This window comes from Rhizobium etli CFN 42 (assembly GCF_000092045.1).
GTDB classification, from domain to species: Bacteria; Pseudomonadota; Alphaproteobacteria; order Rhizobiales; family Rhizobiaceae; genus Rhizobium; species Rhizobium etli.
This window is the reverse complement of the sequence record NC_004041.2, coordinates 230,446-288,116: the sequence shown is the minus strand read 5'-3', so window position 1 is coordinate 288,116 and position 57,671 is coordinate 230,446. Positions and strand designations below refer to the sequence as shown.

Genomic DNA, 57,671 nt, shown 5'->3' with positions numbered 1-57,671 from the left:
ACAGTCGTTCGATGCCCGTAACCTTGGTGTAATGCCGTAGGACGTGGAACACGATCCGTTCCAGTGCTTCCTGCAGTGAAGCACTCACATCTTTATGCTGCTGCGTGAACGGCATGCCTTTCTGGCGTATTTGAATGTTACTGAGCAACGTAGGACCAACTCGGTCGAGATGGACCCGATAACCACCGTCGTCTAGGAGTTCGTAAAATTGTTCGAAGATCTCGCGGTACGAAGCGGGATTGCCGTAAGGTGCCAGACCCATGATCTTATATTCATCGAACGCGCCATAACCTAGGTAGCGGATCGTTTCCAAGTATAGCAGCCCTAGAGAATCATTCTCCGGAAATGTCACGAGTGGCTCAATCTCCGTGCTGGAACCAATCGCCAAAAGCCCCGAAAGAAAGTCTCCACCGCCGTCAATTGAGAGGACCAAACTTCGCTCGAAGCCCGACATGAAAAACGAGCTCACCGCGTGCGACATATGGTGGCTCACGAACGACACACGTGAGGGATCAATTTCGGCACCAAATTCTTGCCCGAGTAATCCGCACAACAACAGTCTCGCGTCCGGTATTGGGGTACTTGGGTGAGAGAGGCGCACGCGCTCGAGCACAGCGTTGCAATAGGCCTCGGTCGCATAATACGCGATGCGGTCGATGTCGCTCAGGTGAACACCTGCAGATGCGAGGCAATATTGAATCGAACGCGTTGGTAACTTGTTGGAGTGCTTGATCCGGTTAAGGCGCTCCTCCTCGACCGCCGCTATCACTCGCCCGTCGCGAACGAGAACCGCAGCCCCATCGTGCATAAAGGTGTTCGGTAGATCGAACGAATTTTCGTAGACTCTGCTTAGACCGCCACTGAGCCCTAGACACAGCATGTTGCTCTCCAGTTCGTTTCGAAAGGTAGGTCGCTCTGGTCTGGCCACCGGCTTTCGCAGTTTCATAGGGTGGCGCTTGACAGTGCAGCTAGAGCTCACGGGTCGAAGCCGAAATCAGATCGTGACCGGATCGGTGAGATTGCCGACAATCGGCGCTAACAGAGCCCCAGACCGAAGCATTTGCGGCAGTAACGCCGCGTAACGTATCCACATTACCCAGTCCTTCATCTTTCCGCCCGACAGCCACAACGACGTTTGGTGGTCGCTGCAAAGGTCGCAGACCGTATCCTTGCAGCGGCGAGTGCGCCTGCGTTGGCTCCGAGGCATAGCACACAGAATTCCGCCGCCGGCCTCCGTCATTCGCATATGCGCCAGTACCGAACTCAGCTCCCACGCGGTGGGGCCGCCATTGATAATCACGTCGAACGGCGCCCACGGCGTGAGAACCGATCTGCAACAAACGCTAGAAGGGGAAGCAGTAGAAAGATGACCAGCGCGCGGTGAAGACGAATAGGAGGCGGCATCGACCGGGGCAAAAGTGCGTCCCGTGAGAGCCCACTGAAACGTCGAGAAGCAACGACCAAGATTCTACCCGATCACGTCGAGCGCAAGATAACGATCGAGACCAGGCAGCAGACCGACTGCCTCATCTCGTTTTCCCAGCACAGTCTCCACGGCACCCGAGGACCCATTTTAAGAACTCCGAATTACGGCTTTTACAAAACGCTTCTTCAGCGTCTTCTAATGGCAACCGTTTCGATCAGTAAAATCGATTGTTTGGATGGAATGCATTCACGAAAACGATGGCGTGACTCAGCAGTGAAGCGAGCGGCGACCCCATCCTTCTCTCTATGGCGGCCGTGTGCAAGGCAGATCCGCCTGTGACATTCGACCGACAAACTCCTCGTGTCTTGTCATAAAAGCAACACTCCTTCGCTACTCTTGTTTCAGCCGACAAAGCCAAGCCGCATGTTCGTCTCGGCACATCAATGAGCCTAATGGCGGCGCTAGCTGCAAGGAAACTGCGTTCGGTCTTGGTCAGCACCGCCGCTGCGAGTGCCGCGAAACGTGGGCCAAGCGCTTCAACATTTTCCCCGGCGTAAGTGCGCAGCATCTGGTCTTTGAAGCGCCAGCCGACGAAGGAGAAGCCTGGGTTGGTGCGCGGCTCCTTCACCACTTTAGGGACCGGGACGATAAATCGGCAGAGGCCGCGGTAACTCCAAAAAATAATGCGGCGCTAAAAAATTGGCCTCAGGCTAGACCGTGGGTATAGACTGGTAGTCCGGTAGGCGCTATTCGTGCTGTTCCAGCATAACATCAGCCACCCCGTGGATTCTCCAAGGCCTCTTATATTGAAAAAAGTGCAACGCAGTTTTGCCGTCGAGTACAAGAACGGCAGGCGAAAACTTGATGCCAGATCGAACTCGATCTGGGGCAATGTGGATCTAAAGTCAGTCGCGCGCGATCTAGAGGAAGAGGCATTGCCTTTTCTGTCAGGTAGCTCTCAGAGTGGCAAACCCGACAGCGAAATGTCTTTGCCGGAACAAGATCAGGCCGAGCAGTTGTTGACAGCGCCTCTCGGGCCGTCGACAACTGCATCAGATACACAGGAGATGAGCATGGCCGACGAGACTAATACGACAACCAAGGTCGATGGACAGACCGTTGTCGAAACGCCTAATGCGCCGAAGAAACAGCGCAAACCGCGCGCCAAAAAAGTCGCGGCACTCGAGACCGCGTTAGCTGACGCTACGGCAGAGCCGGCAGCTGCGCTGGCCGGGGACGGTGGTGTGAAGAGGAGAGGGCGCAAGACAAAGGCTATCGAAGCCACGGCGAGCGCCAAACGCGCACCTGTGCGCCGTGCTCCAAAGGCTGTGCAGGCAGCGCCGGCTGCCCCGATGACGGCGAGCGATGAAATGGCAGACCTTTTGCAGTTGGAAGAGGAAAATCAGCGGCTGCGCAAGCTTCTTGCTGGAAAACTTCGCGCTGAAAATGAAGATCTGCGCAAACGGCTCAAGCTCGATTGATATAAGCAGCCGGTCAATAAGCGACCGGATCTACATTCTTATCGAGACAAACAATTCGGCAACGGTAATGCTGTTGCCGGACCCCAAACTCACTGCCTGCTTGCGGGATAAAACGCGAGGTCGGATAGATGGCGTCTCCCTGGAAACTTCTTGCCCGACTGATCTCACCGGGTCGCGAACAAAAGCGAGAAAACGGCTCGGACCAGAAGGTTACGCCGGACACATTGGCCATTGCCGGTCCGACCGAAACGCCTGCCGAGAAGAGCCTGATAAGCGCCGTTCGACCGGCAAGCGAGGGGCCTCCCCGTCACGGCCATTCTCCTGCAATTTCCACCGAGTTTGTTGTTTCTAAGGAAGTCGGAATCGGTGGCCACGATCAGGTCGAAGGCCAAGATGCCAAAAACGTTGAGGCGGCCGATCCACCTCCATTCGGCGGGCTTAGTACCGACATCGCCGCTGGGCACGATGCTACGAGGCTCGAGCGAACTCTCGAGGTCGCCCCGCGTAAGAAGGCATCAGCCGCGATTGCAAACGCTGCCCCGGCAGTTCACACTGCGGACCAGATGAGCCTCGACGAAGACATCAGGGTGCTCAGGAGGCAGCTAGCCAGAAAGCTAAGGCTGCAAAACGCGCAGTTGAGAACAATGCTGGAGCGGTTTGAACGGTGACCTGTCGCAGTGCAACAACCTGTCGCCCTGGGCATGTAGTGGAGCCAACGGCAGCATCACCTGTGTACGGCAAGGACAAATAATTGGGGTCCGAACACGGTCCCATTTCGTCGAGATCAACGACAAGAGTGTTTAGGCCATGTTCTAGGCATTTAACCGCGCTCGATCGCCACCGTGAACATCGAGCCTGCCGCAGGTTTCCTGGATGCGCGTCTCCGCCGCCTGCGCAATCGAAGCCGCATTGGTGGCGTCAAGCTGAACTGTCCGGGCGTCTGGTCCGTTTTGAACGAAGGTGTCGCCTGCTTCAAGTTGGCGCGCGCAACCGAGCCGGTGAAGCCGTGCTGCGCCAGACCTTTCACGATATTTGACGGCGGATTTCTTTGCCAGTGGCGAGAGCTGAACTGTGACGCGATCGAGACCGACACATGCCATGGACTGCGAATTCAGCGATCGATTTAAAATCGAGCAATTGGGGGCTTGCCTCCTGCCTAACATCTCGACGAACTCGAGCTCGATTAAGTGATCACTCCAAGGTCCTCCGTTTGCCAGTCTAGATCGGCTGGCGGCCAAGATAAGCATCGAACGCGGCAGCGACATGGCGAAGGGCAGAGCGACGTTCGTGCCGCACACTGACTAAACCGTTGTCAAACTCAACGATCCCATCCTCAGCCAGAATCTCTAGCTGCTTAGCTGAACTCACTAGATGGGTCTGATCAAATCCCTGAGCCGTACAGATTGCTGATATGTCCGCCTCCAAGTAGCACATGAGCTGTTCGATGATTGCAGCTCTTACGCGATCCTCGGTAGCTAAACGGTAGCCCCTTGAGATCGCCAAGCGGCCGGATGCTATGTGCCGGTTATAACAGCTTTGCGTGAGATCGTTTTGAACGTAACCGTCGCCGCAACGACCAATGGCGGACGCGCCCAAACCGATGACAGTTGAGCAGGTTTCGGCAGAGTAACCAAGCGAATTTCGGCGCAGACGACCAGCTCTCTGTGCTATTGCAAGCTCGTCATCCGGCAAAGCAAAATGGTCGAGACCAATTTGCAGATAGCCTGCTGCAACTAACGTATCGGCCATGGCTGAGGCCTGCTCAGCTCGCGCGGCTATATCGGGCAGTGCTGCTGTGTCAATCAAGCGCTGATTTTTTCGAAAAGATGGAACGTGGGAATAACCGAAAACCGCGAGGCGGTCGGGACGCATCGCAATAGCTAACATAGCGCTCTCGAGACAGGACTGGACGGTTTGGTTCGGCAAACCGAACATCAAGTCGAAATTGATACGCCTGACCCCATACAGGCGGAGGTTTTCGACGGCGGTCATCACTTGCGCCTCGCTCTGAATCCGGTTGATCGCTTTTTGTACGACGGGATCGAAGCTCTGCACACCGACGCTTGCGCGATTCACACCGGTTCTTTCTAGGGCTTCGGCCATATCGGTGGTGAACGTGCGCGGGTCGACCTCAACGGCAATGGTTGCACCTCGCTCAAGCGCAAAACGGCCGCGCAGGAGTTCCATTAGCGACAGGAAGTCTGCCGATGGCATAATGGTCGGGGATCCGCCGCCAAAGTGCACGTCACCCACGGAGAGTGCCTGCGGCACTTGCTCGGCGACCAGGCGGATTTCCTCGCGCAGCATTGCTAGATAATCGGTTATCAAAGTGTCCCGACGAGTGATGCTAGTCGGAAAACCACAATACCAGCACATCGAGCGGCAGAATGGAATGTGGAGATAGAGCGAGACAGCGTCATCAGTTCCCTGGCTTCTCAGCCATTGCTCATAAGTGTGGGCGCCGATTTCTGGAGAAAACTCCTGTATTGTTGGGTAGATAGTATACCAAGGCAACTGCGCCCCGCTATTTGTGTTCGGAACGAAAATCGACGACGGTGCGCGCAAAGACTTTCGCCTGCAGTCCGTGTCACGTTCACATACAATATTTGACACGTTTTTTTCCTTCGAAAGCGTGGTCCTATTGGGCACATGCCACGCCCGGAATGGACTTGATGTTCGATTTGACGTCGCATTCGGAAAGGGCCTTCGGCTCATCGCCAGGCTCGTCGCCGCTCGTTGCGACGCTGAGGTGCTTCTTGCGGCGCTTCGCCGCCTTGTCTGGATATTGCGCTAATACTTCCGCAATGAGCTGTTCATGCAAAACGCTGTCATTCTCGTAATCAAGGCTCATGGGCCCCTGCCCCCTTTCAAGGTTCGGGTTAGGTCGTCGTCGCCGAAGCGGCTTTCTTGGAAGGACGCGCTGGCGCAAGGGCCAGCGCGTCCTGTCGACAGCGGCAGTTATTGAGCCGCAACCACCGCTGACTCCTTGGCCTGTAGTTCGGCCAGCATCTGCTCGTCGCTCTTCATGATGCCGAAGTCGAGCAGCATGTCTTCGAGCTCTTCCATGGTAATCGGGGTCGGAATGGTCCCTTGGCCCGAATTGGCATGGATCTTCTCGGCTAGCGCCCGATATTCCCCGGCCTGCTTGGAGTCCGGCGCGTACTGGATCACCGTCATCTTCCTGAGCTCGGCGTGCTGGACGATGTTGTCACGCGGCACAAAGTGGATGAGCTTGGAATTGAGCCTGGCAGCCAGCGCCTCGGAGAGGTCGAGCTCGCGGTCCGTCTGGCGCTCGTTACAGATCAGGCCGCCGAGCCGCACGCCGCCGGAATGGGCATATTTCAGGATGCCCTTGGCGATGTTGTTGGCGGCATAGAGCGCCATCATCTCGCCGGACATCACGATGTAGATCTCCTGGGCCTTGTTCTCACGGATCGGCATCGCAAAGCCACCGCACACCACATCGCCGAGCACGTCATAGGAGACGTAGTCGACATCGTCATATGCACCGTTCTCTTCAAGGAAATTGATCGAGGTGATGACGCCGCGCCCGGCGCAGCCGACGCCCGGTTCCGGACCGCCGGACTCCACGCACTTGATGCCTTTGTAGCCGGCCTTGAGCACGTCCTCGAGCTCAAGGTCTTCCACCGAACCTTCCTGCGCTGCCAGATGCAGAACCGTGTCCTGTGCTTTGGCGTTCAGGATCAGCCGGGTGGAGTCGGCTTTCGGGTCGCATCCGACGATCAGGATCTTCTGCCCGAGGTCGACAAGCGCTGCGAGCGTATTTTGGGAGGTGGTGGACTTGCCGATCCCCCCTTTGCCGTAAAATGCGATTTGACGCAAATCTGACATATCGCCTTCCTTCTTTCGTTCCATCCATCGCTGAGTAAAAGGCAGGCAGCTCGCGCCGCCTCGCATGGCAATCTTCAAAACCCGTGCCATGTGGGCAGCAGCATATAAAACAGCTGTTTTGCTGATCTTCAGCTATTTAGTTCCGAACTTTCGAAGGCGGGATCGACAAACTCTTGTCTCGAAACCGCCAAACTGGACGAAGCGGCTGCGAGGTCTTGTCGGTTGGAAATCGCTTGCGTCAAAGATCAACAAATCTCGTCCGTATCCTTACATCTCAGGCGAGGGACAGAAGTAGTGTGGCAAGTCGTAGAGCCAAGCAGATCGGTACCGTCTTGACGGCCGATCGGCTTCGCACCACGCGTCGAATCAAGGCCGGATGATCAGCAGAACGCATATGAAGGCACAGTAGAGATTGTCGCTTACAACAAACTCGCTGTTATGCTGTCTCCATGAACAAATAGGGGGAATGCCGACAGCTTGGCAGCTGCAGTCTTGCAGGCCCGGATTGTTTCGCCATTGGCTGAGATTGACAACGGAGCCGGTTTCGATCGTCAGCGGGCCAGATTCTGAGGAAATGCTCGAAGGCTACAGCAAAGATCGTGAGCAAGCTATCAAGTTAAAGCGCTAGTCGCGGACGCTTTTTTCCGGCCATACGCTCAGCTCCGACAAATTGTGGATCGCGTAGTCGAATACGGCGAAGAGCTTAAGGCAATTTTAGTAGGTGCTATCAGAATTGACCGATGATCATTATCCGACGACGACATCACCGCTCATCTTTAGGAAAGTGGCATTTGCGCGTGCCCGCACAGTCGTAATATCGGGAGCAATAATCCCCCGTATCGGTTCAACGTCGCCGGACAAGCCCGCCAAGTTGCATCTGTGGCCTTCACGTTTTCAAGATCTCGCGCCCGACGAACTCTGCCGCTCCAGAAAGACTTCCGCTTTCCTCAGGGAGAAAGCATTCATTAAAATCGCCGCATTCCTTGCAGCTGGGAGCGCTACAAAGGGAAAAGCCTTCAGCTTCGCAAATCTTGCGGTAAAAATACTTCTTCCACCTCATGTTGTTGGTGTTGCCTGCCACCAGCGCCGGAAAATGCGCGAACAGCAATCTCCTAAGTTCGGCTTTGTCAAGCAAGCCGAGATCCCGCCAGAGGTGGTCTTCGCGCATGGAACGTCGCGCAATGATCTTAGCAAAACGCACGCCCTCAGGGTCGCCTGGCCGCACATGCCCTAGGAGCATATCGCGCAACAGTTGCTCCTCCGCATCAGGCACGCAATCACTCGCCTCTTGCAGGGCAAAAGCGCGGATAAGCCTTGCCGGGAAACTGCGGGCTGGTATATCCCGCAGCTCCCTAAGCGAAAGGCCGGTTGCCTCGGTCGCGGTGGCAATCCCCATCTCAATTTCTTCAAGTGCGCGCGAAAAAACGCGGAAGAGCACATAGTCATCAAAATATAACTTGAGACCCATCTGGCATGGTCGGCTGAAATAGCGTGTTTGGCAATCGTCGCAGTGGTCGACGGCTATGCCGGTTTGACGTGCGGCGTCCGCAGCTGGCACCGCCACCGTCGAGACCCCGATGTGATGCACATTTGGCATGCGCTTCGTCGCTTTCTCCAATAATCGAATTCAGTTGGCTGCTTTGATCCCCGCAAGGCGAGCATTCAAAGGTTGTGCCAGCTTGAGCAAGTGACAGTTGAAGCCGGCTTTTCAATCACTCGATCGCCCGTGCAGCGGGGAGGCGATCCCGCCTCCCAGTTATCGCCAAACGGACAAACGCAGGCTTTCAATCTGCGGCGCCGATCGAGCAGTCTGAGTGTAGCAATCTGAGGGAAGATCAAAGATCAATTGCTGCGCAACGACGTGTTAGCCGCCGATAGAGTTATCATATGTCTCTTCGATAGTCCTCAGAGTAGTTGGAGACCGGCACTGAACGTCTTCCGACCTTCAGTGTTGACCTTTGTCCAGTTGAACGGGAGGCCTTCGGCAACGTAGTAAACGCCGCTTTGAGGCGTCAGCTTTCCGTTTCTCGAGCCCATGTCGCCACGCTCGCGGACTCTCAGCGAATCGGCGCGATAGAGTTCATTCTCCTGGATCCTATCATTCGTCATTGCGCTCATAGGAGCACCGGGGAGCGGCGATCAATACGCACTTGCAGGCCTTCCAGTGCGCCCGCAACGATGAGGCCCTTGTTCGCCACTCGGTCCATCGGAACAAACACAGGATCAAGCACCGGCCGGCAACATTCAAAACGTCGCGCGGCTTCCGTCATCGTTATTGACGGCGAACGATAAGGTTTACTACCATCGCCTCCCAAAAGCGCTATCTGCCCGGCAAGAGGGATCGGGTACCCGTCAAAGATCGTAAAGGCGGTTAACCCAACTCGCAAAGCTTCTTCGCCAACAAATAGCGAGTGCATGTCGTCGAAGCGGATCATCTGAATAAGATCACTGCCAATTAAACCGGCGATCGATGCAATGCTGTTGCGATCAGGGAGCTCAGCGGCGCGAAAGATCGCACTTTCTGGCTCCAACAGATACACAAAATTTTCCATATCCTTGCCTTCTAAATTCTTGAAAAGAGCTCGTGCCCAGCTGCTTTTGACGGGAGCGAAAGCGACTCGTGCATCAACTTGGGATAGCGACAACGCGCGGCAATATGCAGATTTCAGCGTGCTGTGTAAATGGTCCTGCGCCAATTCGGTTCGGTTCAATTCAAGCCAGGCTCCGGACGCGTCGCTCCGATGTCGCCCAGCCAGTTGATTCTATTGAGATATTTTAATGGGCGTGTTTTTATTCCGGCCAGCCCCCATACCAACTCCGGGCCAAACATGAACGCGACGATGTTAGACCATACCGGCAGCCGCGAGTCGACTAAGCGGGTTCAGCAATCGAACGCGGCGGCCATCGGCGTCGCCGCACGTATGGCTCGAATTTGTCCCAAATTTGCGGAACGGGATCCCGACCTTGGGCAAACTATGCAAACGGGTGCGTGTTCCAAGTTTGACGAGATCTGTACGTTGTACGAATACCCGGCAGAATTAGAAATCATTTCCCATGCTGCAGACGCGAGAGCCTGAACTCGAAGCTAACGAGTGGAGCTTCTATCAAGGCACCCCTTACGACGTATAAAGCAGAAAGAAAATTTGCAATCGGCGAGTCCATCCGAGCATCACGACATTTGGCTAGCGCAACCGGGGCAACAGCCGCGCTCACTGTTGGCTGACTTAAAGTGTGCTGAAAGCCGCGGTCGCGAGTTCGCGCTCGGTCCCCAGGCGTTTTCGGTGCCGCGTTTTTAGCGTTATTCAAAACGCGGATGATGGCATCCAATCAATCTATTTTGCCTGATTAGCGACCTTGGTGCATGACCAAGGTGTCTCACCAAACAAGCCGATCGCGACCTCAGCGGAGAACGTACAAAAATGCAATAGATAGGAAGCGGCAGATTTTATTGCGTATCCCGGAGAGATACTGGCGCCGCCTTGTTGCTCGCTATGGCGGCGGCCTTCGGAGTCTGGCGAACAGGATTTGCCGAGTCGGAAGCCGCGAAAGAAGAAGTCGTCACTTTGGCGTATTCGCGCTGACCCAACTTTTGGCAACCTATGGCACTCACGGCGAAGTCATGCACGTTCATAGCGTGGACGAATCGGGCGAAACGTCAGCGTCGACGCAGTTCAAGTATTGGACGAACGAACGGGAGCAAGGCCTTGTCCTTTAGAACTTTTTTTTGCATCCTGCTACTGGTCACGTGCACCAGCGCTGTTTCGGCCTACGCCGCGTCGCTTTCCATCTTCAAAGCGTTCGCCGTAACACTAGCGGCTTCGGTTTTCCTTCAGGTCGTTTATTTCTTGAGCCTGCTATTTATGTCCTTCCGGCCCACGCGCGAGAGCGACAGGTCGATACATTCAGGAACTCGGCAGGCAAACCAGCCACAAAAACATGATCGCGATGAAACTGAGCTGACCTGCCACTGAATTTTCATCCGGCGGCGATTAGAGCCTCGGCGGTTTTGAATACGCCAAGTGGCGCGGTGTGAGCAACCGGCGGAAACGCGAAGCCTTCATCTTGCGCAGCGTTGGAGCCGGTTGCGGCGATGGTCCCGGCATAATCTGCCGGGGTCTGATATCCGAGCGATTAGTGCGGCCGGAAATTATTGTGATCGTCCGCCCATTCGGCAATGGCGCTTCGGGCATGATTGAGGCCAAAGAACAGGCTTTCGTTGAGCAGTTCGTCGCGCATCCGACCATTGAAGCTCTCGGCATAGCCGTTCTGCATCGGCTTTCCCGGCGCGATGTAGTGCCAGTCGACTTTGTGATCCTTCGACCACGCGAGGATCGCATTCGAGGTGAGTTCAGTGCCGTAACACCTTCGGAAGTCTGCGTTGAATGAGGCTTTGACCAGCTGCGTAGCCCCCATCAGGCGAAGCAGGTGGTCATAGCCAGGCCTCAGGTCTCACAGTGGTTTTGCGAAGCCACACTGTAAAGGAGACAGGCTATGACCGATTGTGACATTACCGCATTTACCCCCGTTCTGGCAGCTATCGATGTTTCCAAAGAACGCCACGAGGTGCTGATCGAAGCACCGGACAAAAAGCGTCGACGTCGAGTGATCGTGCTCAACAATCTCGATGAGTTCGATCGCCTCATCGGCCTGCTGCGTAGCTATCAGCGTCCTGTCCGTGTCGCCTTTGAGGCAACGGGAAACTATCATCGCGCATTGGCATATCGGCTCGGCTTAGCGGGCTTCGAGATCAAATTGATCTCGTCCATCGCACTGGCTCGGACCAGGGAGGCACTGCATAATTCCTGGGATAAAAATGATCCAAAGGATGCCCAGGTTATCCTCCATATGATGACCATTGGTGCCGAGCAGTTCTACCATGACCCGTTGATGCGCGGCACCAACGACATTCAGGAGTTGTCGAAGACCCACGATATGATCTCAAGGTCGAAGACCGAACTGTGGCATCGGATTCTGACGCATTACCTGCCGTTGTATTTCCCTGAAGCGGATCGCTTCCACCGCAGTTCGCGCAGCGACTGGTTCTTTGCTTTCCTTGAACTGTTTCCGTCTCCGCACTTCATCGCAGCCATGAACAAGGACGCTTTCATCAAAGCTGCCTGGGAGGTGGTTGGTCGCAAAGTTGGCAAAGAGCGTTTGTTGGCAGATATTTACGCAACGTCCGCCCGTTCGATAGGCCTTCCAGTTGCACCGGACTCTGACGCTATCTGCATGTTTCGTATGATCCTGGCCGAGGGCAGAAGCCTAATCGCCCAACGTAATGAGATCGAGGCGCGTGCGGTTGCGATGCTGAAGGACAACGCAGATTACCAGCTCTTATGCACAATCCCCGGCATTGGCCCAATCAATGCTCTGACAATCATGGCAGAAGCTGGGGACCTGCGCCGGTTTCAACACCATCGCCAGTTCCTGAAGTTCTGCGGCATGGATCTTGCGACAATCCAGTCAGGAATGTTTCGAGGCCAGACCAAACTCTCCAAATATGGAAATGCACGGCTGAGGCGGACCTTATGGATGGCAGCTCAAGTCGCGATATTGCAGCGCGCCAACAGCTTCCGCGACAAGTTCGAGCGATACATCACCAAGGACCGTCACAACACCCATTTACGTCGCAAGGCGTCAACAGCAATCGCCGCCAAGATGGCCCGCACCGTACATGCGGTTATCAAAAGCGGTGAACCTTATCGCCCCTTCTTTGAAGGGACGATCCACAGCGGAAGGACCCTTCTCTGACAGTGCCGTGGAGGCGTTGAGCTGCTCAGCGACCTCGTAGATAATGTTCAGGCCTTCCGCTCGACGGCAAAAAGGATCTCGTCTTAAGGACGGTGAGAGCCGCGATCATGCGTACTCTGTGTTTGTTATGGGAGAGACCGTTCGTTGACGATTGGCCGGGCCTACATCATAATTCAAACGCATCGGGAGACCGACGCGATAACGACCTGCTGCCAAAACGGCGTTTCATTCCGATTATAGGACGTTGTCGGAGACGATCATCCCCGGCTTGCCGCGTCGTTCGATCAGCGTCGTCAGTTCTCTGGCGACACGGCGGCCGGAGATCGACGTGTCCGGGATCGCCGCCAGGCATTCGCGCGTTACGTCATCGACGATGTTGAGCACGCGAAACCTCCTTCCGCAAGCGAACTGGTCGTGCACGAAGTCTAGCGACCATCGGGCATTGGCCTTAGCTTCGACCAGAAATCGGAGCACGCGTGCGGACAGCACGGCGTCTGGCTTTGCGCTTGCGGACAGAGAGACCCTCCTCCCGATAAAGGCGATAGATGCGATTGACCCCGGACGGTTCTCCCTCCCGCCGAAGCAGGACGAACAGTCGCCGGTAGCCGAAACGCCGCCGCTCATTGGCGAGGTCGCGCAGCTTCGCTCGCAACTCGGTTTCCGGCGGTCGGTTCGACTGATAGCGGATCGTCTTGCGGTCGGCGGATATGATCTGGCAGGCCCGCCGTTCCGAAAGACCCATGACGGTCTTCAGATGCGTGACGGCGTCACGCTTCGCGACAGGCCCTACCATTTTTTTGAAAGAAGCTCGCGGAGTGCTGCTGCGTCCAACATCTGCTCGGCCAGCAGCTTCTTCAGTCTCGCGTTCTCGTCTTCAAGCGCCTTCAGCCGCTTGGCCTCGGAGACTTCCATGCCGCCGTATTTGGCTTTCCAATTATAAAATGTTGCTTCTGAAATTCCGTGCTTGCGGCAGAGGTCGGCCACCTTCGCGCCAGCCTCCTGCTCCTTCAGCACCGCAATAATCTGCTCTTCGGTAAATCTCTGCTTCTTCATTCATCCGTCCTTTAATGGGCCGGACTCTAATCCATTCTGGAGGAAATTCGCAGGGGCAGGTCAGAGCAGTCCAACGTCCCCCAGCTTGACCTAAGGCGTAAACGGCGCACCCCTTAGTTAGCGGTGTAGGTATTGACCCAATTCATCAGGCTAAAGCTCAATTCGATGTCATGGAACTACTCAACAACCTCCAGCAACCGAGGACCGCTTTCTTCACCACGGTGCGGCGGTCCATGAGATGCTGCATTGGTCTCCCGATTGCTTCATCTTCGGCAGGAGGCTTCTGGATTGGGCATCGTCTGGTTTAGAAAGCACCTCCGACTCAGGCGACTGTTGCCGACCGCCGCTCCTGATTAGATGACATGTTTCCGGAAGAGAACATGCTTCGAAATTTGAGCGTTTCCCGTTGCCTTTTCTACCTACGCCGATCGAGAAGCTCGACCGTCTCGGTAAGCGCGGGGGTGGAAACATTAAGAACAACGTCAACGAGATGACTACAAGCTCAGAACTTGCATTTGGCGGAAATAAGCTCCGCAAACTTTACTACCGGAGGGTCGAGGCGGGTCCAGTCTGATTTGCCCAGAGCCGGCGCTTTTAACGCGGCGGCCTCGGCGCAGTCGACGACGTTCCCGCCCATCGGACGAAAACTGGCGGGGCAACTTCGACGTCGAAGATGGCGCGGATTGTTGCACGAAAGCCCGCCGCGAGGGCATCCCATGCAGGTCGCCGACTATCGGACGCAGACCGGCTTAGAGCAGTCTTTTGTCAGACATGTACTCCGCGGTTGTCGGCATTGAGACTGAATGGCGGGAGCTTGACACTACGCGCTGCTACGAAATGCCTGCTGAACCCACGAATTCACTTCGGCACGCGATTTGCTCTGGTCACGGTATGTCGCCAATCGCAGCGCGATGGTCTTCGGGCGGCGCATCGCTGTTCGCGTCTCGTGAGTTCCGATGGTTTGCTGGGCAATGATAGTGGCTCGGTTGTGTGTGCCGGGAAAATGTGAGGAGTGTTAGATGCGATCTAGAGTTCTTCGTTTGCGACCCACAACAATCGCCCACGTCGCGAGCGGTACAGCCAAAGCGGCAGACCTTGAGCCAGGCGGGAAGCCGGGGGTGTGGGACTGGACTGGAAGTTCTGTTTGCGGACGGGTCGGTGGGCGGGTGCGGTCGAACCTGCTGCGCCAATTCCTACGGTCGGCCGACCTATGGCGATACCGACATGTTCGATTTCAACCGGCTGCAAAACCCGCACCTGCCGCTCGGCCAGGGGCCGCATCTGTGCCTGGGCGCTGCGCTGGCGCGCCTGGAATTGGGAAGTGTCTTCCCCCCGCCGTTCGTGCGGCCGGAGGATCTGGCGCTGGCAATCGCCGCAGAGGGCGTGGTCTACACGTTGCCTTAACTCATTTGCTGCCCGCAGTCTGCCCATCATCTTCCGCCCCTTCCGGGCTTAAAGAGTGAAGCGTCACCATGTCCGAACAATCCTTGCCGACGCTGCCGATGTGGCGGGTCGATCACATCGAGCCCTCGCCCGAGATGTTAGCGCTACGCGCCAAAGGTCCGATCCACCGCGTGCGCCTTCCGTCCGGGCACGAATGCTGGTGGGTGACAGGCTATGACGAGGCCAAGGCGGTTCTGTCTGACGCGGCATTCCTGCCCGCGGGAATGCCTCCGGCGGATTTCACCCCCGATTCGGTCATTCTCGGTTCGCCGGGATGGCTGGTCTCGCACGAAGGGGACGAGCATGCTCGGTTACGCACGATCGTGGCGCCGGCCTTCAGCAACAGCAGGGTGAAGCTGCTTACGCAGCAGGTCGAGGCGATCACCGTGCAGTTGTTCGATACGCTGGCGGTTCAGCCCCAGCCCGCAGACTTGCGACGCCATCTCTCCTTTCCGCTTCCGGCCAAGGTAATCAGCGCGCTGATGGGCGTGCCCTTCGAGGAACACGCCTTTTTCGCAGGGCTCTCCGACGAGGTGATGACGCACCAGCATGAAAGCGGCCCGCGCAGCGCGTCCGGCCTGGCCTGGGAAGAGCTCCGCGCCTACATCCACGGCAAAATACGGGGCAAGCGACAGGATCCGGGCGATAACCTGCTGACGGATCTGCTAGCCGCGGTCGACCAGGGCAAAGCGACCGAGGAAGAGGCGATCGGCCTCGCGGCGGGCGTGCTGGTGGCGGGGCACGAGAGCACCGTCGCGCAGATCGAATTCGGCCTGCTGGCCATGTTTCGCCATCCGCAACAGCGCGAACGCCTGGTCCGCGATCCTTCCCTGGTTGACAAGGCGGTGGAAGAAATACTGCGCATGTATTCGCCTGGCGCGGGGTGGGACGGCATCATGCGCTATCCCCGGACCGACGTTACCATCGCGGGCGTGCATATACCCGCGGAGAGCAAAGTACTGGTCGGCCTGCCGGCGACCTCGTTTGATCCGTGCCATTTCAAAGACCCGGAAGTCTTCGACATCGGACGCGACGCAAATCCCCACCTGGCGTTCTCCTACGGGCAGCACAATTGCATCGGGGCGGCGCTGGCGAGGCTGGAACTGAAGGCCATATTCGGTTCGATCTTCCAGCGCTTTCCCGCGTTGCGCCTGGCCGTGGCGCCCGAAGAACTGAAGTTGCGCAAGGAGATCATCACCGGCGGGTTCGAGGAGATGCCGGTGCTCTGGTGCGGACGCCCCCCGGCATCGCAATCTTCTCATTTGGCGGCGCCTGGCGCGCACCGGTCAGATCAGCCACTCGACAGGTAATCAAGATGGACGTGCAAGACACCACGGCAGCATGCCACGACGCCTTCGCCGAGCTGGCGTCGCCAGCATGCATCCAAGACCCGTACCCGTTCATGCGGTGGTTGCGAGAGCACGATCCGGTGCACCGCGCGGCGTCGGGCCTCTTTCTGTTGAGCCGCCACGCCGACATCTACTGGGCGTTCAAGGCTACGGGCGATGCGTTTCGGGGGCCGGCGCCATCCGAACTGGCGCGCTATTTCCCGCGTGCGGCGAGCAGCCTGTCGCTCAATCTGCTGGCGTCTACGCTAGCCATGAAGGAACCACCGACGCATACGCGTCTGCGCCGGCTGATTTCGCGCGATTTCACCGTGGGCCAGATCGACAACCTGCGGCCGAGCATCGCGCGCATCGTCGCAGCTCGCCTGGATGGCATGGCGCCCGCACTGGAGCGAGGAGAGGCGGTGGACCTGCATCGGGAATTCGCACTGGCCTTGCCCATGCTTGTCTTCGCTGAATTGTTCGGCATGCCCCAAGACGACGTTTTCGAGCTCTCAGCGATCGTCAGCGCCATTCTAGAAGGCCTGAGCCCGCACGCCAGCGATCCACAGCTCGCCGCGGCGGACGTGGCCAGCGCCAGGGTGAAGGCCTATTTCGGCGACCTCATACTGCGCAAGCGCGCCGATCCCCGCCGCGACATCGTGTCGACACTGGTCGGCGCACACACCGACGACGCCGATACGCTCTCGGACGCGGAGTTGATCAGCATGCTGTGGGGCATGTTGCTGGGCGGCTTCGCCACCACTGCTGCGACTATCGACCATGCGGTGCTGGCGATGCTGGCCTACCCCGAGGAGCGGCACTGGCTGCAGGGAGACGCCGCAGGGGTGGAGGCATTTGTAGAAGAAGTACTGCGCTGCGAGGCGCCCGCCATGTTCAGCTCCATTCCGCGTATCGCCCAGCGCGACATCGAACTGCATGGCGTGGTGATCCCGAAGGACGCGGACGTGCGCGTGCTGATCGCGGCCGGCAATCGCGACCCGGACGCTTTCGCTGATCCCGACCGCTTCGATCCGGTGCGGTTCTACGGCACCAGGCCTGGCATGTCGAGCGACGGAAAGATTATGCTGAGCTTCGGCCACGGCATCCACTTCTGCCTAGGTGCTCAACTCGCCAGGGTGCAACTGGCCGAGAGCCTGCCGCAGATCCAGGCTCGCTTCCCCACGTTGGCCTTGGCCGAGCAGCCGACCCGGGAGCCCTCAGCGTTCCTTAGGACGTTCCGCGCGCTGCCGGTGCGGCTGCACGCGCAGGCGGCGGCTGAGGTTCGCGTCGTGGTCGACCAGGACCTGTGCGGAACCACTGGTCAGTGCGTGTTGACGCTGCCGGGCACCTTTCGTCAGCGCGAGCCGGACGGCGTGGCGGAAGTGTGCATGGCGACGGTCCCGCAGGCGCTGCACGCCGCCGTGCGCCTAGCAGCCAGCCAGTGCCCGGTCGCGGCCATTCGGGTGATCGAAAGCGAAGCCGGCGATGACCATTGCACCAACCCCGGCCCTACGCCCTCTCCGGCAGACGCTGAGCGACATGCAGCGAAAGACCTACGCAATCCAGGAGAACATGATGGAACGATTTAAAGGCAAGGTGGCCGTGGTGACCGGCGCCGGCGCCGGGATCGGCAAGGCATGCGCCCTCGCCATCGCGCGCGAGGGCGGCAGAGTGGTGGTGGCCGACATTGATGGCCCCGCTGCCATCGCCTGCACCGCACAGATCGCAGCCGAAGCGGGCCAAGCGCTGGCCGTGGCCATGGACATCGCAGATGCGCAGGCGGTGGCAGAGCTGTTCAAAACGGCGAAGCGGCGCTTCGGTGGGGTCGACGTGCTTGTGAACAATGCGAGCGCCATGCATTTGACTCCGCACGACCGCGCGATCCTCGACCTGGACGTGGCGGTCTGGGACCAGACCATGGCGACCAATTTGCGCGGCACGCTCCTTTGCTGCCGGCAGGCCATCCCACAAATGATCGGCCGTGGTGGTGGCGCGATCGTGAACATGTCATCGTGCCAAGGGCTCAGCGGCGACACCGCACTGACGTCATACGCCGCGTCGAAGGCCGCAATGAACATGCTGTCGGCCTCGCTTGCCACCCAATACGGACACGCGAAGATCCGCTGCAACGCGGTTGCGCCAGGTCTTGTCATGACCGAACGTCTCTTCGCCAAGCTGGACGAGTGCATGCAACGGCATCTACACCGGCACCAGCTCCTGCCGCACGTCGGCCGCCCCGAGGACGTAGCCGCGCTGGTCGCGTTCCTGCTCTCGGAGGAGGCTGCGTTCATCACCGGCCAGGTGGTGTGCATCGACGGCGGCATGTTGGCGCATGTTCCAACCTACGCCGACGGTGGCAGCAGCGCGGCTCGGCCGGCCGGTGACGCCGCCGAAGCAGCCGCAGCGTCGCATTGGTGATGGACATGCTGCTCAACCCGCTGAACCGCTGGCGCCGGCTACGGGACGACATCCCGGTCATGCCTGGCGCTTTCCCCCTGGTCGGGCATCTTCCCGCCATCGTCTGCGATCTGCCGCGCCTGCTGCGGCGCGCGGAAAGGACCCTAGGCAGCCACTTCTGGCTGGACTTCGGCCCGGCCGGACACCTGATGACATGCCTGGATCCAGATGCGCTCGCATTGCTCCGGCACAAGGAAGTGTCCTCGGCACTGATCGAAGAGATGGCGCCCGACATCCTTGGCGGAACGTTGGTCACTTTGGACGGTAGCGCGCACCGGCAGGCGCGCGATGGGATAAAAGCGGCGTTTCTGCCGAGGGGTCTGACCGAGGCCGGCATTGGCGAGCTGTTCGAACCAATTATTAGGGCTCAGGTCAAGGCGTGGCGCGACCGCGGTGAAGTCGCTATCCTGCCAGACACCCGCAACCTGATGCTCAAACTCACCTTCAGTCTCATGGGCATCCCCGCCCAAGACCTGTCGGAGTGGCATCGCAAGTATCGGCAACTGCTACAATTGATGGTCGCGCCCCCGATCGACCTGCCGGGGATGCCCTTGCGACGCGGCCGCGCCGCCCGCGATTGGATCGACGCGCAGTCGCGCCAGTTCATCCGGGACGCGCGCGCGCGCGCCGCGCGCACCGGGTTGATCAACGACATGGTGAGCGCCTTCGATTGCAGCGATGGCGCGCTCTCCGATGACGTCCTGGTCGCCAATATCCGCTTGCTGCTGCTTGCCGGCCACGAGACCTCCGCCTCGACGATAGCCTGGATGGTGATCGAGCTGGCGCAGCATCCAGAGCTGTGGGACGCCCTGGTCGAAGAGGCGCAACGCGTGGGCGCGGTGCCGACCGGGCACGAGGACCTGGCGCAATGTCCGGTCGCAGAGGCGCTGTTTCGGGAGACGCTACGAATGCATCCGGCTTCCTCGCTCGTACCGCGTCGCGCGATGCAGGAATTACAACTCGGCCAGCGGCGCATTCCTTCGGGCACTCATTTGTGCATCCCACTACTGCATTTCTCGACCTCGCCGCTGCTGCACGAAGCGCCCGATCAGTTCCGTCTGGGGCGGTGGCTGCAACGCACGGAGCCGATCCGGCCGGTGGACATGCTGCAGTTCGGTGCCGGCCCACACGTCTGCATGGGCTATCACCTTGTATGGCTGGAGCTGGTGCAGTTCAGCATCGCCTTGGCATTGACCATGCAGGAGGCCGGGGTGCGGCCGCGATTGATGAGCGGCGTCGAAAAAGGCCGGCGCTATTACCCGACCGCACATCCGTCCATGACAGTCCGCATCGGATTCTCATGAGCTGGGATCCTCTGCCCCGTGTCAAGAGGCAGCGGCGACGACGATGGGCGGCATTGCTGCACTCGGCGCGCGCGCGCGCGGTGCGACGCCGGCAGCACCGCGGCGGCTCGCCGCTCGCCGCGGCATTCTCTGTCAGGTAGAAGGAGATGAACAACATGCAGAAGGGTTCCACGCTAAACGACGACCGAACTGGCGTTTCCCCGTTCGGCGGATCGGGCGCGCAGGCGTGCGGCGGATTGCCGGTGCGCGCGTCCATAGGCATTGGCGCGCTATGCGCCGTCGCGGAGGATGCCGCGCTTTACTCTGTACCGCGCACTGGATCGCTATCGCGCCTGTTTCGGCCTTGTATTGTAGGTGGTCGAGGATGACACGCCAGCGGATGAAGCGACGCTGGGCAAGCCCCCGGCAAGCATGCGGCGGAGAAGAAAGCAACCGGCGTGCCGATCACGAAGCTGCATGCAGCGCCCCAGTCAGTGCCGGGCCTATGGCCAGAGGCCGAGGAAGCCATCACCTCGCTGCGCCCGCGTGCGGAGCGGTTGGCGCAGGCCGTGCAGCGGGCCAAAAGGGTATCTGTTCAAGCACGCGCCGTGCGCATTGGCGCCGGTCCGCACGGAGGCGCCGCCGTACCGCTGCGATCGGCCGGCGGCACCGCTAGATGCTACATTGTGTTCGATTCCACGGCGCAGATCGGAGCGGTTGCCCACCGCGGACCGCCGCCAGCATAGGTGCGCTTCGCCGCGCTTCTCGTCAACTGCCTGCAGAGGGAACATCCCGCATGAGTGCGCTGTCCGAACAGATCCTTTCTGAATTGCGCCACTTGCTGAACGAGACGCGCGATGGCGGCAGCGTGAGTCCGTCCGTTTACGACACGGCGCGCGTTTTGCAGTTCAGCGGCAACGTCACCGGTCGGCAGAACGGATACGCGTGGCTCATGGCGCAGCAACAGGCCGATGGCGGGTGGGGAAGTGCTGACTTCCCACTGTTCCGCCATGTACCCACGTGGGCGGCGTTGCTTGCATTGCGGCGTGCCGATCCTCTTCCCGGCGCTGCGGACGCAGTTCAGGCTGCAACGCGGTTCCTCGAGCGCCAGCCGGATCCCTACGCGGATGCGGTGCCGGAAGACGCGCCGGTAGGCGCGGAGCTGATCCTGCCGCAGATCTCCGGCGAGGCCACATCCTTGGTGGGCGACGTGGTGTTTCCGCGCTACCCGGCGCTGTTGCCGTTGCGGCAAGCGTGCCTGGTTAAGTTGGGGACGGTGGGACCGCTGCCGAGCGGCCATCCGTTGTTGCACTCCTGGGAAGCCTGGGGGACGTCGCCGACCACGGCATGCCTGGACGACGACGGCAGCATCGGCATCAGCCCGGCGGCAACCGCCGCGTGGCGTGCGCACGCCCTCACACAGGCGAGCGCGCCACAGGTCGAGCGTGCCGACAGGTATCTTCAGGCCGCATCGCGCGCGGCGCGCAGCGGCATCGAAGGTGTCGTTCCCAGCGTCTGGCCGATCAACGTGTTCGAGCCATGCTGGTCGCTGTACACTCTGCATCTGGCCGGGTTGTTTTCGCATCCCGCGCTCGCCGAGGCGGTGCGCGTGATCGTCGCGCAGCTCGATGCCTGTCTGGGCGTGCGCGGTCTGGGTCCGGCCTTGCACTTCGCGGCCGATGCGGACGACACTGCTGTTGCGTTGTGCATCCTGCACCTAGCAGGACGCAACCCGGCTGCCAACGCGTTGCGCCACTTCGAAATCGGCGGGCTGTTCGTTACCTTCCCCGGCGAGCGCAATGCCTCGGTGTCGACCAACATCCACGCCCTGCATGCGTTCAGACTGTTGGGAAAGCCCACCGCCGGTACCAGCGCTTACCTTGAGGCCAATCGCAACGCGGACGGTCTATGGGACAATGACAAATGGCATGTTTCGTGGCTGTATCCCACCGCGCATGCAATCGCTGCGCTCGCGCAAGGCGCGCCCCAGTGGCGCGACGAGCGCGCGCTGGCGGCGCTGTTGCAGGCGCAGCGCGACGACGGCGGCTGGGGCGCGGGTCGCGCGTCAACATTTGAGGAAACCGCCTATGCGCTGTTCGCGTTGCACGTGATGGATGGGCGCGAAGAGCCGACAGGGCGCGCCCGCATCGCGCTGGCGGTCGCGCACGCGCTGGAGTGGATGCTCGCTCGCCATGAGGCGCATGAATTGCCGCAGACGCCGCTGTGGATCGGCAAGGAATTGTATTGCCCGACCCGGGTCGTGCGCGTGATCGAACTCGCCGGCTTGTGGCTGGCTCTTCGTTGGGGGCGGCGCATCCCGACCGAGGGAGCAGGAGGAATGGCGCAATGATCCCGACGGAAAGCGCGCTGCAGCAAGTACTGGAGTGGGGGCGTTCCCTGACCGGATTCGCCGACGAGCATGCCGTAGAAGCAGTTAGGGGCGGACAGTACATCCTGCAGTGTATCCAACCGAGCTTGCACGATATCAGCGCCCGCACCGGCCGAGATCCGCAGGACGAAAAGCTGATCGTGGCGTTTTATCGCGAGTTGGCGCTACTGTTTTGGCTCGACGATTGCAACGACCTTGGCCTGATCGCGCCGGAGCAGCTGGCCGCGGTGGAGCAGGCGCTGGGGCAGGGCGTGCCATGCGCGGTCCCCGGTTTCGAGGGCTGCGCTGTGCTGCGCGCTTCCCTGGCCGCGCTCGCCTACGATAGGCGCGACTATACTGAGCTTCTAAACGATACCCGGTGCTACTGCGCGGCGCTGCGCGCCGGACCCGCGCAGGCGGCGGGGGCTGAACGCTGGTCGTACGCCGAATACTTGCACAATTCCATCGATTCGATCGCCTACGCGAACGTGTTCTGTTGCCTGTCGTTGCTATGGGGGCTGGACATGGCGACCCTGCGCGCGCGTCCGGCGTTTCGCCAGGTGCTGCGGCTCATCTCCACGATAGGGCGCCTGCAGAACGATCTGCATGGATGCGCCAAGGATAGGGCGGCGGGAGAAGCCGACAACGCTGCCATCCTGCTCCTGCAGCGTTATCCGGCTATGCCTGTGGAGGATTTCCTCAACGACGAGCTGGTCGGCCATGCGCGCATGCTGCACCGAGTGATGGTGAAAGAACGCTTTCCTGCACCATGGGGACCGTTAATCGAGGCCATGGCGGTCATTCGCGCGAAGTACTACCAGACCTCGATCAGCCGCTACGGCAACGATGCGGCGGGGGGAGGCCAGCGTGCGCCGGCGTGAACGCGCGGGAGGCGGCGGCGTGCGCGCGGCGCCCTCGGTCCGATCCGACGCAACGCCAACGCCCAATACGGCGGATCGAGCGAGCGGGTGCGACGACGCCCTGACCCGGCGCAAGGACGACCATCTGGACCTCGTGCTGGATCGGCGAACGGCGCCAGCCACGGTCGCTGCCGGCTGGGAGCAAATCCGGTTCGAACACTGCGCACTGCCCGAGCTGGACCTGACGCAGATCGAACTGCGCACATCGCTGTTAGGCAAGCCCATACGTGCGCCGCTGCTGATCAGTTCCATGACCGGCGGAATGCCACGCGCAAAGGCCATCAATCGGCACCTGAGCGAGGCGGCGCAAGCCTTGGGGATCGCCATGTGCGTCGGTTCGCAGCGCGTGAGCCTCCAATCGCGCAATTCCCAGGGGCTGACGCGCGCCCTACGCCGCCTGGCGCCTGACATTCCCTTGCTGGCCAATATCGGCGCTGCGCAACTGCGCGAGGCCGACGGCCTTGATCTGGCGCGCCGGGCTGTCGATGCGCTGGAGGCTGATGGGCTGATCGTCCATCTCAATCCGCTGCAGGAAGTGCTACAGCCGGATGGCGACCGCGACTGGCACGGCGTACTGGCGCAGGTGGCTCGCGCCGCGCGTAGCGTGGGCGTGCCTATCGTGGCCAAAGAAGTCGGGTGGGGCCTGTCCGCCTCGGTGGCCTGCGCGCTCGTCGAGGCGGGTGTTGAGGTGATTGATGTCGCCGGAGCCGGCGGCACCAGTTGGGCCGCGGTGGAGGGCGAGCTCGCCCGCGATGCCGCCGGCCGTGCAGTGGCGATGGCGTTTGCCGATTGGGGGATCCCGACACCGGCCAGCTTGCAGGCGGTCCGTCGGGCACTGCCAACGGTGAAGCTTATCGCGTCCGGCGGGATCCGCGACGGCGTCGACGTGGCCAAGGCCATTCGCCTGGGTGCGGACATTGCCGGGCAGGCAGCCGGCGTGCTGCCGGCGGCTACGGTATCGACCGAAGCGGTCGTTGCGCATTTCGAGGTCGTCATCCGCCAGTTGGCCGTCGCCTGCTTTTGCACCGGCTCACCTGATCTGGCGACGTTGCGCCAGGCGCGCTTGTTGCCCTCCGCGCACTTGTTGCCCTCCGCGCATCCGCCAGTCGGATGATGCCGGCGTCGCCCGCTCTGTCGGCCGGCCCTCCAAGCTGGTTGCAAAAACCGTTAACGCTAAAGCTAGACCTCTAATCCACCTTGGCCCAGCGGTTCGATGCAGGGAACGAAATGTTCATGAAGCAGCTGTTGACGATGAAGCGGTAATGATGCCGCCGGCTAGGTTATGCGTACCGTAACTCGGGCTTACAAAGGCGCGCAATCCAGCGCCGTTTGTTGAATCAGACCGGCTTTTCCCGGTCCAGCCACGCCTTTGCAAAGTGCATGATTAAGCCAGTCAACGAAGGACCGTTTTTGAGGGCTGGCAGGAATGGTGTCACCTATCTGTTCGAGATACGCATAAAATCTGGCGGCTGCGCTGTCCAATCCTTGGCCGCGAACGATACTGGGTCGATTCAGCTGCGTGTCCACGGCAGGCAATTTGCCAAGCACTTCTGCGCGGCCGACTGTATCTGCGATGTCGTCGGCGATCTGATACGCGTGCCCGAGCAATTCCCCCACCTTAGACCATGGGGCCGGATCTGCACCACTTGCCAGGGCACCGCAAGTGGCCGCCGCGACAAAGAGGGAGCCGGTCTTGTAATGGTGATAGCGGTCGATTGGGACGTGCGTCATTGCCTCCATCGACTGTCCGGCGATCAGTCCGTGACTGGGGCCGACCGCCTCCGCAACCACCTCGATCATGCGCGCGCCCAACTCAGGTGTTAGCGCAGCCTGCAAGCTGAGGTATTTGAAAGCCATCACAATCAAGGCATCGCCGGTCAAAACGGCGATAGGCTCTCCGAAAAGCCGGTGCACCGTTGGTCTGCCGCGGCGTAGCGCCGCGTTATCGAAGCAAGGCAAGTCGTCATGCACCAACGAGGCACAGTGCAGCAATTCAATTGCTGCCGCGGCTCTTGTCGCCAGCTCAGGATCTTTTTCGCCGCACACATAGGAGACTTTCAAGCAGAGCTTGGGGCGCATCCGGGAGCCCCCTGGAAACACTGCCGCGTCCAGCGCTCCACGCAGGTGAGCCGGCGCAGCCGGACTTAGAGCAGTATCCATGGCAGCTCGCAGCGCTTGCTCGATGAGCTTGTCGCTATCGCCAACCACGTCGGCTTGGTGATTCGAAATCATATCGCATCTCCACTTTTGAGACGAAAACGAAAACGGGCCTAGTCCAACCGGTGCCAAACAAAAGGCCGATTTCGCTGTGTCTCTTCAGGTTCTAAGGCACCGTTAAGTTTAGCGGATTGCGGCGGCCAACATGCGGCACCGGCGTGACCAATGAAACCGTGTGCCAGTGGGAGCCTTAACTCGGCAAGGCGATCTCCCACTGGAATCCCTTGAAGCAGTCTCATTCGTGGCGACCTGACATCTGAACGTCGGTTACTTCGATCGCGCGCGAAGAACATTGGCTCCGGCGGCGCTGTCGGCCAGAATGGCATCGCTCTCAACGTCTTGGTCCAAAGCTGAAGAGGCTCCCGCGCTGAGCAGTGGCTGGTGACAAAGCTCTTTGGATCGGCTGCACGCCGCCGCGCGTGATGATCGCTGACGAGCTCCGTTCGTACGGTACGACATGGGCGAAGATGGGCCTTACATCTAAAGGTGTTGGTCATCGTCGATAGTAGCCACTGGAGCTTGGACCGGAACCATTGCTGGCAGAGATCTGGGCTCCTACAAGCAATTGGTGTGCCACCAGATCATTGTTAGTGAATGTTTCAATGGCGACAGAAGGCGTCTTCCGGTGCTCACCGTGTGTCGGGAGTCGCGGATTGTGCCACTCCGCCTAGTATTTGAACAGCGTCAACCTTGCGAGCGATCCGTCCGAAGGCCAACCCAGCATTGGAGTGATCTGGGTTGAGGTCACAATGCACGTCGGCGCTTGCATCATGCCAGCCTGTCAATGTGCGCGATCGCACACGACTGTCAGCTTTGCGTCAATTACGATCGAACCGATGCTTTTGACGTTTCACGAGGTTACGCTGCCGATAGACCCAGCGTGAGAAGACGACTGAGCCTTCCAGTTGTTCTTCGGCGCGATGTTGCCGAAGCCTTACACTCGACCGGCTTGGCGAGGATTTCAGCGCTGCCGTAGCCCTTGTCGGCCGGCAGGAAACCGCTTCGAAAAGTCGGTCCCCTACCGCCTTTTGCTAGCGGACTAAAAGGGCGGAGCAGGTGGATCTATACAGCGCTTTCTTTCAAAGCCCTGGTTGCGCCTTGTGTTCGTCAGCGATCAGGAGCGCCTTCGGCTCCACATGCTTGGCGACGGCCGCCCATGCATCCTTGCCGTTCTCGTCCAGGATCACCCGCGTCACCGTTCTGTTCGGTGCATGGCGGTTGGCCTCCCTCAGCGCCAGAACTCACATACGCTTGCCGTTCTGATTTTCCTTCTTGCGCCCGTCCTTGCGCTCTTCCTTCTTGTCACCTTGCGGAGGACGCCGCCCACATACTTGCCGTCGATCTGCACCGTACCGTGCAGCTTGATCGCATCACGGCGAAGGTCGGCTGCCTCCCGGAGCTTCTGCAGCAGGAAGTAGGCGGTCTTGTACGTACCCATCCGGCGAAGGCCGTCTGTCCTGACTTGCTGATTGGCTTTAAGTCCATGCCTTATGTCATGCGCTACAATCATTTCCCCCATTGAGGTCTTGTCCGTCGACGATCTTGGTCGCCGACGGGATTGGTCGGACGAAGAGAAGGTTCGGATCGTCGAGGAAAGTCTACAAGGCTTTCGGAAAGGCTCGGTGACGGCGCGGCGATATGGATTGTCACGGTCATTGTTGACCCGTTGGCGTCGGGAATACCGTAGTGGTCTTCTGAGCAGTTCCGCTACAACGGGCTTCGTGCCACTTACGATTTCGCCACCGGCGGCGGCATCTTGCGAGGTAGCCTCACGGCCGCGATTTGAAGACGACATGACGATCGAGATCGGCCTGCCGAATGGCCGACGGCTGACGATCCCAGCCTCGCTTGATCCGACCATTCTTGCCCGCCTGTTGCCCGTCGTGGATGGGTCATGATCGCGTTTCCCGCGGGGGTAAAGGTGTGGATCGCGGGCGGGGTGACGGACATGCGTTGCGGCATGAACAGCCTGGCGCTGAAGGTTCAGCAAGGTCTTGGCCGCGATCCTCATGGCGGCGAAGTCTTCTGCTTCCGGGGTCGCAAGGGTGACCTGATCAAGGTCCTCTGGCATGACGGCGTCGGCATGTCGCTTTACCTGAAGCGGCTGGAAGCTGGAAAGTTCATCTGGCCGGTCAGCCAGAATGGCTCCGCCGTGCCTGTATCGTCGGCGCAGCTCGGCTATCTCCTGGAAGGGATCGACTGGCGCAACCCGCGCTGGACGCAGCGGCCTTCGAAGGCAGGCTGACCGCCTGCATTCCTCTGTTTTTGTTGGGCTTTCGGCATGCGGCATGGTAGCTTTCGGCCATGGATGATGCTGCTTCGGAGATAGCCAGACTGCGCGCCGCGCTTGCGGCATCGGAAGCGCGTGCCGCCTCTGCCGAGGCCGACCTCGCACAGGTGCGCGCGGTCGTGACGACGTCTGAGGCGATGATCCGGCATCTCAAGCTCGAGATCGCCAAGATACGTCGCGAGCAGTACGGCCAGAGCTCGGAGCGCCGCGCCCGGCTGATCGAGCAAATGGAATTGCAGCTCGAAGAACTTGAAGCCGACGCCACCGAAGACGAGATCGCTGCGGAACGCGTGGCGACGAGAATCACAAATGTCTCCGCTTTCGAACGCCGCCGGCCGGCCCGCAAGCCGTTTCCCGAGCACCTGCCGCGCGAGCGCCTGGTCATCGATGCCCCGTCGACCTGCACCTGCTGCGGCTCGCACCGCATCGTGAAGATGGGCGAAGACATCACCGAGACGCTGGAGATCATTCCGCGCCAGTGGAAGGTGATCCAGACGGTGCGCGAGAAGTTCACCTGCCGGGACTGCGAGAAGATCAGCCAGCCACCGGCCCCTTTCCATGCGACATGCGGGGATGGGCAGGACCGCACCTGCTGGCGACGATCCTGTTCGAGAAGTTCGGCCAACATCAGCCATTGAACCGCCAGGCTGAGCGCTACGCCAGGGAAGGCGTCGCTCTCAGTCTCTCCACACTGGCCGATCAGGTCGGAGCCTGCACGACGGCCCTGCAGCCGATCCATGACCTGATCCGTGCCCATGTTCTGGCCGCCGAGCGGCTGCATGGTGACGACACCACCGTGCCGCTTCTGGCCAGGGGAGCAACAAAGCAGGCGAGGCTCTGGACTTACGTCCGCGATGACCGCCCTTTCGCGGGCGGCGCGCCTCCCGCCGCACTCTTCCACTTCTCTCCCGATCGCGAGAAGACCCACCCCAACACGCATCTCGCCGGATGGCACGGCACCCTGCAAGCCGATGCCTATGGCGGCTACAACGACCTCTATCGTGCCGACCGCCGCCCCGCGCTGGTGATCAGCGCACTTTGCTGGAGCCACGCGCGGCGCAAATTCTTCGAACTCGCTGACATCGCCGGCAACGTGCGCAAGGGCAAACCTGCCCACGAGATATCGCCCGTCGCGCTTGAGGCCGTTGCCCGCATCGACGCGCTCTTCGACATCAAGCGCGGCATAAACGGAATGCCTGCCGAGGATAGGCTCGCAGCGAGGCTGCAACATGCTCGCCCGCTCGTCGAAGAACTGCACGATTGGCTCATGGCCCAGCGCGGGCAAATGTCGAAGCACAACCCCGTCGCCAAGGCGATCAACTACATGTTCGAGAAGGAGGGTCGCTGGGAAGCCTTCGCCCGGTTCCTCGACGACGGCAGACTGTGTCTGACGAACAATGCCGCCGAACGAGCCCTGCGCGGCGTTGCCGGACCTGAGTCATTGTGCACTCCCTCTTTAAGTATCTGTAAACATTGGAAGCGTCTCGGTGTCAGCAATGCGACACGGGCGGCCCTTTCGGGCTATCGCGGCTTGGACGGTTGCCGAAGTCAGATTGCTGGCCCGGATTTGATACGGCGCGCCGGGAACCACCTGCTCGGCAGACAACACGTTCGTCTTGATCAGGTGGCGTATTCGGTGGTTGGTCACGCCCAAAACCGCCGCCGCCTCTGTCATGGTCAGCCATTCGCCCTCTTTATCGGCTGATTTGTACGCGTGAATGGCCCGGACCCGCCTTACTGAAGCGACCCGGTGTGCAGTCCAGGTTTTTCCTTGCCCCGTGGGCATTCCCATTCGATTGAGCGACGCGGCGATATGTTCATCGGACCAGCGTCCTGCCATGCTCCGCATCACTGCCAAAGCATCTTCCGTTGTGGCGCACCCGTGTTCAACCGTCTGGGGCTTGCGAACCTTGAGCTCCGAATGCTGACCGCCTTTCCAATGGATGGTCAGCACCACGTCGCGCACCTCATCATCGACATCGACAACAATGTCGGCGATCAATGTACGTAGCAGTTGCTGGCGCACGCGCATGGTGACATCCGGCGACTCCCAGGCCGCCTGCAGATTGTCGGCGAGGTTTGCGAAAGTGCCTGGGTCAACTTCGATGGTTGAAGGACTTTCGGTAGGCCTGCGCACTTCCAGATCACGGACGCGGCGTAGCGCCGTTTCCCAATTCTTCTCAAGCTGTGCAGCTATCAGGCGGTTGTCGGGATCGCATGCCGCATAGCGGCGCTCGGCGAGGCTAGCCTCGTAGCGGGCCTGTTGTAGCTCCAGATCGTGAATGTGGCGCTGGTCTTCCTGTCGCTCCCGGTGCATCCGCTCTGCTTTAAAAGTCGCCTCGATCGCTAATGGTTCTACCGCGCGCAACAACTCGCGCGCAACCGCCGCATCGACCTTCGAGCCGCCGAACGTCATGCAACGGGGCAAGCCCATCATCAGGTTCTGTTTATAGCAGCGATAGACAGGATTTTGTGGATTTCCCGTATAGGCAACACTCAGTCGCCGTCCAGACCGTCCGCAGGTCAGGAGACCTGATAATAATGCTTTGCCGCCGCGGCCCGATTTAGTCCCACCCGATCGGCCATAATTATTGAGGGCCAGTTGCTGTTGGTTACGCTCGTATTCGCCCCAACTAATGTAACCTTCGTGATGGTCCCGGATCATCACCTCCCAGGTACCGACGGGCTTGCCGTGCCCGTAACTGCGCCGAGCCCATCCATCGACGATGGCAGTCCGCTTCTCGCTCTTCCCATAGACGTAAACGCCGGCGTAGAAGGGGTTTTTGAGGATGCCGATCACATTGCGATAACGTACTGGCATCCATACGAAGTTGGTCATGCGCCCTTCATCCGACGGCCGAGGGAAGTGAATGTGATCTTTCGTCATCGACAGCAGCACCTGACGCGCGCTTCCAAGGTCGTGGAAGCGGGCGAAGATGGATCGAATTACCTCTTGCAGACGCAGATCAGGATCGAGCCCAAGCCCGGCCTCCCGATGCCAAATGTAGCCGAACGGAACAGAAAGTCGCAGTTCGCCACGGCGCGCCTTCGACCTGGCGGCATCGAGCATCCGGGCTCTCAGCACGCCCAGTTCGAACTCGCTGATACTGCCCTTCATTCCCAGCAGCAGCCGATCGTTGGGTCGACATGGATTGTAGACGCCGTCATGGTCAATGACGCGGGCTTCGACCAGGCCGCACAGTTCGAGCAGGTGATGCCAGTCCCGACCGTTGCGCGCAAGCCGTGAAGCATCGAAGCAGAAAACGGCACCAACTTTGCCGGCGCACAGTAGGGCGACGAGACGATCGAAGCCCGGACGGGCGACGGTTCCGCTGGCAGAGCGCCCGAGGTCGTCGTCGATCACCTCGACGTGGCTGAAGCCGTGGTGTCGCGCAATGTCAACAAGATCATACTGCCGTCGCTGGCTTTCCAGATTGGTTATAACCTGCGACTGAGTGGATTGCCGCACATAAACGACGGCCTTGCGCGCGAGCAGCGCTGTCGGAATCAAATCAGTGATGGTCATCGTTGAGCTCCTCGAATATCAGGTCGAGCTGCCGGCCCGACGCCGGCACCAGCGTATTGCGGGATCTCATCATGGTCCTCCTGAGTGATTCTACGTCCACTTCGGAAGGGTGCCGCTTTGCTGCCGCCAGAGACCAGCCTGTTCAATTCGATTAGCGTCGCAAGATCGACGCGTGGCGTTCCCATGGTCATGCCGCGGCAGACCACGGGATCGATCATCCACCCTGAGATCGCGATGACGACACCTGTCGGCCCCAGAACCTTCAAAAACCGGCCTGTCGCTCGTTCTTCGACGCGACGAATGGAAACCTTCTGGCCAAAATATGGATGCCAGCGATAGTGAACCTCGACTTCATCGCCGACATGGGCAGAATGAACGGGGCATTGCTCTCGGAAGAAAGGCATGGCTATTCGCCGGTTCCCAGCGCGGAGGCGAGCGTGCTGCCTTCATGTATTCCCTAATCGTCACGGCAAAGACGAACGATATCGATCCGCAGGCCTGGTTGGCGGACGTGCTCGCCCGCATGCCTGGCATTCCCGTATCACGGCTGCCGGAACTGCTGCCGTGGAACTGGCCCGCCGGAAGCGCCCGGCAGATGGCGGCCTGATGGCGCGCCCGACGCATGTCTACACGATCAACTACGTCGCCACGCTGATTGGCGAGAACCTCGAACTCATCCAGGAGGTCGCCAGCAACTCCGACAACATCGACTATGGTGAGATGATCCATGCCCATGACGGCAGCGAAGAGGGCATCACGACCTTCACCGACCGGGGCATCGAAAGCTTGAAGGAGTTCCTCGCCGATATCCGCACCTGGGAAGGAGGTGTTCGGCAGTTCCTTGTCGACGAGCAATGCGATCGCGACAAGATTCGAACGCATCATGGCAGACGAGCCGAAATCATAAGTGCCGCGGCCTTCGCCGGATGGATACTCTTGTACTGGACGTTGACCTTGCGGCTCAGATGGAGCGCCGCCATGCCCTTGGCGGCCGTGATTCCTCCCAGATTGCCATGATGATCTTCTTGAATGAAAGCTTGCGGTCGGCGAAAACCGAAAATTCGGCGCGGCATTCCGGCTCCGAGCATCAGAACGACGACGCCGTACGGCGCCAGGCAGCCACAGCGAGGGCAATATGGCTTCCCGACGTTCTTGGGCCAACGGAAGTCGACGAACAGGCCGTAGGTGTCGTCCTCGGCTGCCCGAAGCCTCTCTCGGGTCAGGCCAGGCGCACTGGTCGTATTTCGAACCTCCGGTCTCCTGCGGAGAAAGCGTCGTAGGAATTCGGTCTCAGGATGGAATTCGCTCCTGCAGCATGTTCAGGCTTCCGGTCCATACGCGAGACATAAGCAGACAACTCCGTCGTAAGGACGGAAGCGAAAGGTCAGTGCTCTATTCGTATCGATTTGAACATGAAAGGACCCTTACCAGGAGAACGAAACCACGTTCAGGGGTTAGCACTTTCGTAAGGTTGTCAAACCCGTGCCCTTATATCGGGAGAAAATTCAATGTCTCAGAGCCAGACTACCCAGCGCAATCTATAATCCAGTTCAGTGAATGGGTCCAGATCGTGAGAGCTGTCTTCGGGTGACCGCGCCTCATGACGACTATTAACGACTCGTTCCCAACAATCGAACATCCGCAAGGTAGATTCACGTTCGAGCATCTTGTGCCTACCTCTGTATGCCTTACTGGGCAGGTAACATTGCCGTTTCAGGCCCTGTCCTGACCTCTGGCCTTAATGATCTTGTTGTTTATTACCTTTTCCCGAGCAGATCCGACGAACACAACGTAGAACTGGTGGTAAAAAGCGCTGATCAGAAAGAAATTAATTTCAGCCGCATCAAGCGAAGGTGTAACGTCTGCCAACTCGTAAAAAAGGCTCATTTCCAGCAAATAAGGGTGCCCTAGAAACAAAAAAGGCCCCCTCAAGGAGCCTTCCCATGGCGTTTCCGCCGAACGCGTGTGCCCTACCGTGGTGTACCGACCTCTAAGGGTGCACCTGCAACAGCGACCTTTCGGAAGCCTCGTTGTCTGCTGCTCACAAAGATATAACCCTCACGGTCGACTATTTCAAGCCCTTTGTGTGGATGCGATAAGGTGGCGGCTTCGTTTAGCAAAGTTCACGTTTGTGGCACTTGCTCCATGATGCCGGAATTTTCAGAGAGCATCGAACCTACACGCTAGCGGGAGCGGTAACCGATATGGGTTCTTGGCTGAGTGATTTCCAGCACGGCGGAGCTTTCCCAGCTAGCCAAATGGGATATCGTGGGACGGGGAAATGGATCGGTTTTCGAGGATTATGTCTTATCGTCCTCAACGAAGACCGCTTAGAAGATGTTGAGCATTGAATGTGAATTTTCGCTCAAACTCGACGCAACCTAGATGTTTCAGTGGCGGGTGCGGCCATAGCCGACTCATCTTTCATGGAACTGGGCCACCGGTCTAGCGAGACTGTTTTGAATGCATTCATGAAGCAATTTGGCTAAACTCTCAAATATTTGCTATAACGCAAAAAATGCCCAAAATGGGTATTTAAAACGGTTGTAGTGTGGCGATGACAAGTGGTTCAAATCGGTTCAGGTTGGCTCAAGCCTACAACGAGTGGCAGGAAAACAGGGACGTGCGGTGACGGAAGATCTAGCAAGCTACAGAAGTTCGAGAGGCCTCGTCAGCACCGCCGATCCGGAGGTTGACAAGGCGATCTATCGAAAGCCAGGTTTCGGCGGCGAAATTACATCGTTGGGTCACATGGAGGAATTGATCAGCGCGTTCCTGAAAAAGACACGCGAAGCGCAGGGCCTGTCTCGCGCAGACGTTGCTCCAATGCTTGGTCTGTCCATCCCTGTATACGGACGCTACGAGCGGGCATTTTCCAAAATGACTGTTACTCGGATGATCCATCTGTGTGAGATTCTTGGCTTCATGCCTATCGATATGATCTTTGAAGCTGCGCCACATCTTTGGGGCCGCACATCGGAGGAGGCCGAGGATTGTCTCACACTGGCGAGGATTCTTAGGAGACTTCCGAACGGCACGACGCGCGATCTTATTCGGCTCCTGCAGCGAATGATCCCCGATGACGACGAGAGCGACAGAGGTATCAGTGATGTAGCGGAGCCCGTGAAGTGAGCTGGGTTTGTCTATGACGCCCCGACCAGTAGTTAGCAGTATTGGTGATAGCTGTCGCAGCCGACGCGCTGTCGTCGGTGTGCAGACACCCGCAATCTCACAACTTAGTTTTTCACTCGAATTTCCGTCTGATCAACAATACGCGCCGATTGCGCAATTTTTCGATCTTTGGTTGGCGTTGATCTCGCTCGATGCTCGAGCGATTCGTCGGCGAGCGACGCCAAGTCTATTTGCATGCGCTTTGCTTCGACAGTAGGGTCTGTGTTAAACTCCCTCGTTGGGTTTTCCCGCTCAATGCCATGTGGGTATTCGAGCTGCCGGCGCGCATGCTTTGATTTCGATTGCTGAATCTAAGCCCGTCCTCTCCGCGCCTCCGTTCCATCGCGCCGATCCTTTTTGCCATTCGGCTCGGAAACAGCCTTTTGACATCACGATCAGGTTCCGCGAAAACGGGGTCGAGTCGCTGAGACTGGAAACGCTGTTCATGGCTGTCGCCGTTCAGAGGTAAGGGCATCGCCTAGGTGTTTAGTCCCGGCATTTGATGGATGGGGTCGATGATGAATCGATCCGGCTCCAAAGTCCATCGTCTACTGATGAACTCGTAAGGCGTAAGGCCCTTTAACGTCTTGAGCCGGCGCCCGAAATTGTAGGCGTCGATAAAGTCGGCCAGATGTTTTTTCAACTGCGCATGATCGTCGTAGTGGAAGCGCTTGACGGTCGCCTCCTTGATCGTTCGGTTCATCCGTTCGACCTGTCCGTTGGTCCAGGGATGCTTCACCTTGGTCAGGCGATGCTCGATGCTGTGATCGTCGCAGACCCAATCGAAGATGTGCTGGAAGGCATTTCGATCACAAGCTCGGTTGGTGAACTGAATGCCATTGTCGGTCAAAACGGTGTGAATGGTGTAGGGCACTGCCGCGATCAGATTGCGCAAGAACTGAGCGGCATTCATCTTGCCGGCTTTGGTGTAGAGTTCCGCGAACGCGAACTTGGATGTTCGGTCAATTGCGACAAAGAGATAGAGCTTGCCCTCAGCCGTCTGCACCTCGTCAATATCGATGTGGAAGTAAGCGATCGGATAGCTTTTGAACTTCTTCTTCGGCTCCTTGTCGCCTCTGACCTCCGGCAGACGTGAAATGCCGTGGCGCTGCAAACACCTGTGCAACGACGAACGCGTCAGATGTGAAATGGTCGGCTGAAGAGCGTAGAGGCAATCATCGAGCGGCAGCAACGTGTGCCGGCGGAAGGCGACGATAGCGGCCTCTTCTTCGAGGGAAAGGGTCGTCGAGTGCGGGTCCTTTGGGCCTGTAGGAAGGTCGACCAACGATGTCCGCTTCTTCCATTTCGCCACGGTTTTCTGGTTGATCCCGTATCGCTTCGAAAGCGTTTTCAGGCTCTCTTCACTATTGCTCGACGGATTGCCTCTGTCGTCGTGGCGCTCCCGTGTAGAACCTGGCCCATAGTGCTTCCCTCCATGCCAAGGAAAATATTGCACCATCAAATGCCGGAACCAAACACCAGAGCAGCCAGCGCGCGGAGCCGTGATTGGTCTGCCGTGAACCGAGAGCTCCACGTGCAGGACAAAAGGCCACCATGCCCGCACACGACGTCCCGGGAGCTAGACGAGGAAATGAAGCGACCGTTATCACCAAAATCACTGAGGGTCATAGCCAATTTGGCGCAAGTGGATAATCCTTGCGTGAAGCGATTTCGGTATGATCTATGTCTATGTACTTGCGATCACTTATATATTTTGGTGAACGATAGCTATCGGGTGAGGTCCGCGTGGCCCAAAATGCGCCAAATTAGATCGAAACGAAACATTGGTGGTTCCAAGCACATCACTTTCCGTATAAAGAGCTTTGGCGCATTTACCTCAGTCGGAGCAATGTCAGGACCACCATTGAAGCAATGGATTAATGAACTCGGTTTGCAACAAGTCGATGATCCAGGCATAGACAAGCCGGTCTATCGAAAACCTTTTGACGGACGGATTGCACTTAGCGCCGAACTCGAAAACTTGATCAGCATCAGCCTTCGCGAAGCCCGCGATAAGCGAAAACTCCCGCGCTCGAAACTGGCGCCCTTGCTTGGCATCACTAAGCAGGTCTACGGCCGGTACGAAAATGGAGTATCCCGCTTGACCGTGAGCCGACTGATTCATCTGTGTGAGGTTTTGGATGCCACTCCGGAAGAGATTATCGCCCCGGCGGCACCTTATCTTTGGGGCGAAACTGAAACCAAAGCGGTTCTGCTGCTGGCTACTATCGTGAAGTTGCGGACTTTCGATGAAGAGATCTTGCAAGATATTTTCAGCTTACTAAGCCGCATAGACGAGACCGGTAGCGATAGCGGCGATCGTGCCATGAAAGTCGCGTCTACCAGCGCCACTGCAGACGATCGCGAATAGGACGTAGATCGCTAGCTTCAATAAACAGAACGTGCGTCCCTGATGAAGTTCCATCAGAAACCGCGAAGGACTAGCTGGCGACCGTTCATCGCCACTCCGGGACATAGGTGGGTAAACCGGGGAGGGCGCAGTTGGGTCAACTGGTCCAACGCATCCCTGCTTTCGGCCGCTGGAGGGGACGCGCGGTCGTCTTTACGCCGCGAGTGCCAGGGAGGTCACGTCAAAGTCTAAGAAACCCGTATATTCGACATACAAAGCATCGATAATTCCATTCATACAATCCATTTTACCAATCTCCCGTGATGATGCATTAGGAATGATCTCAGACGCGAGTGACGGCGAAACATTTGACGATCCGGACTGGCTATAGCGCGAACCCGAGCAACGGCGCCGACATGCATCGGGGCGGCCACTGCTTCGATCGCACAGTGCGGGCTTCAAAAACAGCAGCAGGAAATACCAAAGGAGGTCTTTGCATGTTCTGAGGTGCGGTGGAAGCTGTGCTGGGAAAACGAGCTGGAACTCATCGACCACGTCGATCCTCCCGAGCTCTTTCGCAAAGCCCAAGGGCCGACCGGGGTCTTCAATTTCAGTGGCAGCCAAAGCTGGGCAAGGCGCGCCGACAACCTGCATTGGCAGGCGACCGACGCTGACAAGGGCGCGCGCGGCGATGAAGAGTCAGCAGCCAGCCGTCCTTTTGTTCACTGGACTTTCCGGCTCCGGCAAGTCGACAATCGCCAATGCGCTCGACCGGCTGCTGCATGCCCACGGGAAGCACACCTACATCCTCGACGGCGACAACGTGCGCCACGGGCTCAATCGCGACCTGGCTTCAATCAACCCGATCGCGTCGAGAACATCCGCCGCGTTGCCGAGGTCGCCGAGCTGATGGAGGAGGGGAGCTTATTGAAATCCTCGTCGACACGCCGCTTGAGGAATGCGCGCGACGCGATCCGAAGGGGCTTTATCGGAAGGCGCTCGCCGGCAAGATCGCCAATTTCACCGGCGTTTCCTCGCCGTACGAAATCCCTGAGGGCGCTGAATTACATCTCGAAACGGTTGGCCACGACCCTGCGGCGTTGGCGTTTGAGATCGAACAGTTCCTCGAAAGGCGAATGGAGCAAGTGACGCATGAGTGTGAGAGCGGGGAGGCTTGACCATTGGCGGCTTGAAGCGGCCGCGGCGGTCCTTGGCCTATTAACTACGCGGCGACCGTAGCAGCCCGCAGGCGGCCCGCGCCAACGTCCGATGTGGCTTCAACAGGAGACGGCCGATCACGCGCTCACGACTCGGCTTACTGAAACGGAGAAAAGATATGGCTGATGCAAAGCTGCAAGCCGTGCTTTCGGCTCTTTCGCCGATGGCGAGACAGCTAAATGCGCTACCCTCCAATCAACCGGGGCGAGATGCGAACTGCGTTAAACTAAACACGAATGAGAATCCGTTTCCGTTGCCGATGATGGTGTTGCAAAGTGCGCTGGCGGCCCTCGAACGGCATTATCTGTATCCCGAAGATGACAATCTGAGCTTGCGCGACGCAGCCGCCAGCGCGTATGGCCTCTCCCAGGATCAGGTGGTCGCCGGGAACGGCTCGTCGGAGCTGCTTGGGCTCATCTACAGAGCATTCCTCGACCCGGGAGATAGCGTTGCGATGATATCGCCAGGTTTTTCCTTTAACCGCAAACTGGCCAAGTTGCAGGGTGCCAGATTTCTCGAAATCGAATGGGGCGAGTCTTATTCTCTGCCAATCGAGCAGCTGCTTCTTGGTCCAGCAAAAGATGCAAAATTCATACTGCTGGCCAATCCGAACAATCCAACGGGAACATTCGTTCCGGTGGCTGAAATCGACCGCCTCGTCGCGCAATCGGACCAGTTGATAGTGGTGGATGAAGCGTATGTCGACTTTGCACCCGATGATGCCCTGCGCCTAGTCGATCGTCATCCAAACCTTCTAGTATTGAGAACACTTTCGAAAGGCTTTGCAGCCGCGGGAATTCGCGTCGGTTTCGGCTTTGGTCATCCCGAACTTATTGGGAGGCTACGCAACCTGCAAAATGTCTTTAACATGAACGTGATCGGCCATGCGGTGGGCATTAGTATCCTTTCGCACCGCGCCGACTACGACGAGAACCACAGATATATTAAACATGAAAGACACAGAACGACCACTGCCTTGTCTCAATTGGGCTTTTCTGTCATTCCCTCCCACACAAACTTTTTGCTAGCTCGGGTGCCACCCGGACGAGATGGCAAATGGTGGCAAGCGTCTTTGGATAGGCAGAACATACTTGTAGCCGTCTTTCCCGATGCCGGTTTGGAAAATTTTATCCGCGTCAGCATCGGCACCAGAACCCAAATGGACGCGTTCCTTTCAGCCGCCAGGGACATCATTTCTGGAAGTATGAAGACGCAGAGCTAGGCGGTTAGAATTATTGGCCACACTGCTTGTCACTTGGAAACACCAAGTATCGAAGTCCATATTGTGGGATAAAGATCACAAATAAGCGCAAGACCGTAAAGCGTGTGCCGTCTCGATCCCGTTGATTACGCGTGTTATTGGCGCACGAGTGGAGCACCCGGTGGCCGATGCGAGGCTTATTTCTGGCGATTCCGGCCGCGGCTCTGCCGCTGTATTGGGAATGGTTTAGGTTTCTTCATAATCGGTCCTTCGATTGACATTGAGTGAACAGTAATCTGCGGTCGTCGCCGATCTTCCGTCGATCACCTGCGACAGAACCTCGATCCGCTAAAGATCACGCTCGCTCATCGCCATTGATCCCACCCGCAATCCCCCACGCCAGCAAACGTGGGCAGTATGGCATTCGAACTTGGCAGAAACAGAACGTTTTCAATCTGCGGCACTCTAGCCGCTACAGAGATTCGAAGCGGAAGCCGTGCGGCCATGGTCACCATCCGCCTTGCTACCAAATGGTACAAGCAGAGCCGCGGCTTCGCCGATCGGCAGGTCGACCACCGTGATTCCGCTTGCTGCAAGGAAACGGCGCTCGTTTTTGGTAAGGCCTTCCGCATCAAGTACTGCAAAGTGGGGGCCGTGAGAGCGCTTGATGATCTGTCGAGCGTAGATCCGGAGCATCTGATCGTTGAAGCGGCAGCCAATGAAAAGAAAACCGCGATCTATACGCCGTTCTTTCACCATTCCAGGTATTGGCGTCTGGATATCGATTTCGGTTAGGACTTCCACGTAATCGGAATCGGACACCAGAAAGTTCGAAGCTGGTATAACACTGCCGTACGGCGCATAGAGGACCGTCTTTGGCGCTGAGACGCATTCGACGTCTCTCCCGGACAGATCGTAAGTTTTTGTCCAAATGTCGCCGCCGCCGTTTGCACGCGTGACGCCCTGAATCTCGACGACATCCGTTCGACCGGTCTTCGCGAAAGCCGCACGCATTGTCCCGTCGTACCAGCCGTCGACGATAAGGGAGAGCGGCAGCGTTGCGAGCCAGTCGTGGAGGGCGGTCGGCGCCACGGGTGCTCCAAATATTTCTGCCATCCAGGCCTGAAGCGTCCGGCGATGCCGTCGCTGTTCAATAAACTGCGCGACTGACCACATATTGCTGCGTATCCTGGAAGGGGCAGGTGTGCGTTCGTTGAGTGCCGCGGAGACGGCTTCCGGGGTGTCCGGTACAGGTGGTTCCGTGGATTGCAGCCGAAGGAGATCTGGACCGAGATAGGGAACGATCCGATCCGCAGCGAGCGCTTCCTGGAGCAGCCTAAGTCTTTTTTCGGCGTCACCGTTGCGAATGATCAGGAGACGGTCCGAGGTTAAAATTTTGTTCATGCTGGTTTCTCTTACCTCTCGTTTGCAGCATCAGTCCTCGTCAGGAATCTTCCTTGCGTGGACGGTGATCGGCAGAGGCGTATCCCGCGATAGCTTGGGCAAGACGAGTCTCCAGCCGTTCCTGAGAGTGATCGTGCCGCCCCACATGTCATCAGCCTCGACATCTACGATCGGCTCTTCGAGATCTTTCTTTGGTACGTAAGCCGACAAGCCGGCGCTCGTTCTGCGAATCATTATCTTCATGTCGCTATTCCTTCGTTGGGGGCCCCGCGATTTCAGCAGGGCCGCAAGCAGCGGCGTTGTCTAGACTCGTCAGTTCACGGGCACGCATGCCGACGATAGTGCCACGTTCGACCCATTCGACGGCATAGATGTAAAACTGCTGGAGAAAGGTGCCGATGTCGCGCACATAGCCTTCGTCGCCCTTCCGCACCAAATTTTCGCCAATTTTTTTGCCAGCATAGGTGCCGTCATTCTTTACGTGAAGTCTGGCCCGCACCCGCTCGCCGGGTGTAAATCGTGGAGGCCTGTGAATTTCGACCTCCTGTTCACGTCCAAGGCCCATGGGCATTCCTCCTTGCAGGATGTCATTGAAGGCTTCTCCGCAGGAGCCCCGACCATGCTGAAGGTCAAATCGCAGGTGCGGCGGGGACGCAGGTCTTCGGCACGGGGCAAACCTCCGCGCATTGCTGCGTTTCGAAGGTACCCTTGCATTCGGTGCATTTTTCCGGGTCGATAACGTAGATCTCACCTTTGAACCTGATCGCACCGGAGGGGCATTCGAACTCGCAGGCACCGCACTGGGTGCATTGGGACGCTATGATCCTGAAGGCCATTTTTAAACTCCTGAAGATGTCGGATTAAGAGCGCTCACGCCGTCGCCGCTTGTGGTTCGACGCCAAACTTGGCGGCGTAGAGGGTGCCGATGGCGGTCTCGATGTAGTCATAGCAATAAGCATCCGTTGCCCGAACCCCGGCCTCCATGAGCTTAGTCTTAGGGCACTCCCCGATCTTGGCGCATAGCACGACGTCAATACCGACCAGCGCAGTTATGATGCCGTCGAGGGTGGCTTCCTCGCCCCTGCCTCCGAGGCAATACTGTTCGATCTTGCGATGCCCGACGTAGGTGATGCCTCTCGACGAAGCTTCGTATACTTGGAACTCCTTCGCATGGCCGAAGTGCTCGTTGATGCGACCGCCACCCTTTGTCGCGACCGCGACGTGGAGGGACCCATCGCCGGCTGCTTTGACTGTCTCGATTGCCTCGCTCTTGGCGGTCGCGTGATCGCCGCGTTCGCGGGCGATCACTTCCCGATAGGCCTCGCGCTTACGGGCGTCATAGGTGATCTCTCCGGGAAGCTGGTCGAGTGCGAACTCCTGGCCCCGATCATCCCCAAGCAGGCCGACGGCATCGGCCCTACACTGCCGGCAATGGCGCATTAGCTTTGCGCCGCCTTCGAGACGATCCTGGAGCGCCTTCAATTCGAGCGCCCGCGGGCCGCGCTGTCCGGTCAAGCCGTAGTAGGTGCCATGGGCCGGATCGGAAATAAGCGGCATGACGTTGTGCAGGAACGCCCCCCGCTCCTTGACCCATTTATTTACCTCGACCAGGTGTTCGTCGTTGACACCAGGAATCATCACCGAATTGACTTTGGTGATGATGCCGCACGCGGTCAGCATCTCCAGGCCCACCATTTGCCGCTCGTGCAGAATTCTCGCAGCTTCGATGCCGGTGTAACGACGGTTGCGGTAAAAGATCCAGGGATAGATCTTTGCGCCGATTTCAGGGTCAACCATGTTGATCGTAATTGTCACGTGATCGACATTCATGTCGACAAGTTCGGCGACGTGATCCGGCAGCGCAAGCCCGTTGGTGGAGATGCACAGCTTGATGTCGTGGATCTCCCCCGCAACTCGTTCGAACGTTTCCTTTGTCTTCTTCCAGTCGTAACAGGCATCGCCCGGTCCGGCGACACCCAGCACGGAAAGCTGCGGCACTTCGTTGGCGACGGCAATGACCTTGCGCAGCGCCTGGTCTGGCGTCAACTTTTCCGAGACGACCCCAGGGCGGCTTTCGTTGGCGCAGTCATATTTACGATTGCAATAGTTGCACTGGATATTGCAGGCTGGTGCGACCGCGACATGCATGCGCGCGAAATAATGGTGAGCCTCTTCTGAATAGCAGGGGTGGTTTTTGATCTTCGCCCAGATAGCCTGGTCCACGTCGGCCGGTTTTGTGGACACGCCACATGACGAGGATGTGCAGCCACTCGGTTTCGCGGTCGCCAGCAATTGATCCAAGGATGTCGTGCTGGTCGCACTTTCAAGCGAAATCATCGGTGCGGACATTGAGTGCTCCGTTGCTAGTTGACGTCGCCTTTCAAAACGCAAAAGCCATGCCATCCCAAGGACGGGATTTGCTTTAAGAATTTGCATTTATTGCCCGATTCCGACCGTGTTCGGACACAGACTTGTCAAGCTTCCGACAGTCGACAAAAGAGTTGTCCGTAAGCCACCAAACCAGGCATTGGAGATCGAGAAGGTCCAACATCACCCAGGCGCTTAAAGCTTTTTCACCTCGATGCGATGCTGGCGTAGAGCATAGCCGACCTGACGAGGCGTAAGGCCGAGAATACGAGCCGCTTTGGCCTGAACCCATCCGGCCTTTTCCATCGCCTCGATCAACCGGTCCCGTTGCGTGAGGCGCGACTCCATTGCGGGACAACCGGAACCGTGCGGATCACAAGCCTTGACGGAAGATACCTCGTCCGACGCACCGATGCTCCCGCCCGAGCGCGGCGATGAAGTCGGCATCACATTGCTCCGGGCATGCCCATCGACGGTGATGCCGCCGGGCGACCCGTCGGTTTTCCAGAGGAGCGACGAAAGGCACTGGCTGTTCTTGCAGGCAAAATCAGACGAAACGATCGAGCTTGAACGCGCAAGGGTGGCAGTCCTTCGCACGCAGTTTTCGAGTTCCCGGACGTTACCTGGGAAATAGCATTGCGACATCACCTCGATCGCCGACGACGAAAACGTCAGCTCGCGTTGGTTCTCCTTGTTGAATCGGTCAAGAAGAGCGTTCGCAAGGCGTGGAATATCGCCGGGTCGCTCTCGAAGCGGCGGCAGGACAATTGGAACTACGCTGATGCGGTAATACAGGTCGGCCCTGAATTCGGCGTTTGCAACAGCCATCTCGAGGTTCTTATTCGTGGCGCATATGAGCCGGACGTCGACCGCAAGCGTCTTGGTTCCGCCCACCCTCTCCAGTTCGCCTTCCTGCAGGACGCGCAGCAGTTTGGCTTGAAAGGCGGGCGAAATCTCGCCAATCTCGTCAAGCAGAAGCGTTCCGCCATTTGCCAGTTCGAAGCGTCCGGCGCGCTGCGCGATGGCCCCGGTGAAAGCCCCTTTTTCATGCCCAAACAGCTCCGATTCCAGGACGCCTTCGGGCAGCGCGGCGCAGTTCAATTTGACGAACGGCTTGTTTTTACGAGGGGAAAGTTCATGGATCGCCTGTGCAAAAAATTCCTTGCCGGTGCCGCTTTCGCCCCGCAGAAGCACGGTGGAATTCGTCCTCGCCACCACCGAGACGGTTTCAACCACCTGCTGGAGAGCCGGGCTATCCCCGATAATCCCGTCGATTTTGACGGGTGGATGTCGGCCCGGCGCGCCCCTTTGCGCGATGATCGGCTTCTCCGGTCTCTCTTGTTCGCCGATAGGTCGCCGACCCTCCAGGTTCAGGAAACGATGAAGCCTGATCGTCCGACTGACCAGATTGGCGACCATGGTCAGAAAGCGAACGTCCTCGTCGGCGGGGAAGGGGGCGGCGTCGTTCCTGACGCGATCGATCGATATTGTGCCAAGTATTTTATTATCGGCTTTTACCGGAACGCCAATAAAAGAAATTGGGACGGTGCCGCTGCTCCAAGGCGGTTGCGGCTCAGCCTGAAATAATTCGGACTTGCTGACATCCTTTACGATTAAGGGCATACCGGTCGTCGCGATATGGTCGATTACGGCCTTAGGTATAACGCCTCGAGCGGCTGATTGAGAGGATGGGGGGATGTCGCCAGTTGCGGCAATCTCGGGCTGACCTTCAGCGTCTAGAACAACGATTGCTCCGCATCGAATCTGCAGAAAGGAAGAGAGGACGTTCACGACGTTGGCAAGCGTAATCTCTAGCCGGGCGGGGGCAGTCAGTACCTTTGATATCTCGTAGATTCCGCTGCGCTGCGTGCCCGCTTGGCGCATAGGTCCAGCAGGTAGCGCAGATAGGGGTTCCGCTCCATCGACCGGTCGGGCGGGCATGTGGGTCATTATATGGCCTTGGGTTGTCTAACGTTTCTTATCACCCTTGCTTGCATGTATATAGAGTAATTTCTAATACCAATCTGCAACGCGCACCTCTGCAAGTTTCCGATGCGCCCGTCTGCAAACCCAAGTTGGTTCTGAATCGTGGAGTTGCAAACCTTTATCCGAACTTGAAGAGAACGCCGAAACCGCCTCTCGGATAGTTCCACTCGATATCTCCACTTGCCTCGCAGAGTACGCGGCACGTGCCGCACTCCATGCACCCGTCGGCGATAACCTCCACTTGGCCCTGGTCATTCAATTCGTAGCACTTGGCCGGACAGACACTTGTGAGGGCATACAGATTTACGCTTGGCCAATCGTGTGGACGCACCCTAATATGCGGGCGTCCGGCATCGACCACGTATCGATTTTGGTAAAGCTTGTCCTCTACGCGTATGTTCGTCACTGCAACCGTCATCTCATCTCTCCTTTATCGCCACGCGCGCGCCAAGCGAACCGCGTCACCAAACAGCCCCCAGCGGGAGCGTGCCTTGATGAAGGTGCCCGTGGTCGCCCGTTCCTTGTCGATCTTCGGGGTGCCATCGACTCGCACAAAGTTCTGTGCGGCCTGCGACAGCAACCTTGGATAAGTCGTGAAGAAATTGCGGGAATTGGTGTGCAGCAGGGCAGGCATGTCCTTGTATTTCCGCAAGTCTTTGATAACGAACGACTTTTCAAGCATCGACTTGTAAAGGGAGAGGTTCTCCTTGACCATCGGCTTTTTGCGATTCTTGATCTGGACGATTGCTTCGCCGGCGATGCGCCCCGACGTCATGGCGAGGTTGGACCCCTCGCGGTGCACCGCATTATTAAGTTGTGCCGCGTCGCCGACGACGACCCAGCCGTCACCAAAAAGCTGCGGAATTGCCTTGTAACCACCTTCTGGAATGAGATGCGCCGCATATTCCTTGACTTCCGCTCCTGCGATCAGCGGCTTTACCGACGGATGGCTTTTGAATTTTTCGAGCAGATCATAAGGACTTTCCATTGTTGCCGCGAATTCGGAGACAAGGCAGCCAATGCCGATCGAGATCGATTCTTTGTTGGTGTAGAGGAAGGCAAGCCCGGCCATGTTGCGAGAGATCGTGCCAACTGCCTCGATGACGCAGCCTTCATTGGCCTGGAGGCCGAACCGCTGGTCAATTACCTCTTCGGCCAGGAAATGCATTTCCTTGACGGCGAGCGCGACAGTTTCCGGTTTTGGCGTGTCACGCAATCCAGCACGCGTGCCGAGCAGCCCATTGACGCCCTCTGCGAGAACGACCACGTCAGCAAGAATCACGTCGCCGGCGCGGTCGGTGCGAACGCCAATCACCTTGCCCTTTGGATCACGAACGAGTTCCGTCACGGTCGTCTCGCATAGAAGCGTCGCTCCGGCCTCGCGCACCTTGCGTGAAAACCATTTGTCGAATTGGGCGCGAATGACCGTGTAGCGATTGTGTCTCGACTCGTTGAAGTCGTCCGACCGGTATTGCATACCGATGTGGGACGAGTCGTCCATCATCCAGAAGCGCTGCTCGACTAAGTGCCGCTCCAGAGGCGCATCATCCCGGAAATCCGGCAGGATTTTCTCCAGCATGTCCGCGTACATGATGGCGCCCTGCACATTCTTGGAGCCCGGATACTCGCCACGCTCCAACTGCAGCACCTTCATGCCGCGGTTCGACATCGTGTAAGCAGCTGCGTTTCCGGCCATGCCGGCCCCGATAACTATGGCGTCGAAGTTTTCCTCAGTCATGGGGCGCCCTCAGTTTGCAAGCTTATCGCGACTGTGCGGCGACAGTCGATGGGTGAAGAGTTCCGTTAATGACGGCAGTAAACGGATCGCATCGGTGACGACGCCGAGGTGGGCGAAATCAAAAATCGGCGCGTTAGGATCGGTGTTAATGGCTAAAATAAGATCAGCTCCCTCGACGCCAACGCGATGCTGGATGGCGCCGGAAATGCCGGCTGCTATGTAAAGCTTCGGCCGGATAGTTTTGCCAGTTTGGCCGATCTGCCGATCAGCAGGCATCCAGCCCTTTTGGACGAGGGGGCGCGAACAGCCATAATCGGCCCCGATCGTCCGCGCGAGTTTCTTCATAAGCTTCACGTTCTCCACCGCGCCGAGACCGAGGCCTCCAGCAACCACGACGTCCGCATAGGCGAGATTCGCCGTCGCCGACTGGCCATCGGACAAGAAACCGAGGACCTTAGTGACGATCTCTTCCTCGATCATCGACACTTTGTGTTGAATGACGCGTCCGATCTTATTATTCCCGCGCGGAGGCATGGCCATGACCCTCGGCCGGACCGTTGCCATCTGCGGCCGGCAGTTGAGCGTGTAGATCGTGCAAAGCAAGGAGCCGCCGAAAGTCGGCCGGGTCGCCGCAAGCGAGCCGTCCGCATCCACATCAAGTTCGGTGCAATCCGCCGTGAGCCCTGTCAACAAGGTCGTCGCCACGGAACCGGCAAGGTCGCGCCCGAGCGTCGTTGCCCCTAAAAGAAGGATTTCCGGTTTGTAGTTAGTAACCAGATCCGTCAATGCTTTGGTGAAAGGCTCATTTCGGTAGTCGGCGAGCAGTGGGGCCTCGACGAGGTAGGCCAGGTCGGCGCCATAAGCAAAAGCCTCGGCGATGGCAAACCACGTGGCCTCTCCCGGTGGTCCGAGAACGACGCCGGCAAGCTGGACGCCCAGCTTGTCGGCGAGCTTGCGGCCTTCGCCGAGCAGCTCGAAGGAGACGGGATGCACCTGATCGCGCTCCAGCTCGATGAAGACCCAAACGTGCCGATGGTCCTTAAACTGATCGGGCAGCTCTTTCTTCATGGCGGCACGGCCAGCGGCTGGAGGAGGGCTCTCTCGATTCGTGCTCAACATCGTCGCTCCTTGCCTTCATTCGCCGTCAAAGGCGAGTTCGCTTTCGAGCGCCGGCTGGCGCAAAAAGATCCCAGCGATCAACTCCTCCGCGAGATCGCGCGGTGTTTTTTCCGCGGTGTCGATCTGCTCCGCCTTTTCCGCCCGCTCAGGAGGGGCAAAGACCCTCTTAACGACGGTTGGCGAGCCACGCAGGCCGCACTTGGTGAGGTCCTCTATGCCAGCGTCGGCCGCATTCCACTTCACGATCTGGCTGCGCGCGGCCCGTAGCGCGTCATCGAGCGAGCCGCGGCGGATTTCGTTTGTGCCTTCGAGCATTGTAATTAGGCAAGGGAGCTTGCTCATCAGCGTCTGCGTGCCCCCTTCCGAGCGGCGCTCCACCGTAATCTCGCGCCCATTGATGTCGACAGAGACGATTTTGGCAACGTAGGTGAGCTGCAGGAGGTCGAGGCGCTTGGCGATGCCAGGCCCAACCTGGGCGGTATCGCCGTCGATGGTCTGTTTGCCCGTAAAGACGATATCGGGCGTACCGAAGGCCTCTCCGATCTTCGCGATGGCTCGCGAAAGAGCAAACGAGGTCGCCAGAGTGTCGGAGCCGGCAAAATGACGGTCGGTCAAGAGTACGGCGCGGTCGGCGCCGTAGGTGAGCGCCTTGCGCAACGCGTCCTCTGCCATGGGCGGCCCCATGGTGAGCACGGTCACCTCGCCGCCATGGCGGTCGCGCAACTGGAGCGCCTCTTCAAGGGCGAACAGATCATAGGGGTTGATGATGGTTGGCACCCCCTGACGCATGATTGTGTTCGTCACCGGATGCACTCGTATTTGTGCGGAGTCCGGTACCTGTTTGATACAGATAACTATGTGCATGGCGGTTTCTTACTCCCTCCCTCTATGGGTGGCGGGCTTGTCAGTACACATGCTTGCGTGCATCATTCGTGCCAACCGTTTGGCGTTCTCTATCACATTGAAATGGCTTCGATTCCGACGTTGCTAGCATATGACTGAATTGTAAGCTTCCCGACATTGTCGTGTCGCAACCGTGCTCACTTCTTTTCGAACGGCTTCAGGAAAGAGTCTAACGGGACAACGGTGCGGCCGGGTGTGACAGGTCTGTTCGGATTGTGGTCCTTGAGCACCTTGAAGACCCGGTGCGAGAGCGGCGCGGAGGTCGCGAAATCACAGTAGGCCCTTTCCAGTATGGCACGGGCACGAGCAGCGATTACCCGGTCTGGGAGATGGGAGAAGTCCTCTGCCGCGAGGTATTGGCCCATACGCTTCATGATATGGAGTCGTGAGACATCGAGAACCTTCGGGTCATAGGGGACCCCTAGGGCTTCGAAGAACTCCTCCGCAGCCGAGAGAGATTTCAGCCGATTGAGGATGTCTTTGACATCGACGGGACTGCTGTCAGCGGAGCAACGGCACATAAGATTCCCCCTGGTCGTGAGCGGTGATCGCGAGATCGTTCTCCCGTAGCTTAAGCTGCAACGTACGGAATGCGTGGTTCGACGCGGCTAGGCGCAAGGCAGTCGCGTTGCAACTGGAGTCGGCATAGGCTGATGGTCGGATGCGATCCACCGATGGTGTCGAGAGATTGATTAAGATGATATGGCGCTGGGCCCCCTCCATGAACACGCATGGGCGGTGAACCGGCGATCTATGTGACTGAGAGCCCCGGCTTTTACCTGATCGTTCATACGATGCCGGTGCCGTCATGCAGGTCGTATCGGTGAAAAGGAATTGCCGTTTCATGAGCGTGCCTGCTCCTACTCCCCTGAACGAACCCGGCTGCTCGTGTCGGCCACGTGGCCGGAACGGGATTGGCTCCGGAGCCTTTCAACGATGCCCGGTAAAACTTCGAGCACCCGGTCGACATCCTCGTCACAGTTATCGCGCGAGAACGAGAAGCGGATTGTTCCGTGCGCCATAGCATGAGGGATATCCATTGCCCTCAAGACATGGCTCGGCTCCAGCGAACCGGAGGAGCAAGCAGAGCCGGAAGAGCAGGCGATGCCATAGCGGTTGAGAAGAAGGAGCATACTGTCTCCTTCGACACGTTGAAAGGCGATGTTCGCCGTGTTCGGCAACCTCTTAAGCCTATCGCCGGTTACGAAGGCGCCTGGAACACGCTGGACAATGCCGTTCTCCAATCGATCTCGGAGCGACTTTAATCGGGTGCTCTCGTCGTCTATTGATTTCAGGGCGAGTTCGGCAGCCTTGCCTAAACCGACAATCCCGGCCGTATTTTCTGTCCCTGCGCGTCGGTCGCGCTCCTGATGACCTCCCTTGATCAGTGAGGAGAAAGATAAGCCCCGCCTGAGATAGAGTGCACCAATGCCTTTTGGTCCATGGAATTTGTGTCCGGACAACGAAAGCATGTCGATTGCAGTAGGTTGGAGGTCCATTGGAACCTTGCCGACCGCCTGGACCGCGTCGGTGTGGAAAAGTGCACCGATTCTCTTGGCCATCTCGGCAAGCTTAGCGACCGGGAAAATGGTTCCCGTCTCGTTGTTCGCCCACATGATCGAAGCAATCGCTACACGATGAGTGAGGGCGGTCTCATAGGCGTCAAGATCGAGACGTCCATGTCGATCCACTGGGATCCTGTGTACCTTAATGCCGCGCGTCTTCTCCAGATGGCCGCAGAGTGTCAGCACCGCTGAATGCTCGACTGCGGAAGTCACGATCTCTGTGCGCTCAGGCATCACCTCCAGCGCCGAAAGGATCGCCGCATTGTCGCTTTCCGTCCCCCCCGAGGTGAACACGATCTCATGATCGAACTCGGCGCCGATCAGCGCTTGCAATTGCCGGCGCGCCTTCCTCACCGCCTCGCGGATGGAGGAGCCAAAAGCGTGCGTCGACGAAGGGTTTCCAAACTGATCCGCAAAGAACGGCAGCATGGCTTCAACCACTTCAGGATCGACTCTGGTCGTTGCATTATTGTCGAGATAGATCGCTCTCATGGGTGGATCTCGACTGAGGGGAAGCGGTGACAATGCTGCGGCGTCTTGCACATGCTGTTGTTTGCTAACCTCGGGCAAGCAGCGCGGGGTGGAGTCGTGCGATGGCGCGTCACGCGATCTTGTTGGCATCGATAACGTCGCATCGCCGCCATCAGTAGGAAGGGAAGAACGTTGTGCGCTCGCGCCTTTTCCAACGGTTGGATTCGCCGCGGCTGCTTAACTAGATGGGTCGCCAGCTTAGCTTGTCGCTGAGAACTGAACTGTTGCAGGCTGCGGCGATTTTTAGACCCTGTCCTACGCGATTGCCGGCTACAACATCGATTTCGACCCTGCCAATTTCTCCAGGCCTCAGATTTCTGTTGTGACGGTCTGATCGTCCTCCTCTGCCGGAGCGAGGCTTTCGACGACCAGTACTGTATAAACCGCTGACACGTCTTCGACGGCTTGAACGAGTGTCGTCCGTCTACTGCCAGATCTAGCGAAGTGAGCGACTTGGTCATGAAATCAAGCCTCTTGACACGCACGCGTCTTCGCTCACCTTTCCTCGGCGCGGAACTGCTTGCAGAGGGAGCGTCTCCTTTGGAATCCTGGCCCGGATGCCCGCCAAAAAATTTTGCTGCCTCAGGATAATCCGTTGATGAGCAGACCTTTTTCTCCGGCAGCAAACCGCTTAAAAAGCCTGCTGTCTCCTGACGGACGGTTTGAGGCGCTTCGGCGGGCTTTAGGGTTATGAGTTCGGCCAGCGCTGGCGAGAAGGCGGTCGCTGGGTTGGAACGCAGGGACGACGGCGTCACCAGAAACGCTCCCACCGTTGGATCGACTCCAATTATCAATTCAGGCCCTCTACCGTAGGAAACTGCCGCGGTCTCGCTGAGGGGATTTTCCTGCACGCCGTCGTTCTTCGGATTGAAAAAGGAAACCATGACCTTTTCGCAATAATTCCGCATGGCTCTCTCGCTTTCTCGGTGATCAGCCGAAGGATTTGCCGCAAGTGCAGTTCTGGTGCGCATTGGGATTGTCGAAGACAAAACCGGAGGTTTCTGGTCCCGTCACGAAGTCGATCGTCATGCCGTTGATGTGTGCTTGGGAGTCTGCGTCAACGAACACCTTGACCCCATTTGTTTCGATCACCGCGTCGCCCTCGCCCTGGACGCTTTCTAGCCCCACCAGGTATTTGTAGCCGGCGCATCCACCTGCCTCGACCGCGATGCGAAAGCCTTCCGCCTGCTCGGCTCGGGAAAGCGTTACGTTCATGATGGCGGCGGCATTCTCTGTGAGCTTGATCATGGGATGATTCCTTTTTGTTCGATGGCGCATTTTCGGATTACCGTGCATGCGTCGTGCCAAGCGGTAAGGAAGGCCAAGAGTTCGATCAGCCCGCGTGTTGTATTCCTGCGTCGTCGAACATCGGAGATCTCGAAAGCGCGCCAACTCCAGAACGTCTGCCCGCGTATCTCCGTCTATCATTTTCGGTTGAGGCTCTCGTTGCCGCCGCACCGAAATCCCAGCGGTTCGGCGAAAATGAATGGGAGGCGACAACTGCTTCTAGATTTGTCGCTTGCGCGACATAAAAATTCTGCACGAGTTTCGTGATTAACCGCTTAGCCCCTAAGCGCTTGGGCTATGGAACAGACATCTAATCTTTTCTAGAACGTTAGCTTAAGCGGCCGGAACAACTTTTGAAGCTCCCGTGACGAGGCTGCGGTCGCCAGCCCATATGAAGTCGATCCTCCATGGAGAGGACTAGGCACAATGTCACATGTGCCTCAGTTCCGCGGTTTTTGGGAAAAGGGCATCACCTACGGTACAAAGGACTTATCCCTCCGCGGCCGCCAGTACAAACCGTTTCTCCCGCCGGCGTTGCGCGGACGAGGGGATGTTCATCGCCTCGCGATATTTGGCGACTGTGCGGCGAGCAATGTCGACGCCTGTTTCCTTGAGCTTGGCAACGATGCCATCGTCGGACAGCACATCATGGAGCGTCTCTGCGGCAATAAGTGCCCTTATCTGATGGCGCACAGCTTCGGCCGAGTGCGCGTCACCGCCTTGTGAGGACGGGATCGCGACGGTGAAAAAATACTTGAGCTCGAACACGCCGCGGGGCGTGAGAATGTATTTGTTCGACGTTACCCGACTTACAGTGGACTCGTGCATGTCGATCGCGTCAGCGATGGTCTTAAGATTGAGAGGGCGAAGATGAGCAATGCCATCTTCCAAAAAGACATCCTGGTGGCGCACGATTTCGGTCGCCACCTTAAGGATCGTCGTGGCGCGCTGATCGAGACTCCGAACCAACCAGCTCGCGCTCTGGAAGCATTCGTTGAGGAATGACTGATCTTTCGAGCTTTGGGCGGTTAGGCGAGTAACTTGCGCAAAATAGGTTTGGTTGATCAGTACCTTGGGCAAAATCTCCCGATTAAGCTCGACGTGCCATCCGCCTCCCGGCGAGGGTAGGACGAAGACGTCGGGTATGATGGATTCCGACCTTGCGGACTGGAACTGGTTTCCAGGCTTTGGGTCAAGTGCACGAATTTCGTTCAACATATCGAGAAGGTCGTCTTCATCGACCCGGCAACGTCGCTTCAGTGCTCGAAAATCGCGTCGCGCAAGCAACTCGAGATTTGCGACCAGAGCTGCCATGGCCGGGTCGAACCGGTCTCGTTGGCGCAACTGAATCTCGAGGCATTCGCCCAGACTTCGCGCAAATATGCCCGGCGGGTCAAATAGCTGCAAAGCCTCAAGAACCCGCTTCACTCCAGCCTCAGGGCTATTTAGCCTCTCTGCTAGCTCCAGAAGGTTCACTTGCAGATACCCAGTGTCATCCAGATGGTCGGCAAGCGCGCCAGCAATCAGCCGCTCCTGGGGTGTGAAGGCAGTGAGGGCGATCTGATGGGCGACATGTTCGTGCAATGTCTCAGTTGAGGCGGCGAACTCATCCAGGGAAGGCCTTTCCCCCGGCGAAAGGTTGCCTGTGTCACGGATTGATTTCCAGGGACTAGACAGCTCAGGCATGTCCGTCCTGGCCGGTCCATCAACGTGGTCTTCGCGTGCGCTGATATTTGGATCATCCGCCGCAGTTGGCGATACGCCAGAAGCCCCGCCGTCATTCGACGCCAGGTCGAGAAATGGGTTCTTCTCGATTTCCTGTTCCACGAACTGATTCAGTTCGGTGTGCGCCAGCTGCAGCAAGCGAATAGACGCGATGAGCTGGGGCGTAATAACCAGCGATTGCTGCTGACGCTGATGAAGGCTTGTAAAGGACTTCATGGTTCGAGCAAAACTCCTATCGTTCGGCGCAGGTGTGCACGACAAGTCGTAGCTGCTGGTCGTTGGCTTCAATGCTCATACGAAGGCTGGGGCCTTAAGGCATTTCAAAATGTTTTGCGGCGAAGAAACGCCATACGGATCGGTTGCGCAGTTGTCGCCAAAGCCTTCTTCCTCGAACCACCCCTCCACGACGCCATTATTGATCACGGCAGCGTAGCGCCAGGAGCGCAGACCGAAACCGAGATTGTCCTTGGCGACGAGCATACCCATTTTCCGAGTGAATTCTCCCGAACCGTCCGGGATAAGCTTGACATTTTTCAACCCCTGAGACTTGCCCCAAGCATTCATGACGAAGGCATCGTTGACGGAGAGACAGTAGATGTCGTCAATGCCATTCTTCTTAAACTCGACATAAAGACTTTCGAAATCAGGCAGTTGGAAGGTGGAGCAGATTGGCGTGAAGGCGCCCGGCAGCGAAAAAAGGATTACCCGCTTACCGCTGAAATAGTCGTCGGTCGTCTTGTCTTCCCAGCGGTAGGGGTTGGGACCGGATATAGACTCGTCGCGAACCCGCGTGCGAAAGGTGACAATAGGGACCTGCTTTTCCATGGTCATCAATGAAGCTCCTCTAGGAAAATTTATTTGCGGCCTCTCAGTCACGGCTAACACGAATCCGACCTCGGCCCACACGCCAGGGCAAGCAAGCGTCATGCCATTTGGCCTGAAGGAGATGGACTTGCGGTCAGCACAGGGCCTTCGTCGCCGCACTCGTGCGCTGCTCGTGCGGGCGAGCGAATTGTGAAGCCGTTGTGCCGCGCTGACGGCCGGGCGCTGTTTCGGCTACTTCCGACCGCATCTCGATCAAGGTTTCTCTGCCGCCTTTTAGAACCTTAGCATACTGCCCGCCAGTCCGGTCGCGGCGGGAAGGCGCGGGTCACGGGGTTTGAGGTTCTGCTCGTGCGTATGTCTACCCGCGCACGTTTTCTTGTTTGAAACTGCACAAGAAAGTTTGAGGTCCGACAAAAAGGGGGCGCCAGGCTCGGACCGCGCATCGAAAAATGGTGAAACGCAAACGGCTCCGATAATTTCGTCACAGAAGACGACGATGGCGGATATCCGCAGGTTGGGGGCGTGAAGAGCTCGCAGCCGCCAATATCGATCGGCTGATGCCGACCGGCACCCGGGTCGCGCTATGTAGCCTTTGGCCTACGAGCATTTGTTGCTCGGCTGACGTCGCCGCGGAGCTGATATTTTGTTCCTCTCACCGCTCACCGCTCAGCTCGCTGGCGACCTGCTGGGCGCCCGGCGCCGATGGCGACGCCACCCACCTGCCCGGCGGCTATCCCGAGCTGCAAGCCGGCGGCTCCGGGACTAGAAGTTTTCTCGCCCGGAATGCTCGATGTGGTAGCGCCCGGCACGTCCGTCTGCATCCCGACAATGCCGCCTAGTTCTTTACGCTGGCGCGCCAGGCTGGCCTTTCCAATACGCGGGTGGTAATTACCCGCTGATTTTCTTTGCGAGCGCATCCATGTCGGGCACGGTGATATGCCGGATGTTCTCGATGCGGATGACGCCCTCTTTGCGAAGCCGGGTCAACTGGCGGCTGACGGTTTCGATCGTCAGCCCGAGAAAGTCGGCAATCTCGGCACGCGATAGCGGCAGATCGAAGGCAGTGCTCGTCGCCGTCTCGGCGTGGGCGGTAATGAGGTGGAGCAGGCTTGCGACCTTCTCCTCGGCGGTCCGCCGGCCGAGCGTCAGCATCCATTCGCGCGCGGCATCCAGCTCGTTCAGCGCCTGAGCGTGCAGGCTACGCTGCAATTCCCTAGTCTCCAATATCATGCGTTCGAGCAAATTGCGGGGGAACACGCAGATCTCCGCATCGGTCGCGGCCTCGGCCGACAGCGTGCTTTCGCGCACGAAGGGGCGGCCGACGAAATCGGGGGCGAATTGCAGGCCAACGATCTGCTGGCGCCCGTCCGACATCACCTTGCAGAGCTTCACCACGCCGCGCGTGATGTTCGAATAGAAAGAGTTTTCCGATCCTTGTGCAATGATCTCGCAGCCTGCGTCGACCTTGCGGCGCAGCGAGTGGCGGCCAAGTTCGCTAAGCTGGCCAGCCGACAAGGCGCCGCAAACGACGCCGTGCCGCGCCTGGCAGGAACGGCAAGCGACGGAAGTGCCAATCACGAGAACCTCACTGCGTGCGACGTCCATGTCCTGATCCCTTCGAAAACCGCCTATGCCGGACATGCCCGAGACGACCACGCGGCCGTTGCGACTTCGGCTATCCCTATTTCTTCCAGCGCGTCTTTGATGGCTATCAATTTCATCGGGATTGCGATTTGATCCAGATCAAATCTCCGTACCCACGCTCTTGCCGTGCCAGGCAGGGCAGTTTGTGGATTTGTTTCGGACGGCATTTTCGGCCCGCCGCTTGAGCGGGCTTTCTGCGGCCATCGCCTTCCGTCTCGGCGGACGGTAGGCCACCATACCCATTGCTGTCAGGCAACACCCAATCGGCAGATTGCCGCCGACTCTTAGGGTGGTGTCGTCGGGCTGGTAGAACTGACATTCAGGACAAAGGAGTAGCACGCTTCGAGCTGTTCCCGGAATTCCGCCGCTAGCTCGATGCCACAATTCAAAGCTACCCACCCTCAAGCTATCCCACTGCATCGCAGTACATCAGGACATTCGTTACTCGTCGCGCTGTCTCTGGCCCCCGGCTGTGGTGGCTGGAAAAAAGTCGCACCTGAATAGATGGCATCCGGCACCTGATGTCGGGTTTTGTTAGATACGCGACACGGCCTTGATCAGCCAATCTTTAGTTCTGCCTTGAGCCAAAGCGCTGAAAGGCAATTGAAAAATTTCTTTCCGGCCAAATCAATCAAATTGGCATGAACTTTGAAGTTCTTCTTGCGGGGCGGCAAGGACTGTCGGCCGGTTTCTTTGGTGACCGCCATGGAGCGGAGGAAATCAAAATGCATCTGTGCTCAGAACGCATTTACCGGAAGAGAGGTACCCGTGAAAATCCGATGTCGACCGGAAGGGCGGGCGAGGCATCCAAGAAATTTCGACTTCGGCCAACAAAGCAGCGTGGATTTCGAGCCGCACGGCGATCTGATCGCTGCATCGCATGTCATTGGCGCCTCGCGCTGCTGAGATTGGAAATCTGGCGCTCAACGATTTTGCTCGCTCCCTCTCCGAGGAGAATTCGTTCTCGGCGAAGGGGCTTTGATGACAGGAGAAAAGCAGTGGCTACCATTAGGGTTCCAGAACATGTCCCTCCCGAAATGGTGAAGGACTTCAGCCTGTTCACGTCGCCCGGCATGGAGCGCATGCCAAATGGGGATCCGCACGCAGCTGTCGCTTGCCTCCATAATGGACCGAGAATCTTTTATTCTCCCTGCAATACGCGCGATGGCCGAGGTACCTGGGTCATCGTTCGCGCTCAGGACCAACGCAAATTGCTGCAGGACACCGGAACCTTTTCCAGCC

45 protein-coding genes and 11 pseudogenes (2 of these 56 only partly in view) are annotated in these 57,671 nt (G+C 58.4%); 24 read left to right on the top strand and 32 right to left on the bottom strand.

Translation table 11 applies throughout. From position 1 onward, the window contains the following. Together RHE_RS30755 and RHE_RS32715 are read right to left on the bottom strand one after the other, a co-directional pair. Window positions 1–880 carry the start of a carbamoyltransferase family protein gene (locus RHE_RS30755; RefSeq protein WP_011053454.1) on the bottom strand. 1,178 nt of this gene lie to the left of the window's left edge, so 880 of the gene's 2,058 nt are visible here — the first part of the coding sequence; it begins with the start codon at window positions 878–880; its stop codon lies beyond the left edge, outside the window. Window positions 881–1,640: 760 nt separating this feature from the next. Continuing rightward, complete coding sequence (locus RHE_RS32715; protein ID WP_011053452.1) at window positions 1,641–2,057, bottom strand: hypothetical protein; 417 nt, start codon at window positions 2,055–2,057, stop codon at window positions 1,641–1,643. 175 nt (window positions 2,058–2,232) lie between these two features. Here RHE_RS32715 and RHE_RS30745 point away from each other — a divergent pair, with 175 nt between their 5' ends. The 3 genes from RHE_RS30745 (at window position 2,233) to RHE_RS34010 (ending at window position 4,034) form a co-directional block, all read left to right on the top strand. Beyond that, window positions 2,233–2,907: a transcriptional regulator gene (locus RHE_RS30745; protein WP_029875595.1), complete on the top strand. Its 675-nt coding sequence runs from the start codon at window positions 2,233–2,235 to the stop codon at window positions 2,905–2,907. A 128-nt stretch (window positions 2,908–3,035) separates the two neighbouring features. Next, window positions 3,036–3,575, top strand: coding sequence for a hypothetical protein (locus tag RHE_RS30740; RefSeq protein WP_004679185.1), 540 nt, complete (start codon window positions 3,036–3,038; stop codon window positions 3,573–3,575). Between the two features lie 174 nt (window positions 3,576–3,749). Next, on the top strand, window positions 3,750–4,034 hold the full coding sequence (locus RHE_RS34010; RefSeq protein WP_010065539.1) for a hypothetical protein: 285 nt from the start codon (window positions 3,750–3,752) through the stop codon (window positions 4,032–4,034). Between the two features lie 91 nt (window positions 4,035–4,125). On the opposite strand, the gene hemN is transcribed toward RHE_RS34010, so the two are convergent. The 6 genes and pseudogenes from hemN to RHE_RS34005 form a co-directional block, all read right to left on the bottom strand. Further along, window positions 4,126–5,472 carry an oxygen-independent coproporphyrinogen III oxidase gene (gene hemN / locus RHE_RS30730; protein WP_080712026.1) on the bottom strand — a complete coding sequence of 449 codons (1,347 nt, stop codon included), beginning with the start codon at window positions 5,470–5,472 and terminating at the stop codon, window positions 4,126–4,128. 88 nt (window positions 5,473–5,560) lie between these two features. Then, window positions 5,561–5,758, bottom strand: a pseudogene (locus RHE_RS30725) (hypothetical protein); the annotation flags it as partial. Window positions 5,759–5,865: 107 nt separating this feature from the next. Then, complete coding sequence (gene nifH, locus RHE_RS30720; RefSeq protein ID WP_004675840.1) at window positions 5,866–6,759, bottom strand: nitrogenase iron protein; 894 nt, start codon at window positions 6,757–6,759, stop codon at window positions 5,866–5,868. A gap of 886 nt (window positions 6,760–7,645) precedes the next feature. Continuing rightward, on the bottom strand, window positions 7,646–8,356 hold the full coding sequence (locus RHE_RS30715; protein WP_008536495.1) for a nitrogen fixation protein NifQ: 711 nt from the start codon (window positions 8,354–8,356) through the stop codon (window positions 7,646–7,648). A gap of 517 nt (window positions 8,357–8,873) precedes the next feature. After that, window positions 8,874–9,311, bottom strand: a complete 438-nt coding sequence (locus RHE_RS30705; protein WP_008536498.1) for a DUF3846 domain-containing protein — start codon at window positions 9,309–9,311, stop codon at window positions 8,874–8,876. A gap of 1,423 nt (window positions 9,312–10,734) precedes the next feature. Next, window positions 10,735–11,115: pseudogene (locus RHE_RS34005) on the bottom strand (integrase core domain-containing protein); the annotation flags it as partial. Window positions 11,116–11,250: 135 nt separating this feature from the next. On the opposite strand from RHE_RS34005, the gene RHE_RS30690 reads away from it, so the two are divergent. After that, window positions 11,251–12,510 (top strand): IS110-like element ISRel25 family transposase, encoded by a 1,260-nt coding sequence (locus RHE_RS30690; RefSeq protein ID WP_011053446.1) that lies wholly within the window; start codon window positions 11,251–11,253, stop codon window positions 12,508–12,510. A 243-nt stretch (window positions 12,511–12,753) separates the two neighbouring features. Here RHE_RS30690 and RHE_RS30685 read toward each other — a convergent pair. Continuing rightward, window positions 12,754–13,563: pseudogene (locus RHE_RS30685) on the bottom strand (IS3 family transposase); the annotation flags it as partial. 1,224 nt (window positions 13,564–14,787) lie between these two features. Here RHE_RS30685 and RHE_RS30675 point away from each other — a divergent pair. The 8 genes from RHE_RS30675 to fni all read left to right on the top strand — a co-directional run bounded on the left by RHE_RS30675 (window position 14,788) and on the right by fni (window position 24,476). After that, window positions 14,788–14,967 (top strand): cytochrome P450, encoded by a 180-nt coding sequence (locus RHE_RS30675; protein ID WP_008536508.1) that lies wholly within the window; start codon window positions 14,788–14,790, stop codon window positions 14,965–14,967. Window positions 14,968–15,035: 68 nt separating this feature from the next. Then, window positions 15,036–16,316, top strand: a complete 1,281-nt coding sequence (locus RHE_RS30670) for a cytochrome P450 (protein WP_011053445.1) — start codon at window positions 15,036–15,038, stop codon at window positions 16,314–16,316. A 5-nt stretch (window positions 16,317–16,321) separates the two neighbouring features. After that, window positions 16,322–17,923, top strand: coding sequence for a cytochrome P450 (locus RHE_RS30665; RefSeq protein WP_011053444.1), 1,602 nt, complete (start codon window positions 16,322–16,324; stop codon window positions 17,921–17,923). Further along, on the top strand, window positions 17,910–18,752 hold the full coding sequence (locus RHE_RS30660) for an SDR family oxidoreductase (RefSeq protein WP_011053443.1): 843 nt from the start codon (window positions 17,910–17,912) through the stop codon (window positions 18,750–18,752). The genes RHE_RS30665 and RHE_RS30660 overlap by 14 nt, the downstream gene beginning before the upstream one ends. Beyond that, on the top strand, window positions 18,752–20,095 hold the full coding sequence (locus RHE_RS30655; protein ID WP_011053442.1) for a cytochrome P450: 1,344 nt from the start codon (window positions 18,752–18,754) through the stop codon (window positions 20,093–20,095). The genes RHE_RS30660 and RHE_RS30655 overlap by 1 nt, the downstream gene beginning before the upstream one ends. 775 nt (window positions 20,096–20,870) lie before the next feature. Then, a complete protein-coding gene (locus RHE_RS30645) occupies window positions 20,871–22,424 on the top strand; it encodes a hypothetical protein (protein ID WP_011053441.1) in 1,554 nt (517 codons plus the stop codon). Continuing rightward, window positions 22,421–23,323 carry a terpene synthase family protein gene (locus tag RHE_RS30640; protein WP_008536520.1) on the top strand — a complete coding sequence of 301 codons (903 nt, stop codon included), beginning with the start codon at window positions 22,421–22,423 and terminating at the stop codon, window positions 23,321–23,323. The genes RHE_RS30645 and RHE_RS30640 overlap by 4 nt, the downstream gene beginning before the upstream one ends. Next, a complete protein-coding gene (gene fni / locus RHE_RS30635) occupies window positions 23,310–24,476 on the top strand; it encodes a type 2 isopentenyl-diphosphate Delta-isomerase (RefSeq protein ID WP_244425857.1) in 1,167 nt (388 codons plus the stop codon). The genes RHE_RS30640 and fni overlap by 14 nt, the downstream gene beginning before the upstream one ends. Before the next feature lie 188 nt (window positions 24,477–24,664). Here the strand turns inward: fni and RHE_RS30630 are convergent, their stop codons facing one another. The 4 genes and pseudogenes from RHE_RS30630 to RHE_RS30620 form a co-directional block, all read right to left on the bottom strand. After that, window positions 24,665–25,594 (bottom strand): polyprenyl synthetase family protein, encoded by a 930-nt coding sequence (locus RHE_RS30630; RefSeq protein WP_008536525.1) that lies wholly within the window; start codon window positions 25,592–25,594, stop codon window positions 24,665–24,667. An 830-nt stretch (window positions 25,595–26,424) separates the two neighbouring features. Continuing rightward, window positions 26,425–26,572 (bottom strand): annotated as a pseudogene (locus tag RHE_RS35195) (IS5/IS1182 family transposase); the annotation flags it as partial. A gap of 86 nt (window positions 26,573–26,658) precedes the next feature. Next, window positions 26,659–26,775: a transposase gene (locus RHE_RS34000; protein ID WP_008536526.1), complete on the bottom strand. Its 117-nt coding sequence runs from the start codon at window positions 26,773–26,775 to the stop codon at window positions 26,659–26,661. 32 nt (window positions 26,776–26,807) lie between these two features. Beyond that, window positions 26,808–27,098, bottom strand: a complete 291-nt coding sequence (locus RHE_RS30620) for a hypothetical protein (protein WP_008536527.1) — start codon at window positions 27,096–27,098, stop codon at window positions 26,808–26,810. Here RHE_RS30620 and tnpA point away from each other — a divergent pair. The 3 genes from tnpA to tnpC all read left to right on the top strand — a co-directional run bounded on the left by tnpA (window position 27,070) and on the right by tnpC (window position 29,574). Continuing rightward, on the top strand, window positions 27,070–27,477 hold the full coding sequence (gene tnpA, locus RHE_RS35190) for an IS66-like element accessory protein TnpA (RefSeq protein WP_011053439.1): 408 nt from the start codon (window positions 27,070–27,072) through the stop codon (window positions 27,475–27,477). The two genes, RHE_RS30620 and tnpA, sit on opposite strands and share 29 nt — an antisense overlap. Next, window positions 27,474–27,824, top strand: a complete 351-nt coding sequence (gene tnpB / locus RHE_RS30610) for an IS66 family insertion sequence element accessory protein TnpB (protein WP_016737501.1) — start codon at window positions 27,474–27,476, stop codon at window positions 27,822–27,824. The genes tnpA and tnpB overlap by 4 nt, the downstream gene beginning before the upstream one ends. Before the next feature lie 59 nt (window positions 27,825–27,883). After that, window positions 27,884–29,574, top strand: a protein-coding gene (tnpC, locus tag RHE_RS32700) for an IS66 family transposase (RefSeq protein ID WP_244425855.1) whose coding sequence is annotated in 2 segments (ribosomal slippage) — window positions 27,884–28,436 and window positions 28,436–29,574 — 1,692 coding nt in all. Because the reading frame shifts where the segments join, the coding sequence is not laid out codon by codon here. A gap of 675 nt (window positions 29,575–30,249) precedes the next feature. Here the strand turns inward: tnpC and RHE_RS34780 are convergent. Beyond that, window positions 30,250–31,395 (bottom strand): annotated as a pseudogene (locus RHE_RS34780) (recombinase family protein); the annotation flags it as partial. Window positions 31,396–31,771: 376 nt separating this feature from the next. On the opposite strand from RHE_RS34780, the pseudogene RHE_RS32685 reads away from it, so the two are divergent. From RHE_RS32685 to RHE_RS30570, 3 genes and pseudogenes are all read left to right on the top strand, one after another. After that, window positions 31,772–32,002: pseudogene (locus RHE_RS32685) on the top strand (transposase domain-containing protein); the annotation flags it as partial. Beyond that, window positions 32,002–32,302: pseudogene (locus tag RHE_RS30585) on the top strand (hypothetical protein). The pseudogenes RHE_RS32685 and RHE_RS30585, both read left to right, overlap by 1 nt. A gap of 1,721 nt (window positions 32,303–34,023) precedes the next feature. Next, the gene (locus tag RHE_RS30570) at window positions 34,024–34,527 is read left to right on the top strand and encodes a helix-turn-helix transcriptional regulator (RefSeq protein WP_010069248.1); all 504 of its coding nucleotides are present in this window, start codon (window positions 34,024–34,026) and stop codon (window positions 34,525–34,527) included. Between the two features lie 517 nt (window positions 34,528–35,044). Here the strand turns inward: RHE_RS30570 and RHE_RS30565 are convergent. Continuing rightward, window positions 35,045–35,988, bottom strand: a pseudogene (locus RHE_RS30565) (IS481 family transposase). Window positions 35,989–36,430: 442 nt separating this feature from the next. On the opposite strand from RHE_RS30565, the gene RHE_RS32675 reads away from it, so the two are divergent. The 4 genes and pseudogenes from RHE_RS32675 to hisC all read left to right on the top strand — a co-directional run bounded on the left by RHE_RS32675 (window position 36,431) and on the right by hisC (window position 39,356). After that, a complete protein-coding gene (locus RHE_RS32675) occupies window positions 36,431–36,937 on the top strand; it encodes a helix-turn-helix domain-containing protein (protein WP_004671987.1) in 507 nt (168 codons plus the stop codon). A 486-nt stretch (window positions 36,938–37,423) separates the two neighbouring features. After that, window positions 37,424–37,510 (top strand): annotated as a pseudogene (locus RHE_RS34935) (adenylyl-sulfate kinase); the annotation flags it as partial. 39 nt (window positions 37,511–37,549) lie between these two features. Then, window positions 37,550–38,094 (top strand): annotated as a pseudogene (locus RHE_RS32670) (adenylyl-sulfate kinase); the annotation flags it as partial. Window positions 38,095–38,252: 158 nt separating this feature from the next. Then, window positions 38,253–39,356 (top strand): histidinol-phosphate transaminase, encoded by a 1,104-nt coding sequence (gene hisC, locus RHE_RS30550; protein ID WP_008536542.1) that lies wholly within the window; start codon window positions 38,253–38,255, stop codon window positions 39,354–39,356. A gap of 444 nt (window positions 39,357–39,800) precedes the next feature. Here the strand turns inward: hisC and RHE_RS30545 are convergent, their stop codons facing one another. The 15 genes from RHE_RS30545 to RHE_RS30475 form a co-directional block, all read right to left on the bottom strand. Beyond that, the gene (locus RHE_RS30545) at window positions 39,801–40,739 is read right to left on the bottom strand and encodes an SIR2 family NAD-dependent protein deacylase (RefSeq protein WP_008536543.1); all 939 of its coding nucleotides are present in this window, start codon (window positions 40,737–40,739) and stop codon (window positions 39,801–39,803) included. A 30-nt stretch (window positions 40,740–40,769) separates the two neighbouring features. Then, entirely contained in the window at window positions 40,770–40,982 is a 213-nt protein-coding gene (nifT, locus tag RHE_RS30540) for a putative nitrogen fixation protein NifT (protein WP_004678514.1), read from the bottom strand. A 4-nt stretch (window positions 40,983–40,986) separates the two neighbouring features. Beyond that, the gene (locus tag RHE_RS30535; protein ID WP_008536544.1) at window positions 40,987–41,304 is read right to left on the bottom strand and encodes a nitrogen fixation protein NifZ; all 318 of its coding nucleotides are present in this window, start codon (window positions 41,302–41,304) and stop codon (window positions 40,987–40,989) included. 64 nt (window positions 41,305–41,368) lie between these two features. After that, the gene (locus tag RHE_RS30530; RefSeq protein WP_008536545.1) at window positions 41,369–41,575 is read right to left on the bottom strand and encodes a 4Fe-4S binding protein; all 207 of its coding nucleotides are present in this window, start codon (window positions 41,573–41,575) and stop codon (window positions 41,369–41,371) included. 34 nt (window positions 41,576–41,609) lie between these two features. Continuing rightward, the gene (gene nifB / locus RHE_RS30525) at window positions 41,610–43,088 is read right to left on the bottom strand and encodes a nitrogenase cofactor biosynthesis protein NifB (protein ID WP_011053432.1); all 1,479 of its coding nucleotides are present in this window, start codon (window positions 43,086–43,088) and stop codon (window positions 41,610–41,612) included. A gap of 213 nt (window positions 43,089–43,301) precedes the next feature. Next, entirely contained in the window at window positions 43,302–44,990 is a 1,689-nt protein-coding gene (gene nifA / locus RHE_RS30520) for a nif-specific transcriptional activator NifA (RefSeq protein ID WP_011053431.1), read from the bottom strand. Between the two features lie 220 nt (window positions 44,991–45,210). Continuing rightward, window positions 45,211–45,510, bottom strand: a complete 300-nt coding sequence (locus tag RHE_RS30515) for a ferredoxin family protein (protein ID WP_004678523.1) — start codon at window positions 45,508–45,510, stop codon at window positions 45,211–45,213. A gap of 12 nt (window positions 45,511–45,522) precedes the next feature. Continuing rightward, window positions 45,523–46,830, bottom strand: coding sequence for an FAD-binding protein (locus RHE_RS30510; protein ID WP_008536548.1), 1,308 nt, complete (start codon window positions 46,828–46,830; stop codon window positions 45,523–45,525). Between the two features lie 9 nt (window positions 46,831–46,839). Then, the gene (locus RHE_RS30505) at window positions 46,840–47,949 is read right to left on the bottom strand and encodes an electron transfer flavoprotein subunit alpha/FixB family protein (RefSeq protein ID WP_004678527.1); all 1,110 of its coding nucleotides are present in this window, start codon (window positions 47,947–47,949) and stop codon (window positions 46,840–46,842) included. 15 nt (window positions 47,950–47,964) lie between these two features. Further along, window positions 47,965–48,813 carry an electron transfer flavoprotein subunit beta/FixA family protein gene (locus RHE_RS30500; protein ID WP_004678528.1) on the bottom strand — a complete coding sequence of 283 codons (849 nt, stop codon included), beginning with the start codon at window positions 48,811–48,813 and terminating at the stop codon, window positions 47,965–47,967. A gap of 176 nt (window positions 48,814–48,989) precedes the next feature. Further along, window positions 48,990–49,373, bottom strand: a complete 384-nt coding sequence (gene nifW, locus RHE_RS30495; protein WP_004678534.1) for a nitrogenase stabilizing/protective protein NifW — start codon at window positions 49,371–49,373, stop codon at window positions 48,990–48,992. Between the two features lie 339 nt (window positions 49,374–49,712). Further along, window positions 49,713–50,909 carry a cysteine desulfurase NifS gene (gene nifS / locus RHE_RS30490; RefSeq protein WP_004678544.1) on the bottom strand — a complete coding sequence of 399 codons (1,197 nt, stop codon included), beginning with the start codon at window positions 50,907–50,909 and terminating at the stop codon, window positions 49,713–49,715. Between the two features lie 969 nt (window positions 50,910–51,878). Next, complete coding sequence (locus RHE_RS30485; RefSeq protein ID WP_004678546.1) at window positions 51,879–52,196, bottom strand: HesB/IscA family protein; 318 nt, start codon at window positions 52,194–52,196, stop codon at window positions 51,879–51,881. Window positions 52,197–52,724: 528 nt separating this feature from the next. Further along, window positions 52,725–54,176 carry an RNA polymerase factor sigma-54 gene (rpoN, locus tag RHE_RS30480; protein WP_011053429.1) on the bottom strand — a complete coding sequence of 484 codons (1,452 nt, stop codon included), beginning with the start codon at window positions 54,174–54,176 and terminating at the stop codon, window positions 52,725–52,727. 75 nt (window positions 54,177–54,251) lie between these two features. After that, window positions 54,252–54,791 carry a peroxiredoxin gene (locus RHE_RS30475; RefSeq protein WP_004678566.1) on the bottom strand — a complete coding sequence of 180 codons (540 nt, stop codon included), beginning with the start codon at window positions 54,789–54,791 and terminating at the stop codon, window positions 54,252–54,254. Between the two features lie 803 nt (window positions 54,792–55,594). On the opposite strand from RHE_RS30475, the pseudogene RHE_RS33995 reads away from it, so the two are divergent. Next, window positions 55,595–55,684, top strand: a pseudogene (locus tag RHE_RS33995) (L,D-transpeptidase); the annotation flags it as partial. On the opposite strand, the gene RHE_RS30470 reads toward RHE_RS33995, so the two are convergent. Both RHE_RS30470 and RHE_RS33990 read right to left on the bottom strand, forming a co-directional pair. After that, entirely contained in the window at window positions 55,674–56,390 is a 717-nt protein-coding gene (locus RHE_RS30470) for a Crp/Fnr family transcriptional regulator (RefSeq protein ID WP_011053428.1), read from the bottom strand. The pseudogene RHE_RS33995 and the gene RHE_RS30470 overlap by 11 nt on opposite strands. Before the next feature lie 596 nt (window positions 56,391–56,986). Further along, window positions 56,987–57,160 carry a hypothetical protein gene (locus RHE_RS33990; protein WP_010009909.1) on the bottom strand — a complete coding sequence of 58 codons (174 nt, stop codon included), beginning with the start codon at window positions 57,158–57,160 and terminating at the stop codon, window positions 56,987–56,989. 306 nt (window positions 57,161–57,466) lie between these two features. Here RHE_RS33990 and RHE_RS30465 point away from each other — a divergent pair, with 306 nt between their 5' ends. Then, window positions 57,467–57,671 carry the start of a cytochrome P450 gene (locus RHE_RS30465; RefSeq protein WP_042120111.1) on the top strand. 974 nt of this gene lie beyond the right edge of the window, so only the first 205 of its 1,179 coding nucleotides appear in the window; its start codon is at window positions 57,467–57,469; the stop codon falls past the right edge of the window.

What these genes read in the sequence shown, in the direction of transcription:
- RHE_RS30705 (WP_008536498.1), bottom strand. Translation starts at nt 9,311, where the DNA reads ATGGAAAATTTTGTGTATCTGTTGGAGCCAGAAAGTGCGATCTTTCGC.
- rpoN (WP_011053429.1), bottom strand. Translation starts at nt 54,176, where the DNA reads ATGAAGTCCTTTACAAGCCTTCATCAGCGTCAGCAGCAATCGCTGGTT.
- RHE_RS30640 (WP_008536520.1), top strand. Translation starts at nt 22,421, where the DNA reads ATGATCCCGACGGAAAGCGCGCTGCAGCAAGTACTGGAGTGGGGGCGT.
- nifS (WP_004678544.1), bottom strand. Translation starts at nt 50,909, where the DNA reads ATGAGAGCGATCTATCTCGACAATAATGCAACGACCAGAGTCGATCCT.
- RHE_RS30740 (WP_004679185.1), top strand. Translation starts at nt 3,036, where the DNA reads ATGGCGTCTCCCTGGAAACTTCTTGCCCGACTGATCTCACCGGGTCGC.
- RHE_RS30535 (WP_008536544.1), bottom strand. Translation starts at nt 41,304, where the DNA reads ATGGGCCTTGGACGTGAACAGGAGGTCGAAATTCACAGGCCTCCACGA.
- RHE_RS30505 (WP_004678527.1), bottom strand. Translation starts at nt 47,949, where the DNA reads ATGTTGAGCACGAATCGAGAGAGCCCTCCTCCAGCCGCTGGCCGTGCC.
- tnpA (WP_011053439.1), top strand. Translation starts at nt 27,070, where the DNA reads ATGTCATGCGCTACAATCATTTCCCCCATTGAGGTCTTGTCCGTCGAC.
- hisC (WP_008536542.1), top strand. Translation starts at nt 38,253, where the DNA reads ATGGCTGATGCAAAGCTGCAAGCCGTGCTTTCGGCTCTTTCGCCGATG.
- RHE_RS30470 (WP_011053428.1), bottom strand. Translation starts at nt 56,390, where the DNA reads ATGGACGTCGCACGCAGTGAGGTTCTCGTGATTGGCACTTCCGTCGCT.
- RHE_RS30660 (WP_011053443.1), top strand. Translation starts at nt 17,910, where the DNA reads ATGGAACGATTTAAAGGCAAGGTGGCCGTGGTGACCGGCGCCGGCGCC.
- RHE_RS30475 (WP_004678566.1), bottom strand. Translation starts at nt 54,791, where the DNA reads ATGACCATGGAAAAGCAGGTCCCTATTGTCACCTTTCGCACGCGGGTT.
- RHE_RS30715 (WP_008536495.1), bottom strand. Translation starts at nt 8,356, where the DNA reads ATGCCAAATGTGCATCACATCGGGGTCTCGACGGTGGCGGTGCCAGCT.
- RHE_RS30655 (WP_011053442.1), top strand. Translation starts at nt 18,752, where the DNA reads ATGGACATGCTGCTCAACCCGCTGAACCGCTGGCGCCGGCTACGGGAC.
- RHE_RS30510 (WP_008536548.1), bottom strand. Translation starts at nt 46,830, where the DNA reads ATGACTGAGGAAAACTTCGACGCCATAGTTATCGGGGCCGGCATGGCC.
- RHE_RS30665 (WP_011053444.1), top strand. Translation starts at nt 16,322, where the DNA reads ATGGACGTGCAAGACACCACGGCAGCATGCCACGACGCCTTCGCCGAG.
- RHE_RS33990 (WP_010009909.1), bottom strand. Translation starts at nt 57,160, where the DNA reads ATGCATTTTGATTTCCTCCGCTCCATGGCGGTCACCAAAGAAACCGGC.
- nifA (WP_011053431.1), bottom strand. Translation starts at nt 44,990, where the DNA reads ATGCGCCAAGCGGGCACGCAGCGCAGCGGAATCTACGAGATATCAAAG.
- RHE_RS30500 (WP_004678528.1), bottom strand. Translation starts at nt 48,813, where the DNA reads ATGCACATAGTTATCTGTATCAAACAGGTACCGGACTCCGCACAAATA.
- RHE_RS30675 (WP_008536508.1), top strand. Translation starts at nt 14,788, where the DNA reads ATGTTCGATTTCAACCGGCTGCAAAACCCGCACCTGCCGCTCGGCCAG.
- RHE_RS30485 (WP_004678546.1), bottom strand. Translation starts at nt 52,196, where the DNA reads ATGATCAAGCTCACAGAGAATGCCGCCGCCATCATGAACGTAACGCTT.
- nifB (WP_011053432.1), bottom strand. Translation starts at nt 43,088, where the DNA reads ATGTCCGCACCGATGATTTCGCTTGAAAGTGCGACCAGCACGACATCC.
- RHE_RS30515 (WP_004678523.1), bottom strand. Translation starts at nt 45,510, where the DNA reads ATGACGGTTGCAGTGACGAACATACGCGTAGAGGACAAGCTTTACCAA.
- nifH (WP_004675840.1), bottom strand. Translation starts at nt 6,759, where the DNA reads ATGTCAGATTTGCGTCAAATCGCATTTTACGGCAAAGGGGGGATCGGC.
- nifT (WP_004678514.1), bottom strand. Translation starts at nt 40,982, where the DNA reads ATGAAGATAATGATTCGCAGAACGAGCGCCGGCTTGTCGGCTTACGTA.
- RHE_RS30630 (WP_008536525.1), bottom strand. Translation starts at nt 25,594, where the DNA reads ATGATTTCGAATCACCAAGCCGACGTGGTTGGCGATAGCGACAAGCTC.
- RHE_RS30670 (WP_011053445.1), top strand. Translation starts at nt 15,036, where the DNA reads ATGTCCGAACAATCCTTGCCGACGCTGCCGATGTGGCGGGTCGATCAC.
- nifW (WP_004678534.1), bottom strand. Translation starts at nt 49,373, where the DNA reads ATGTGCCGTTGCTCCGCTGACAGCAGTCCCGTCGATGTCAAAGACATC.
- RHE_RS30530 (WP_008536545.1), bottom strand. Translation starts at nt 41,575, where the DNA reads ATGGCCTTCAGGATCATAGCGTCCCAATGCACCCAGTGCGGTGCCTGC.
- tnpB (WP_016737501.1), top strand. Translation starts at nt 27,474, where the DNA reads ATGATCGCGTTTCCCGCGGGGGTAAAGGTGTGGATCGCGGGCGGGGTG.
- RHE_RS30620 (WP_008536527.1), bottom strand. Translation starts at nt 27,098, where the DNA reads ATGGGGGAAATGATTGTAGCGCATGACATAAGGCATGGACTTAAAGCC.
- RHE_RS30690 (WP_011053446.1), top strand. Translation starts at nt 11,251, where the DNA reads ATGACCGATTGTGACATTACCGCATTTACCCCCGTTCTGGCAGCTATC.
- RHE_RS30545 (WP_008536543.1), bottom strand. Translation starts at nt 40,739, where the DNA reads ATGAACAAAATTTTAACCTCGGACCGTCTCCTGATCATTCGCAACGGT.
- RHE_RS30645 (WP_011053441.1), top strand. Translation starts at nt 20,871, where the DNA reads ATGAGTGCGCTGTCCGAACAGATCCTTTCTGAATTGCGCCACTTGCTG.